Origin of the sequence: Bacillus sp. FJAT-27245 (genome assembly GCF_001273955.1) — a bacterium.
In the GTDB taxonomy this organism is placed as follows: domain Bacteria; phylum Bacillota; class Bacilli; order Bacillales; family Cytobacillaceae; genus Bacillus_D.
This window is the reverse complement of the sequence record NZ_LIGI01000001.1, coordinates 3,184,296-3,241,540: the sequence shown is the minus strand read 5'-3', so window position 1 is coordinate 3,241,540 and position 57,245 is coordinate 3,184,296. Positions and strand designations below refer to the sequence as shown.

Here is a 57,245-nt window from a genome sequence, read left to right as displayed (position 1 = left end):
TATACGGCGTTGATATCGTCGTCCACTCGCTCTCCAAATATTTGGGCGGGCACAGCGACCTTGTTGGCGGTGCGGTCATTTCCACCAAGAAAATGATCGACAATCTTTTCACAAACGAACTCCTGCTCATGGGTGGAAACTTTTCCCCCTATGAAGCGACTTTGCTGCTAAGGGGAATGAGGTCACTGCCGTTCAGGCTGCAAGCCCATCAGGCAAACGCGCTTAAAGTTGTCGAATTCCTTGAACAGCACCCAAAGGTCAAGCAAGTGCTTCATCCCGGGCTTCCTTCACATCCTGATTATGAACTCGGTAAAACCATCCTGTCCGGCTATACCGGAGTGATTGGGTTTGCCGTCCATGGCGGATACCGGGGTGCAAGGCGTGTACTCGACCGCCTTCAATCCATAAAAATCGGCGTTTCCTGGGGATCGTTCGAGAGCCTGGCGATGACACCAAGCACAGGAAACAATGAAAAACAACTCCTGGCAGAAAACATCGACCCCGGGACCATCCGGCTTGCGGTCGGGCTTGGCGACAGCGATACCATCATCGCCGATTTGGCACAGGCCCTCGCATGAAATAAAACGAGCGAGCATCAACTGAAATGACAACTCAGCTGCCCAACTCCATGGCAGCTTTATTTTTTTATGGGACGAATAACCATTATCCTGCCTCCGGAATACGTTAAAGTGATGTTGCAGAAAATGGAGGTATCCGAAATGAATGAAGAACGCAGGACGCTTGCCTGGCACGAAACGCTGGAGCTGCATGAATTAACGGCTTTTCAATCAATTGGGTTAATGAAACTGAAAATGGGCATGAAACGGATTACCGACCCGGAGCTGCGGGGAATTTACCAGCGGACCATCCGCGACCTCGAAGAAAATCTCACGGAACTGCTTCAGTTCTATCCTTCCGCGGCAGGGCAGGCCATGCGTGATGAGGAAGAGGATGAGTTGAGGGAGGATAATCCCTTCTATGCCGGCGACCTTTTGGCGATGTCCAAAACACTGGTCCGCAATTATGGAATCGCAGTAACCGAAACGGCTACACCGCAGCTGCGCCGGACATTCCTGAACCATATGACCAAAGCAGTCAGGGGCCATGAACGAATCTTTAACTATATGGAAACAAGGGGCCTGTATCCTTCATACGATCTTGGCAGGCTACTGCAAAATGACGTAACCCTTGCCCGAAGAGCAATCGGCATGCGCGAAGAATAACTCAATTAAAAGCTATGTTATTTTCAAATCCCCATTCAAGCGCCCAATTCAGGGCGCTTTCGCTTTTCATCGCGAAAAATCCGATTATTTGCTAAATTGGAAGTATGAGATACGCGAAAGGAAGAAAACGATGCACTATGTACTAAATCCGCTCGGGGACAGGGCGCTGACAGTATCCTTTGGCGGCCGGATCACTACGGATATCCACAAGCGGATCAGCGGGTTCATCGCCGCACTCGAGGCTGCCCGAATTGAAGGAATAGTAGAATGCGTGCCAACCTATACGTCCGTCGCCATATATTTTCACCCGGAAAAAATCACCTACAGCACCCTTTGCAAAAAAATTAATGCAATCGGCGCGGCGGCTCAACCGAAAGCACAACCGCTCATTTACAAGGTGCCGGTCCAGTACAACGGTCCCGACCTTCAATTCATCGCCGACACACACCAGCTTACCGTGGCAGAGGTCATCCGCCTCCATACGGACCCTGACTATATGATCCATATGATCGGCTTTATGCCCGGCTTCCCTTATTTGGGCGGGCTTCCGGAAAAATTGGCCACGCCAAGGCTCCCACAACCCCGGCCAAAAGTACCGGCCGGAGCAGTCGGGATAGGCGGCAGCCAGACAGGAATCTATCCCGATGAATCCCCCTCAGGCTGGCGCATTCTGGGATTCACCCCGCTCAAGCTGTTTGACATCAACCGGGCGGAGCCATTTTTATTTTCGCCAGGCCATTACATAAGATTTTTCCCAATCGGGCCTGAGGAATTTGCACGCATAAACGAACTGGCCACCAAGGGCCTTTATACCGTGGAAACAGAATTCAAACTAACCACTGAACAACATACGGAGGGGAAAGCGTGAAACCAATCGATTTAAACTGTGATATGGGCGAAAGCTTTGGCGCATACAAGCTCGGAAACGACCGAGAAATCCTCGGCTTCATCACATCGGCCAATATTGCCTGCGGCTACCATGCCGGCGACCATAATACGATGATGGAGACCGTTAACGAAGCAAGAAAACGCGGCGTCAACATCGGCGCCCACCCCGGGTTCCCCGACCTCCAGGGGTTCGGCCGACGGGAGATGCACCTTCACCCAGATGAAATCTATAATCTTGTTCTCTATCAATTAGGGGCTCTTTCGTCTTTTGGAAAAGTGGCCCATACACGGCTGGCCCACATCAAACCCCATGGGGCGCTATACAACATGGCTGCTGCTGACAAGGCTACCGCAGACGCCATCGCCGCAGCGGTCGCCGATTTTGACAGGAACCTGATTGTGTTCGGCCTCGCCGGCAGCCAGCTGATAACAGCCGCGAAAGAAAAAGGGCTCCGCGCCGCAAACGAGGTTTTCGCGGACAGGGCCTATCGCCCGGATGGCTCGCTCATGCCGAGAAGCGAGCACGGCTCGGTTATCCATGAAGCGGATGCGGCCATCCATCAGGCACTCCGCATGGCGAAAGAAGGAAAGGTGGCCGCGGCGGACGGAACAGAAATTGATGTAACCGCGGACACAATCTGTATCCATGGGGACAATCCGAAAGCACTTGAATTTGCGCGGAAACTGACAGCGGCTTTCGCTAAGGAAAACATCCCGCTCCGGAAAAACTGGGATGAAGAATGATGGCCATACCTGTTTTTGAGGTGCTCCGGGCCGGTTTGCAGGCGACAGTCCAGGATAGCGGGCGCCCTGGCTGGCAGCGGTTTGGCGTTTCCCCATCCGGAGCGATGGATTGGTTTTCAATGCACACGGCGAATATCCTTGTAGGAAACCCGCCTGGCGAAGCAGTCCTTGAAACGGTGTTCCCCGGGCCTGTCCTAGAACTGCTTTCGGACTGTACGGTTGCGATTTGCGGCGGGAATCTTTCCCCAAGACTCGATGGAAAACCCGCCCCCCTTTGGAAAAGCTTCCGGGCGAGGAAAGGGCAGCTACTTTCTTTTGGGAAACCGGTATCCGGCGCCCGTGCCTATATCGCTGTTTCAGGCGGAATTGACGTCCCGGCCGTGTTAGGGAGCCGTTCAACCTATTTGGCGGGAGGCTTCGGCGGATTGGAAGGACGGTCCTTGAGGAAAGGGGATGTGCTGTCATCAGCTGCTCCAATAAGCGGAACTCCCGGCCGGGGGCTTGCATCCCGGCTGGTTCCCGCCTACAGCACCGAAATTACAGTCCGCGCGATACCAGGCCCTCATACGGCGGCATTCGAAAAGGAGAGTCTGGAAACTTTTTTTACAAAAAGCTATTCGGTTAGCCCGAACTCGAACCGGATGGGGTTGTCCCTTAACGGCCCGAAGCTCCTCCATCGGGAAGGCGCCGATATTTTATCCGATGCCGTTCCGCTTGGGGGAATCCAAGTACCATCGGGCGGCCAGCCGATCATCCTGATGGCGGAACGGCAGCCAACAGGCGGCTATACGAGGATAGGCACAGTGATAACCGCCGATCTGCCGCTGCTCGCGCAAGCCATGCCGGGCAGCACCGTCCGTTTTCGGCAAGCCGGCGTGGAAGAAGCCCAAAAAGCTTATATGGAAACGAGAGCCATACTTGTTGGACTCGCTATCGCTGCAGGTGCCTGGCACCCGGGAATGAAGCTTTTTTAAAAAGGGCTAGACATGAAGCTTTTAAAAAACTAAATCCAGATTCTTTTAAAACTTAAGAGGGGGGAGTTAAATTGCAGACTGCTGTTTACCTTGTGCGCCATGGACATTCGGTTTATACCCCGGACGAACTGGGGAGGCCGCTCTCTGCCAGGGGCGTGCAGGACGCAGAACGGGTTACGGAACTATTAAAGCAGGAAAATATCAGTGTGGTCCTATCGAGCCCATACAAGCGTGCTATTGAAACGGTCGCCGGAATTGCCAAAGCAATCGGAACAGAGGTTGTAAAAATTGATGGGTTTCGGGAAAGGCTTCTTTCGGAACAGCCCGTTGCCGACTTTTCCGCCGCTATTAAAAAGGTTTGGGAGGACGACAACTTTACCTGGGAAGGCGGCGAATCGAACAAGGACGCCCAAAAACGGGGTGTCGATGCCCTCATGCAGGTACTTCACACATATAGAGGGGAAAACATCGCTGTCGGAACACATGGCAATAGTATGGCTCTGATCATGAATCATTTTAAGGAAGAGTACGGCTTCGAATTCTGGAAAAACCTCGATATGCCGGACATTTACAGACTCACCTTTGACGGGTTGGAGCTCACCGATGTGGAGAGAGTCTGGAATCGGAGTTAATAAGCTGGAGATAAACGAAGCATCGACTTGAAAACTTACAATCAATGAAGATACATAACAAATCAGGGCTGCCCTCCAAAGGCAGCTCTTTTTTCTTGAATAATACGGCTAAACCGATGCTTTGCACCTCACCCCGTCCGTCCCACATCCGTTTATGAACCGTTTCGAAGATTTATGAACCGTTTCACAGTTTTATGAACCGTCTCGCAGATTTATGAACCGTTTCACAGATTTATGAACCGTTTCACAGATTTATGAACCGCCTCGTAGATTTATGAACCGTCTCGCAGATTTATGAACCGTCTCGCAGATTTATGAACCGTTTCACTAGATTTATGAACCGTTTCACTAGATTTATGAACCGTTTCACTAGATTTATGAACCCGTCTCACCCGAAATGTAAAATCTTCCTCCTTTGTGTTTTAGTTTCAAAGTATTAAGGGTAGGGGAATGGGAGGGATATTTTTTAACAGGAAATTACAAGTTGGAAAGGGTGGGTGTTTTGCCTGAGAAGTTTAACGTCACAATCAATGGGGTAACTGCCGCGGCCGAGGGCAGCCAATCCGTCCTTCAGTATTTATCGGACCGTTCCATTGAGATTCCCCATGTATGCTACCATCCGAGCCTTGGATCGATTGAGACATGCGATACGTGCATTGTCGAGGTCAATGGGGAGCTTGTCCGCTCCTGTTCCACGGACCTGAAGGAGGGGGATGTTATTAATACAGTTTCCCCTGATGTGAAAAAAGCGCAGACGATGGCAATGGATAAAATCCTGTATAACCATGAGCTCTACTGTACGGTTTGTGATTACAACAATGGCACGTGCGAAATCCATAATACGGTTAAAGCCATGAAGATTAACCATCAAAGCATCCCGTTCGACCAAAAGCCGTATGAGGAAGATAATTCCCATCCTTTTTACCGCTATGATCCCGACCAGTGCATCCTGTGCGGCCGATGCGTGGAAGCGTGCCAGAACGTCCAGGTCACGGAAACGCTCAGGATTGACTGGGAGCGTGAACGGCCAAGGGTCATCTGGGATGATGATGTCCCGATCAATGAGTCCTCTTGTGTGTCGTGCGGGCATTGTTCCACCGTTTGCCCTTGCAATGCGATGATGGAAAAAGGCATGGTTGGCGAGGCGGGCTTCCTGACAGGCATTGCAAAGCAAACGCTCCGTCCGATGATTGAAATGACAAAAGGGGTCGAAACAGGCTATGGTTCCATCCTTGCCATTTCCGATATGGAATCGGCAATGCGGGATGAACGAATTAAAAAGACGAAAACAGTCTGTACGTACTGTGGTGTCGGCTGCAGCTTCGAGGTTTGGACGAAAGACCGTAAAATCCTTAAGGTTGAACCAAAAGTGGAAGCGCCGGCCAATGGAATTTCCACTTGTGTAAAAGGGAAGTTTGGCTGGGATTTTGTCAACAGCGAAGAGCGCCTGACGAAGCCGCTGATCCGTGAAGGCGATTTCTTCCGTGAGGCGAGCTGGGACGAAGCACTCACCCTTGTCGCAAAAAAGTTCGCTGAAATCAAAAACACATACGGCTCGGAGACAATGGGATTCATCACATCATCGAAATGTACGAATGAAGAATCTTTCCTGATGCAAAAATTGGCGAGACAGGTAATCGGCACGAACAACGTTGACAACTGTTCGCGCTATTGCCAGACGCCGGCGACGGTCGGCTTGTTCCGCACTGTCGGGTATGGCGGAGATGCAGGGTCAATCGAAGATATCGGATCAGCCGGCCTCGTTCTGATTGTCGGCTCGAATACATCGGAAGCACATCCGGTCCTTGCCACCCGTGTAAAAAGGGCCCACAAGCTAAAAGGACAGAAATTGATTGTCGCCGATTTGCGCAAGGATGAAATGGCTGAACGGGCGGACCTTTTTATCAGGCCAAAAGCTGGCTCCGACCTTGTTTGGCTGTCCGCGGTGACAAAATACATTATCGATATGGGCTGGATGGATGAAGAATTCCTTGCCAGCCGCGTGAACAATGTACCGGAATACATTGAAAGCCTAAAGCCATTCACGCTCGGATATGCGGAAGAAGCAACTGGCATCCCGAAGGAAAGCCTTATCCAGGTCGCGACAATGATCTCCGAAGCGAAAAGTGTCTGCGTACTTTGGGCAATGGGGGTTACCCAGCATATCGGCGGAAGCGATACGAGTACAGCGATTTCCAACTTGCTCCTCGTGACGGGTAACTACGGCAAACCCGGGGCGGGGGCCTATCCTCTCCGCGGCCATAACAACGTCCAGGGAGCGAGTGACATGGGGAGCGCGCCTAATTATCTTCCTGGGTACCAGCATATTGAGGATGAAAGTTCCCGTAAGAAGTTCGAACGTGTATGGGGCGTGCAGCTAAATCCTGAACCGGGCATCAATAACCATGACATGATCGAGGCCATTCATCATAAGGAACTTCGGTCGCTTTACATTAAAGGTGAAGAGATGGGCCTTGTCGATTCCAACATCAACCACGTGCATGCGGCTTTTGAAGAGCTCGACTTCTTTGTCGTCCAGGATATTTTCTTCTCAAGGACGGCGCAATTTGCTGATGTCGTCCTGCCCGCAAGCCCAAGTTTTGAAAAAGAAGGAACGTTTACAAATACCGAACGCCGAATCCAGCGCCTTTATAAGGTATTTGAGCCGCTGGGCGAGTCAAAGCCTGACTGGGAGATCATCCAGGAAATCGCGAACCGCCTCGGAGCAGGGTGGAATTACAGCCATCCATCCAAAATCATGGAGGAAATCGCGATGCTTACGCCGATCTATTCGGGCGTTACGTACAAAAGGCTGGAGGGCTTCAAGAGCCTGCAATGGCCTGTTGCGCCTGATGGCACTGATATGCCGCTCCTTTTTACGGAGAGATTCCCGTTCCCGGACGGCAAAGCCCGTCTCCATCCTGTCACATGGTCCGTGCCAACCGAATTTGGCGAAGAATACGACATCCAGGTCAACAACGGCCGCCTGCTTGAACATTTCCATGAGGGGAACCTCACCTATAAGTCGAAAGGAATATCCTCGAAAACTCCGGGCGTCTTTCTCGAATTGTCGCCTGAACTCGCCAAGGAGCGCGGCATCATGGATGGGACACTTGTCCGCCTGACATCCCCGTATGGAAACGTAAAAGTCCGCTGTGTTGTGACGGATAGGGTTCAGGGCAAGGAAGTATACTTGCCGATGAATGATTCCGGAGACGCGGCGATCAACCTGCTGACGAGCAGCTACGCGGATAAGGACACCGATACACCCGCCTACAAGGAGACAAAGGCAAAGCTTGAAATCCTCCAATACGAAGGAATCAATCCGCTGCCGTCCTTTAACCATAGGTATGGGAACCCGCAGCCGCAAATGGGCGTCCAGGTCCAGAAGAAGTGGGCACGCAAGGATTATGTATTCCCCGGAGACGCTGTGAGAAAGGGGCAGAAGCAGCATGGCTAAAGCAATTAAACAAATTAAAAGGATTGAAGTAACCGAAGAACAACAGCGGGAAAAAGACCTCCGCGAGGTAGAAGAGGCTCTTTTAAAAAACAAAGACGCCATCCTTGAAACGCTTGAAGTACTCGGCCACATGAAGGAGCGGGGGGTATTAAGCCTAGCCTCCGCCTTGTTTGGCCAGGGTGATAAAGTCCTCAATGTTCTTGTAAAAGCCGCCGATAAGCCGGAAGCGACGAATACACTGAAAAACCTGCTTTTAATGGTCGGCGTTCTAGGCACGCTGAATGTCCAGCAGCTTGAACCCCTTCTCCTGAAATTGAACTCAGGGATAGCCCGGGTTGCGAAATACCGGGATAATCAGGACGAAATCGGCTATTTCGACCTCTTCCGTTCGCTAAAGGATCCTGAAGTCAACAATGCAATCGGGCTTTTGTTTGAGTTCCTGAAGGGAATGGGGGAAGATACGTCCGGCCTCGAGCGGAACACCCAATTGCCTGAAGACCAGGCTTTGCATAAAGTACCGCATCATAGCGGCTGATATGTCTTAGTATTGTGTAAGGAAAGGTGTCGCCAAAGATGAAGCTGATCGAGGCAAGGAGGGAGATTATTCAATTGGTACGAGGGGCCATCCGGATTGGGTGATAGCCAAAGGTATAAGTCCCGTGAACAAAAAATGGCCCGCATTATTAAATCCCACCCAGCATTCTGGGTGGGATTTAATCGATTTCGCGGTATTGCACAATATGAAAGGAAGAACCCTCCTCAAGAAGGGAATCAGCCGCAATTCCTTCCGTGTCGGGGACGATGACAAAGATGTCCCCATCTTTCCGGCCGGGGCTGCGGCGAAGCGCTTTATACAACAAGTCTCCGGCGATTTCCATGCAGGAAGCCTCCATCGTGCCCAGCTTATTTAGTTTTCTTCCGCCGGATGCTTTGTAGATGGAATATTTCATGGTTTATCTCCTTCCTTTTGTCCATATTCCCCCTCGCCGAAAAGATAAACCGGTTGCTCTTTAAGGAGGCATTCCGATTGGGCCATACATCCAGCAGCTCGGCGCACATCATCCAACTAAGTAAAATCAATTTTTTTATAAAATGAAAGCAGGGACAGGAATTCCTGTCCCCTAAACCGCCTGGGCCCTTATCTGCAGCCGCAGCCTTTTTTATAGCCACCCATTGGCATTCCGGAATAAGCACCGGCAACACCGGTAGGCGCGATGTTTGGAGCAGCCATCATGTTGGGCGTGGCCGGCTGGTATGCGCCAGCTACAGCAGGTGCCGGACCCATCATCCCTGGAGCGGCCATTCCTGGTCCCATCATACCTGGCCCCATCATACCTGGTCCCATCATGCCTGGTCCCATCATGCCTGGTGCGGCAGGAGGCATATACGCCCCAGCGACTGTTGGACCGGGAGGCGGGCCTGGCACCGGTCCAAGATCAGTAACGGATGCCTCATTCACAAAGGATTGGGTGTGCGTAAAGTGGTGCGTATGCTCGATGTTTGTGTGATGGACATTGGTTGTATGCGATGGATGGACGTGCGGCTGGATGACATTCTCGAAAGAATTCGTTACGCAGCACTGCGTTGGATGGACAATGGCAGGCAAAACCTGTGTTGGTCGCGGACAATACATTGAAATTCCCCTCTCTTGTTGTAATGGTACATTAACAGAGTATGAAGGAAGATGTGCTCTTGTACTGAGGCAAGTACCTAATTTTTCCTGTTAATCCTCATCCTTAATATCGGGGTCTTCTGGAATGGGTTCGTTCCTCCATTCCTCGATAAGCTTTTTGGCAAGCTCGACATGGTCGAAATGGTTTTTGAATTGCTCCCTGTTAATCAAATATTGCTCGCCGTCGAACACAGCACGCATTCGCTTTTGGGCAATCATTTCCCTGATAAAGTGTTCGGGGAGGGACAAATACTCGGCAGTTTCCTTTATGGTCAAATACATGGCAATTCTCCTTAAAAATTCACATGATATACTTCGTTCATTTTTTTCTGAAAAGCTTCCCCCTGAATAAATGTGCCGGATATCCTGGGTAGGCCGGTCCGGAGCCGATAGCAACCCTTGATAAAATATTCCGGCATCCGAAACTTTATATTCTGCCTTTTACAGGTAATGAGTTAAAATAGGAAGGGTAAATAAGGATTCGGCTAAAACGGAAGAATGCTATAAAAACAGTATACATAAAAGAGAGGAGACCTGGCATGGAAATAGGGCAGAAAAGAATGGCTACCCGGGATGAAGCGGGCAAGCGAGGCAAAATTTGGACGAAGGATTTCATCCTGATTTGTATTGCCAATATGTTCATTTTTATCGGATTTCAAATGACTCTGCCCACAATTCCCCTGTTTGTCAAGCATCTCGGCGGGAATGACCAGATGATAGGCTTTGTGGTTGGGGCATTCACCCTATCCGCGCTCCTGATTCGCCCTTATGCAGGCAGGGCGCTGGAATCAAGGGGCCGAAAGTTCGTTTATTTGACCGGATTGGCCATTTTTGTCCTTTCGGTCGGTTCGTTCGGTTTTGCGGGCGGGATGGCGTTTCTGTTCCTGCTTCGGTTCATCCAGGGGGTTGGATGGGGATTTTCGACAACGGCCTCGGGAACGATCGCGACCGATTTGATTCCCCCCGAACGCAGGGGCGAAGGGATGGGCTACTATGGTTTGTCGGGTAATATCGCGCTCGCGGTCGGCCCATCACTTGGGTTGATCCTGGCCGGTGTTTTAAACTTCCAGCAGCTCTTTTTAATGTGTGCCGGACTAGGCCTCGCCGCCCTCCTTCTATCTTCGGTCATTCGTTACAAGAAGGCGGAAGCAGTCCAGAAAGCAACCGCCCTTAAGTGGGACTTTTATGAAAAAAGCGCTTTGCAGCCGTCCATCCTGCTCTTCTTTATGACGGTTACCTTCGGGGGGATCGCATCTTTCCTTCCCCTTTATACAGCTCAAAAGGAAATCTCGGGCATTCAATGGTACTTTCTGATTTATGCATTGGCCCTAATGCTGACGCGGGCATTTGCCGGGCAGATTTATGATAAAAAAGGGCACCGGGCAATTTTCGTACCGGGTGCATTGCTGATTTTTTTCGCGATGCTGCTTTTATATTGGCTTCCGAACAAGGAGAGCTTATTTTTGGCAGCGGCGCTGTATGGCCTCGGCTTTGGTACAATCCAGCCCGGACTGCAGGCATGGGCCATCGAGAAGTCACCGAGGAACCGGAGGGGAATGGCCACCGCAACCTTCTTTTCCTTTTTTGACTTTGGCGTTGGGGTCGGGGCGCTGCTGTTCGGACAAATCGGCCACATCTATGGGTACGGAAGCATTTATCTTGCCTCAGCGATTTCGGTGTTTGTTTCAATTCTTTATTACCTCGTCCTTTTAAAAAAGGAAGGCAGGGAAGGCATGGCTGCCTAACCACGGGGAAGCAATTTCAACAAGGCGGCGGCTGTGACGGAGAGGGATGAAAAATGGTGAAGGGATCGAATATGAAAGCTTTTGTAATCACTTTACTCCTTGCGCTTCTCGGCGGGGCCATTTTCAATTTTCTCGGTCTGCCGGTGCCATGGCTGCTAGGCCCAATGGCTGTGGCTCTCACAGCCTCCGTATCCGGAAAGGCGGCCTTGAAATGGCCGGTGAAGATTCGCGATGCCGCACTTATCATCGTCGGTTATTCAATCGGCCTTTCTTTTACAAAACCTGCCTTAATGCAAATTATTATCCACTTCCCATCGATCATGCTGATGACCTGCCTTTTGATCGGGTATTGCGCCATGATGGCAATGGCGGTCGCCCGGTTATCGGGGCTTGATTACCGCACGGCTTTGATTGGGAGCATACCGGGCGGGCTATCACAAATGATTGCCCTTTCGGAAGAAATCAAGGGAGCGGACAGCTCGGCCGTGACGCTCTTCCAGGTGTTCCGACTGCTCATGATTATTTTTATCGTTCCTTTCACCGTGCTCCATCCGTTTTCCGGAAGCGAGGACCATCCTGTTATCCAAACAGCAGCCAATGCAAGCCTGTTTCCGGAGATCCTGCTCTTTGCTCCGCTGGCGGTTGCTTTTGCGGTCTTCGGGAGAAAGCTAGGGCTGCCGACAGCGTACATGACCGGGCCAATCGTCATCACCGCGGTTTTAACCGTTGCCGGGATAAAGGGGCCGGTGCTTCCTGGGGCCCTCATGGACGTTTCACAACTAATGATCGGGACGTACATCGGCCTCCTGTTCAAGCCAGGAAGCCTTGCGAGAAATGGAAAGCTTCTTCCGTTCGCAGTCGGATCCGGCATCTTGCTCCTGGCGGGTTCGGCGGGATTGGCCTTTCTTTTGGAAAGATCATACGGGATTACGTTTACGACGAGCTATCTTAGCATGGCGCCTGGCGGAATGGACCAGATGGGCATCATCGCCCACGAAACCGGGGCCGACTTATCGATCGTCGCCGGCTACCAGCTGTTCCGGGTATTCTTCATCTTTTTCGCGATGCCTTATTTGCTTAGGGGGTTGTTCCGCCTGATGGGGAGAAGGGAAATGAACAGGCGCTAGCGCTAAGGGAGTAGAGCCCGAGGAAATACCTATACAAAACCCGAAGACTATTTGTATAATGGAATGGACATAAAAAATACCTTTTGAACAGGTGCTGGCAATTCCGATTGTCGGCTTAAAAGGGAAGTTTGGTGAAAAGCCAACGCGGTCCCGCCACTGTAAATGCGAGCAACCTATACTTTGCCACTGCCCAAAGGGGCGGGAAGGCGTAGGGAGCGATGACCATGAGCCAGGAGACCTGCCTGTTTACACGCACCACAAGCCTACGCGGATAGGAGGGTGTTAAGCCGGGCTTTTTTGCTTTTGCACCTGCTTAACGACGAACCTCCTCCTTTATTGGGGGATTTTTTTATGCTTAAAAAAGAGTGGGGAGAGAGAAAAATGGAAAGAAATCAGTATGTGAAGCTTATGCTTGCATGGATGCTCGTGTTCACCCTGTTTGCCGGGGGACTTGGACAAAAGACAGCAGCCGCGGCCGTTCCTGTAACGGTGAAGGTCCTTGGGGAACAGGGTACTGTCCTCTCTGAAAAGCAGGCAGAGGTTGGAGATGCGGAAACAGCGTTTGACGCCCTCGTCAAGACTGTCGGTACCGACGCAGTCAAGTACGAGCAATACAGTTTCGGGAAAATGATTACCGAAATAAGCGGATTAGCCGCGACCGATACAGTTTACTGGGGATTTTACATAAACGGCATTTCCGCGATGACGGGAGCGGATTCTTATAAGCCACAACCCGGCGATACCGTGGCGTTCCGTTATGAATCGGAACCCCCCTCGGGAAAAGTAAATCTTGTGATAACGGGAAAAGACAATCAGCCGAAGGAATTCAAGGATATTGCGTTCATTGACAAGCCGAATGCATTCCAGCTCCTTCAGACTGTTGCCGGACCGGAAAACGTTTCTTATGTACAATACGACTTTGGAAAAATGATTTCATCCATCAATGGCCATGAGGCTGCCAACACTAGCTTTTGGGGCTTCTACGTCAATGGCGAATCCCAGATGGTCGGAGCCGAAAGCCACCCATTGAAAAACGGCGAGACGGTCGAATTTAAATATGAAACCTTTACCCCTCCAGCCGAAGAGCCTGGACAGGTAGAGCCTGGCAAAGACGCGACCGTTTATCCGGCGGACAAATTTGCCGGCGATTTGAATGGGACGCTTGCGAATGTTTTGAAAAATAACCAGCTCGGGGAATGGGAAATTATTGCCCTGAAACAGGCAGGAAAGCCAATCCCGGCGGCTTACCTTAAGGGAGTCGCGCAAAAGGTGGCAGACAGGAAAGGCAAGTTCAGGAATATTACCGACTATGAACGGTATACGCTTGGAATCCTCGCCGCCGGAGGCAATCCGGAAAAATTTGCGGGATACAACCTCGTGGAAGGCATCTACAATGGCGATTTTTCAAGGCAGGGCCTTAACGGGGCAGCCTATGGGCTGATCACCCTGAATAGTGCGGACTTTGCGATTCCCGCGGATGCAAAATGGACTCCAGAAAAGCTGAAGTCGCATCTGGTCGCAAACCAGGGAAGCGATGGCGGATGGGGCCTTGACAAGGAGGCCGGAAGCGATCCGGATACAACATCCATGGTGCTTACGGCACTGAGCCCGTACAAGGATGAGCCAGCAATAAAAGCAGCAATTGATAAAGGAATTGACTATTTGAAAAAGCTGTTTGCCGCGGGCAAGGTTGACAGCAGCCCTTCAACCGCCCAGGCGGTGATTGCCATGTCTGCTTTAGGGCTTGATGCCAATAGCAACATCATCACAGCGGACGGCAAGACATTGCTCGGCTACCTGGCGTCGTTCAGGCAACAGGATGGGGGATTCGCCTGGAAAGTGGGGGACGAAGCAGATCCCCTTTCGACAGCACAAGGGGTTCAGGCTTTGGTTGCCTACCAGCTTTACAAGGATGGCAAGGGTTCCCTTTACAAGTTCGATCTAGATCCATCAGCTGGTGAAAATCCCGCTATTGAACCAACGACAACTGAATCCGGCAAAGAAGGCGCGGGAAAAGAAGATGGACATCGCCTGCCGGATACGGCTACAAACGCATATAGCATGATTGCAATCGGCTTGCTCCTTTTGGCGGCTGGTGGAATCGTGATAGCCGTGAACAGGAGAAAACAAGCCTAAAACCTGGCCCACCAGCGGGGGCGCTTTGATTCCCGCTGCCGGGCAGCATGGCGAGCCAAGATTAACTAGAGGACAGGAGGAATGGCAATGGGACGTAAAATCATCATAAGGCTGCTGCTCGCTTTTTCATTGCTAGCCGCCCTTGCGCTTGGAGGATGCGGTACAGCCCCTGAGCCGTCGGAAACGAAACAAAAGCAAGACAAACCGGAAACAGTTTTACAAACCGAAGATAAGGACAGCGGGAAAACTTCATCCGCCTCCCAGCAAGCGGATACTGCCACGACGCAAGGAAATGAAGTGAACACCCAAACTCCCAAAGAAAACACGTCCGCCTCGTCGGTGCCTGGCACCACTGGCGAAGCATCTTCGGCCACCGGAACCTCCACCGGCAAAGGAAACGGGGACGTGGCGGGGAGCGGAAAGGCCGGTTCAGCCAATAATGCTGGATCGAGCAGTACAGCTCCGTCCGGAAGTACGGCATCCAAGAACAGTTCAAGTTCTTCAAGCAGCGCGTCCACCCCAGGCAGCGCAGCTTCCTCGGGCAACACGTCCAGCACGGGAAGTACGTCATCTTCGGGAAGTACCGCTTCCACAGGCGGCACGGGCTCTTCCGGAACCAGCAGCAGCAGCCAGCCATCTGCCAAGCCGGTCCAAAAACCTGCCCCAGCCGCTACGGTAACGATTTCAATTAAAGGCCCGGACGACACCGGCATTATTCTTGGGGCAACAGCAGTTGAAATCAAGGAAGGAGACACAGTGCTTGATGTGCTCTTAAAGGCCGCGGGCAAAAAGGGGATTGACATCGATTACACAGGAAGCGGCCCAACCGCCTATGTTGCCGGGATAGATAATTTCTATGAACTTGATTACGGTTCAAGAAGCGGCTGGGTTTCCAAAAAGAATGGTAAGAACCTTGAAAAAGGCGCCGGTGTTACGAAAGTCTCAAAAGGTGACAGGATTGAGTGGGTCTACACTGAAGACTTCCTGAAAAAAGAATGAACAGGCTCCATCCGTTAACAGCGTTTGGTTACTATGCGGGGGCGCTGGCGATGCTTCTCATGTTCCAGCATCCCGTTTTTCTATTCGCCGGCTTTATACTGCTATTGCTTGTGAATTTTGTCCAAGATCGCTGCAGAAATCTAAGGCGATGGCTTTTTTTTATACTGACGAGCGGCTTGCTTCTGTTTGCTGTGAATCCCCTTTTTAATGAAAGGGGACGGCATATCCTTTTCGAATGGGGAAGCCACCGTATTACGCTCGAGGCGGTCATACTAGGCGGCATGGCTTCGCTTTCCGTCATGGGCATTATCGCCCTGTTTGTTTCCTACAATGAAATTATGGCTCTGAACAAACTGCTGTTTCTATTTTCAAAAACAATGCCGCAGTTCGCGGTTCTCCTCATGCTGACACTCCGTTTCATTCCGCTGATGCGCGTAAGGCTCGGGGAAATAGCAGCCGTCCAGGCAAGCAAAGGGATTACTGTGGCATCGGGCACGGTAAGGGAGCGTGCCAAAAACGGCATGCTTTACATACAGGCCCTGCTTGTCTTTTCACTTGAGGAGGCTATCCAGACCGCGGACTCCATGAAGGCGCGCGGCTACGGTACGGGGCGTAGGTCAGCCTACCATTACTTCCGCTTCAGGAGACAGGACTGGCTGTCGTTTTGTGTGCTCGTTTCCGCTTTTTGTTTTGCGGTTTACGGCCGGATAAAAGGATGGGGCATGCTGGCTGTTTATCCAATCATGGAGGGGGCGGGCCTGTCCGGCGCGGAAACGGGATTGCTGGCAGCCGTTATCTGCTTTGTAGGCTTCCCGGCGATTATTGAACTGAAAGGGGCTTTCCGATGGCATACATCGAACTGAACAACGTAACCTTTACCTATCCGGAAGCCCCAGGTCCGGCGCTTTCCTCAATTGATCTATCATTCCGCCAAGGTGAATTTATCGTCCTCTTTGGCCCGTCAGGCTCGGGGAAAAGCACACTTCTCCGCCTTTTTAAAAAAGAAATCCGTCCCCACGGAACACTTGTGGGGACGATAAGAGCAGGCGATTCTGGTTCAGCCGATACAGGTTTTGTGTTTCAAGACCCGGAAAATCAGATCGTTGCCGATGATCCGCTCCATGAGATGGTCTTTGGCCTTGAAAACCGCGGCCTCCCAACAAATGAGATACGGAGCCGGGTTGCCGAAATTGTCAGCTTCTTTGGGGCAGAAACGATTTTACATAAAAAAATGCATGAGCTATCAGGCGGGCGCATGCAGCAAATGAACCTTGCTTCCGTCCTGCTGATGCAGCCGGACATCCTTCTTCTTGATGAGCCCGCTTCCCAGCTCGATCCCGTCGCCACCCGTGAACTGTTCGATATGCTGAAACGTTTGAACGAAGAAATCGGAATGACGATCATCCTTGCCGAGCACCGCCTTGATGATGCCATTGCACTTGCTGACCGGGTAGTAATGCTCGACGGTGGGCAGATTTTCGAGGAAGGCCCGCCGCAGCTCGTCTTGCGCAGGCTCTGGGGAACAAACGCAGCGGCGTTTATCCCGTCCATACCTGCCTTATTTTTACGGGAAGAAAAGGAAACCCCGCTCCCCAGTCTTCCGCTTTCCATAAAGGAAGGCAGGGGCATGCTTGAGCTGCTTGGCCCGCGCACTGCCGGGACAAACCTTGACGCGGGAAGAGCCATCCAATCGGAGGAGATCGTCCTTTCCGCGAAAAACGTCGGCTACAGCTACGAAAAGAAGACTCGCCCTGTAATTGAAGATTTCAAGCTTGAACTTAAAAGAGGGGAGCTTTACGCGCTTCTGGGCGGAAACGGCTCGGGAAAGTCGACCTTGCTTAAATTGCTGTGTGGTGTACTAAAGCCTTCGGAAGGGACGTTATCCTTTGAAGGCAAACCATTCAAAAAGTGGAATGCACAAGAGCTTGCCGGAAAAATTGCCTATTTGCCGCAAAATCCAAAGCTGTTTTTCCTTCACGACAGCGTCGAGGGCGAAATAGGCGCCGCTTGCCAAAAGTGGGGCGCTGAACGAGCGGAAGCTGACCGGCTTGTAAAGGAATTCAGGCTTGGGAGCCTTCTTCACCGCCATCCATATGACCTGAGCGGCGGCGAGATCCAAAAGGCTGCCTTTCTTTGCCTGCTTCTCAGGAAACCGGACGTATTCCTTTTAGATGAACCGACAAAGGGACTCGACCCAATTTCGAAAAAGAACCTCGGGCTTATTTTGCAAAAAGTAAGGGAAAGTGGTTCGTCGATTGTAATGGCCACACACGATATCGAGTTCGCCGCCACATATGCAACGAGGTGCGGCATGCTGTTTGAGGGGAATATTACTTCTGAAGATTTACCTGAAAGCTTTTTTAAAGGCAACTTCTTCTACACAACAATGGCCCAGCGCCTGTTCAGGAATATGGGCAGGCAGGGGCAAAACCGCTAAAAGGGTAATCTGCCAGCTGCGGCTATTTTCCGCTGGTGGTTTTTAAAAGTGAAAAAAGGATTGCTAATGAAGGGGGCAAGCATGATGCATTGGAAAAAAGCTGTTTTGGCCATAATGCCGGCAATCATGCTGGCACTCCTTTTTTATGCCGCGGCAAAGGCGGAGGCATTTATGTGGGCGAGTGTAGGCTTTGCCGCTTTGGCGTTCATTTATTTGCTCGTCAGGTTTGAACGGAGGAAAATTGAAGCGAGGGAATTGGTGCTTCTAGCGGTACTGGCAGCCATCGCGGCGGTGGGGAGAATTCCGTTTGCAAGTATACCCGGGGTCCAGCCAACCACATTTGTGATTATCATGTCCGGCCTCGTGTTCGGTGCCGAAAGCGGCTTTTTAATTGGAGCGGTCGCCGCCCTTGCTTCGAACATGATTCTTGGACAGGGGCCGTGGACACCGTGGCAAATGGCCGCCTGGGGGCTTGTTGGGCTGACGGCAGGCTTGTTGCGGAAAACCCGCCTGATGAATAACAGATGGGGAAGAATAGCTTTCGGCTTGGCATGGGGGTTCTTGTTCGGTTGGATTATGAATATGTGGGGATTGCTTGCGTTTGCCCAATCCGGAGGGGAAGTGACCCCAGCCTCAATTGCAGCCTACTTCGGCGCCAGCGCGTTTTTTGATTTCTTGCATGCATGCTCGAATGCAGTTTTCCTTGTGCTGTTTGCCGATGTCTGGGTGAAAAGCCTTGGCAGGTTCAAGCGGAAATACGGCCTACTTGAGCGAAACGGAACATGAAGGAAGATGCGTGGTTTTTATTTTAAAAAATGTTCACAATAGTGCCGTGAAAAATAGTGTACAATGAAGGAAGAATGATTGTGAATATAATCACAATTAAAATGTGAAGGGTCGCGGTCATATGTCTTCCTCCTATTCCAAACCGGAAGAAATCATGGACATTGCAGTTCAAAATGGCGTCAAAAAAACAGGTTATTTCTTTAAAACATCAATGATTCTTGGGTTCCAGGCCGGGGCGTTCATCGCGTTCGGCTATTTGCTGTCAATCCGGATCACAGCGCCGCTTACCGGCGATATTGCCGGAATCGGCACCTTCCTTGGAGCTGCCGTTTTTCCTATTGGCCTGGTTCTTACGCTCATAGCCGGCGGGGAGCTCCTGACCGGTAATATGATGGCTGTTCCGCTTGCAGCGTTCGCGGGTAAAATTTCCGTCCGTGCCGTCCTGCAAAACTGGATGATAATCACACTAGCAAACTTTGTTGGCGCCCTTTTTGTCGCCTACGCCTTTGGGCATCTGGCCGGGCTCACGTCATCGGGAATTTTTCTCGAAAAAACGGTCACAATCGCGGGCCACAAGCTTGAGGCAACATTCCTTGAAGCGTTTGTTTCCGGGGTCGGCTGCAACTGGCTCGTTGCGGCGGCCGTCTGGCTCTCCTACGGCGCGAAGGACATAGCCGGAAAAATTGCCGGCATCTGGTTCCCGACAATGACGTTTGTTGCCATCGGATTCCAGCACGTTGTAGCCAACATGTTTGTCATCCCGGCAGCTATTTTCGAAGGATATTTTACATGGAGCCAGTACATAGCCAACTTTGTTCCTGTATTTTTGGGAAACGCCGTTGGTGGAACCGTATTTATCGCGATGGCTTACTGGTTTGCATTCCGCAAGCCGAAAACAAAGTCCAATATCCAGGTCATTTACTTAAAAACAAAAGGCTGAAATGTCTTATTTTCCAAAAGAAAAATCCCCTGAGAAAGGGGATTTTTTTCATAAAGATTCATGCTGCGCCTAATCCTGCGTCTGTAACGCGAGCTTAAGCCCAAGGCCAATATAGACAACCCCTACAGCTTTCCCAATCCACTTGGCTGCCGGTCCGGGTTTGGCGAAGAATTTGCTGCCAATGGAACTCGTCAGGAACACCAGGGAAGTCGTATACAGAATCCCCATTGCAACAAAGGTCAGGCCAAGTATCAATAGCTGGATTGTAACCGGTGGGCCGTCAGTGCGGACAAATTGCGGCAAAAACGCCAGGAAGAACAAAGATGTTTTCGGATTCAGCAGTTCAATAAGCAACGCCTGGCGGAATGATGGCGCCCCGGTTGGAAGCATGTTTTGCTTTGCAGGCTTCGGTTTCTTTTTTGACCTTTCAAAGAAAGCCATGATACCCAGGTAAATCAAATACGCCGAACCCATGTATTTGACGACCTCAAACGCAAGTGAGGAAGTCATCAGGATTGCCGACAACCCTGCTACGGCAGCGGCGGTATGAATCAGGTCCCCTACGGCAAGCCCCAATCCGGTAATAATCCCGGTCTTGATTCCTCCTTTAACAGTCTGGGATATTGTTATAAAGACTGCCGGGCCGGGAACCAGGAACAACATAAGGACAACCAAAATAAACGTTAGCATCATCATACCCCCTTACTAAACAGAATGATATATATTCAATCGACAAACGTACTAGTTATTTTAACATTTGGGAGCGGTTATAGAAACTGCTTATCTTATTCTAAAATAGGAAAATGTAAGCTGCCCCTTTTTTTATAAAACGTGTTTGTTGAGTAATAGCGCCATTGAGAGGGAAAAGCCAACTCCTATCTGAAACGCCGATTCTTTTTGGAAAATTGCTTCTTAGAAACTTATTACGAGCAATGGATTCTGGGTAACGCGCACCACCGGAAGTCCAACAATATCCAAACCTCTGCCATCTATATAGGTTGAACTTAAAAATTACACCCTTTGGTTTGAGAGACTGGTTGATTGGAGCTCAGGCATGTAGACTCCTCGAAAATGCTACGCATTTTCTTCGTGCGTGGGCAAATTCGAGGATGCCATTCAGTGTCCTGCGGGATTGAGCGGCAGGGGGAGACCCCGCAGGAGCAACGCGACGAGGAGGCTCCACTGACGCCCCGCGGAAAGCGAAATGCCCGGAGCGGAAATCAACCACTTCGTTCACATTTAGAACCCAATTATTATTTCAAACTATATAATTGAATTTTTCTTCCATTACCATGGGTAAAATTTGTCCTTTTAGGGTAATAGGAAATCACATAGTGAAGAGGAGGATGAAACGGGAATGAGCGATTTATTCAGCAGGGGACTATTGCTAGGCCTTGGAGCGGCAATTGCCGGAAAGGAAAAGCTTGAAGAAACGATTATGAAAATGGCCGAGCAGGGCACGATGAGCAAAAATGAAGCGGAATCACTGTTCAATGACCTAGTCAGGAAAGGCGCGCAAAAAAGCGAGAGCTGGAACCAGGATATCCGGAGCTCAATCACAAGCCAGCTGAAAGAGCTGGGCTTCGTAACAAAGGATGAATTCGATACGCTGCAGGCCCAGATTGTTCTTTTACAAAAAGAGCTTGCCGCACTCCGCAGCAAGGAAAGCCAGCAGTCCGGAAAAACCTCCGGTACAGCGGATACTGGAAGCGGCCTTAGTTCTGCCGGTTCAGGATTCGGCGATGCTCTGCCGGGCACAGGCATTCAAGGTGTTCCGGAAGATATTCAGTTGACAGGCGCCGAGGAACAAACCGGTTTCACCGGAAACCTGGCGGACACTGCCAGCCAAAAAACTCCTCCTGATACAGACCGAACAGATGACTGACAGTTGGTGATGGAATGTTGACAGATAAGCTGCGGCGTTTAAACAGATACAAAGAAATCCTTTCCCTGCTGGGGAAATACGGATTCGGATATTTAATCGAAGAGGTCGGCCTTAGCAAGCTCCTTTCATTAAAGGACCGGATTAAGGCCGATTTTAAAAAGGAAAACACCCAGGAAATGGGCGTTAGGATCAAGGGCTTACTGGAAGAGCTCGGCCCAACGTTCATTAAACTTGGCCAGCTCCTAAGCATCAGGAGCGACCTTTTGCCCGACGATGTAATCAGGGAGCTGGAGACGCTTCAGGACGATGTCCCGCCAGTCCCAATTGATGAAATTAAAGAGAAGCTTACAAACGAACTTGGCAAGCCGCCGGAAGAAATCTTCCATTCCTTTAATGAAGACTATGCAGCGGCCGCATCAATTGGCCAGGTCCATGAAGCCGTTTTGTGGACAGGCGAAAAAGTCATGGTTAAAGTACAGCGGCCCGGCATAAGGAAGACAATCCATACCGACCTTGAAATCCTGCGGGACATGGCAAGGCTCCTTGAGCAAAATTATGAGTGGGCCGAGCAGTACAAAGTATCGGAAATCACCGAAGAACTAAGCAATTCAATCAGGAAGGAACTCGATTATATAGAGGAAGCCCGCAATACAGAAACAATCGCGCTTCAATTTGAAGACAACGAAAAAATCAAAGTTCCGGAAATCTTCTGGGATTACACGACTTCGCATATTTTAACAATGGAAAGAATCGACGGGATCAAGATAACCGACGTGAATCTGAAGGTGGCGGACAAGAAAAAGCGGAGGGAGCTCGCCGATCTTCTTGTCCAGGCGTTCGTTACCCAGATTTTGCGGGAAGGGTTTTTCCACGGCGATCCGCATCCGGGAAACATGCTTTATATCGAGGGAACTGGCCAGCTCGCGTTTATCGACTTTGGGCAGGTTGGCAGGCTTTCGGGCAGGATGCGCTATGAGACGGCTTCAATGATGATCGGCCTGATGCGCGAGGACACCGATATGATCGTCAAAGCTCTTTACCGATTTTCCGATGTACCATCAGATGTGGATGAAAAGGAATTTTACGATGATGTCGATCGGATCAGCAAAACGGTAAGCCGAGTTCCAATCGGGGAAATGGACCTCGGGATGACAGTCAAGGATTTGCTTTCCACCGCACAGGAACACCGGATTATCGTACCGACCGAGTTGACGATGCTCGGAAAAGCACTGATCACTGTCGAGGGAATCATCTCAGGAATCGACCCGGAGCTGAACCTGATCCAGCTGGCCAGGCCATACGCCGAGGAACTGGTCATGGAGCGCTATAATCCATTTAATATAGGAAAAAGGCTCCTAAAAGACGCGGAGGATATTTCGGAAACAATTACGAAGCTTCCCGGCCGCGTCGACGAAGTTCTCGAACAGGCCGCAGATGGGGAGCTGAAGCTGAAAATCAGCCTCTCGCAAATCGATTCGATTTTTAACAAAATCGACAGGATTTCAAACCGGGTATCGTTCAGCCTGACCTTGCTCGCCTTCAGCATCGTCGTCCTCGGGCTTATCATTGGCGCGACTTTTGGGACGGATACATTCCTGACAAGCGTCCACGCCCTTGAAATCGGCTTCGCGGTCGCGTTCCTCATGTTCCTCTGGATCCTCTATTCAATCCTAAGGTCAGGCAGGTTTTGAAAAAGGCGAGGCTAAATAACGGTGTCGAATGTTATCTATACATTGATTGGAGCGGAGGGCACCGACTCCGGCGGGATGCAGCGGCAGGTGGAGACCCCTAGAAAAGCGGAAGCGCCTCGGTCAGCCCCGACAAGCGCTGAAGGACCGAAGCGACCTCGAGGGGCTAGGCGCTCCTCGAAAAAGCTATCGCTTTTCCTTCGTGCGATGCCTATGCTGCCGAAGCCTTCCTTGTGTAGCTGGACAAACAGGCGCTAGCGCCGAGGAGGCTCCACAAAAGAAGCTCCTGCGCCATAGAATATTCGAGGAAGAGAATCTTCAGCTCGTCGCAAAGCTGCACGGAGCCAATTCACAGATGTTTCTCGAGAGGTTGATACAGGTAGCTGCTTCGCCCCGCGGAAAGCGTGTGCCCGGAGTGGAAATCAACAGCAAAGTTTAACAAAGAAAAACAAGGAAGACCCCGTTTTCAAAGCGCAGGGTCTTTTTTTGGAGACACCAAAAAACCGGCCCCATCCGGGAACCGGTCAAAATGTTAAAAGGGAAAAAGCCGCATTTGCCGTAGGTAATATAAGAAAGTTTTAAACCACCACTCCTCAAAGTGGGTGTCTCCAGAAGCGTTCCTGCCTGTCCCCCTTGCCGTCTAGGCGGAGGCATGTCATTCCGGCTTCGTTCAAAAACTCCCTATAACAGCTTAAAGGTTAAAACTTTATTATGAGTACGAACAACGCAGCCTTGATAGTAGTATCATACAACGTTCGCGTGAAATATTCAATGTAAATCTAATCCAGGAACCATTAAACCGAAGCCTTTTTCATGCTCGTCCTCAATTGGAAAATGATTTGCGAAGCAATCGCCTTATAGCCAAGCGAATTCGGATGCACGCCATCCGGGGAAAGATTTTGCAAATTCTTTCCGTTAATGACCTTCGACGTCTCCACGACAATCGCTGTCGGGATGTCCTTCGCCGTCCTGTAAATGTTCAAATTCCACTTTGGCAAAAGCGTATCGGCCATTCCATAATACGCCGCATCGGGATTAATCGGATTGTACAATTCAAGGAACACAATCGTTGCCTTCGGATTCATCTCCGTAATCCTCGCCGCAATGTCGGCCAAATTTTTCGAAAAGGACTCCTGAATCGAATCGAACGCCTTGAAAGCAGACTGGAAATCCGTCTTCTTCGCCGCCCTCAGGACATCATTTCCGCCAATATTCACCGTAATAATATCCGCCCGCTTAATCTCGTCGTCATATTTCCTGGAATCAACAAGCTGCTTCAACTCGCCGCTCGTCATCCCGCTGACCCCTTCATTCCGGAAATCGACTTCCTTTTGCGTCAGCCTCCCAAGCTCCTCGGAAAACTGGTAGACAAGATTCTGGTCCTGCCCAGCGCCAACCCCGCGAATAATCGAATCCCCAAGGGCAAGATGGTACAACGAATTCTTCGGATACTCCGAATAATAATCAATATACGTAGGGGAGCTCCCCTGGCTGGAAACCTCCAGCGACTGTTTCTTCAATTGGCTAATCTGATAGTGGGGATAATAAAGCCAGCCGGCAATACTTCCCACAACGATGACGGCAACCAGGAGGATATACTTCGCTATCGATCATGCTCCCCTTCCATTATTCACTTAAATTTCCTTATCCCCATTATACCAAAATATGTCTGGGTGATAATTAGGGAATCACTGGTAATTCATCGGGCAAACCTCTCTTTTAAAAGCCTTTTTTTTGAAAAATTGGCCACCCGGGCCGCTGGTTTCGGGAGCCCTATTGCTTACGCCGTCACCTAATTTTCCCCAGTACTGGAGTACGAAAGAAACACCAGCTTCCCTGCCTGCTGGGAAAGATTTGCACGTTTTTGTGAAAAAAGTAGCAACTTTTGTCGAATAAAGGGCCACATAATGGCCAAGATAGATAATTTGTATCTAGAATTCGGACCGATTGTATGCCAAAATAACAGAGTAAGGAGGGGGAGTTTTGAACAGAAAGATAGTTTCGGTTATGGTCGCAGTGCTTGTTTTGGCGATAACAGCCGGTGGTTATGCGGTGTATGGAGCGAATAAAGACAAAAAAGCTGAAGATTCGGTAGAGGAGGCCAAAGCCTCTGCAGCCGACCTATATAAGGAAATGAAAAAATACATCAACGCCGGCGAAGAAACCGGTGAGTTTAAAAAAATTGATGGAGACAAAATTTTAACCGTAGAAGCAAAGGCAGCGATTGCGAAAGCCGATCTTGAACATGCATCGGAAGACGCGAAAAAGAAGCTTGGCAAAGTGTTGAAAGAAACAGTGGAACCGAAAATTCAGGAAATCCAGGAATACAATAAAGGCGCTGATATAGCCGCACCGCTCTATGTGCGGATTAAAGAGGCGGAAAAGCTTGCAGCAGAAAATCCGCTCGCGCCCGAGCTTCTATCGGAATTGCCGCAGCTGAAGGAAGACACGATAGAGGAGAACAGCAAGTTCAAAAGCCTTGAGGCACCTTATTCCTCCCTTTTCGCGGACAGATACGTACAGAGAGTTGAGAAGCTCGAGGGAATCATCAATATGTTCACTACAGCCGAACAGACTGTCCAGGCGGTAGTCGATATGTCTGTAGATGAAAAGACAGGCAGGGCAGCGTTTGACAAAAAAGTCGACGAAGCGAAAAAAATGATTGACGACCTCACGAATGAAACAGCTAGGGAAGAATTGACCGAGGAGCTCGAAAAAGCCGCGACTGCGTACTACACGGCAGCTGCGGAGCGGGAAGAACTGGCCAGGAAAAAGGCCGAGGAAGAAGCAAAAACGTTTACCTCCGGTGACGGGACCGTCTTTGAACTCGGGGAAGGGCCAGATTTCGAGCCGGAAGCTTCGGTGGCCAAACAGCATGGCGGAAGGCTTTACTACATTCCTCATTCCGATGTGGGAATCATCGTCAAGGACAAAGCAAAGATCCTGTCAATGAGCACGGGCTCAATCGGTACGACAACCGGGCAAGCGAAGCTCCTGGCCGATTTGCTCTCGGCGAAGGGGTACAAAATCTCGTACGAAACGATAAAGGCAGTTGTCGATACAGGCACGCCTTTCGAAGATAAAAACGAGTTTATCCGTGTTTACAAACAAGGAAACCAGCTATACGCGAATATGTGGTAACCATTTGCAGCATCCAGGATTCAATGCCTGGGTGCTTTTCTTTTCCAAAAACACGCGGATTGCCAATCTTTCAGAAAAATCCCCCTGCACAGGTGGATAAGTGCATACTAACACGGTAGCAACGCCTCAACAGTATGAACAAACTGTTTCCAAACCGTGAAGATTTCTGTAAAATTACGCATACAAGTTGATTCCGGGCCCAAGAAGATTTACTTTTGTACTAACGGATGTCCGCTTCTGGAGGTGAAGGAGTATGAGGATTCTTGTAATAGAAGACAATGAAAGCGTTTGTGAAATGATAGGAATGTTCTTTTTAAAAGAAAGCATTGAAGGCGAGTTCGTCCACAATGGACTGGATGGCTATAACCGCTACAAAGAAGGCGGATGGGATTTGCTGATTGTCGACTGGATGCTTCCCGGCATGGATGGCGTCACCCTTTGCCGGAAAATCAGGCAGGAAAAGAGCGAAATTCCGATTATTATGCTGACTGCGAAAGACAGCGAATCGGACCAGGTGCTGGGCCTTGAAATGGGCGCTGACGACTATGTGACAAAACCGTTCAGCCCGCTCGCCCTGATGGCGAGGATCAAGGCAGTTGCCCGGAGGTACCAGAAGGCGGGCGACGCGGGGGCGGAACCGGGGCACATTATTTCAACAAAGCATTTCCGAATAAATAAGGATACAAGGGAAGTGCTGCTTGACGGGACGGCGATTACAAACCTGACGCCGAAGGAATTCGATCTTCTTTCGCATCTTGCGTCCAACCCGAGGCAGGTCTTTACGAGGGAACAGTTGCTTGAACGGGTTTGGGGCTATCAGTTTTACGGGGACGAGCGGACGGTCGATGTCCATATTAAACGGCTTCGGAAAAAAGTTGGCACGGCCGCACAGCCATTTTTCCATACCGTGTGGGGAGTCGGCTACAAGTTTGATGAGACGGTGGAGGCCCATGAGGATTAAGTATTTTTACCAGCAGCTGTTCAGCCATATCGGGGTGCTGGTCGTTGCCTTCCTCGTCCTGAGCCTGCTGTTTACCCATTACGTCGAGAACCTTGTGTATCAGAGCAAGACCGACGAACTCGTGGAATACGGGCAAAATATTTTGTCAGACCTCGAATGGAGCAGCGCCAACCCAAGGGAGGCCGACTCGGTCATTAACCAATACGCGCGGGTGCTGTTTGGCCGCGATATCCAGTTCAGCGTTTTCCGTGTGGATGGGACGACGGTTACACTGTTGAACCCGATTGCCTGGAGGGGCCCGGCCATCGCATTGACGAGGTCGGACTGGAATAAGCTGCACGCCGGCGAGCCGGTTGTCATTAAATCGGATTTGGAGCGCTACAACCAGAACGTTTCAATTGTGACGATTCCCTATAATGTTCGCGGGGAATTCGTTGGCGGCGTCCTTTTGATTTCTCCGGTAAAGGGGCCGCGGGAAATGATCAGCGGCATCAATGAGTACTTGCTCTATACGGTCCTCATTGCGCTCGGGGTCTCTTTTTTGCTAAGCTGGATCCTTTCAAGAATCCATGTTATCCGGATCAAGCGCATCCAGAAGGCTGCTTCCGCGGTGGCGGCCGGGGATTACACTGTCCGTGTGCATTCATCCAATTTTGATGAAATCGGCGAACTGTCAACCGATTTCAACCAGATGGTCAATAAGATCAATGAGTCGATGGAGGAAATTGAAAGCCTTGAAAACAGGCGGCGGCAGTTTATGGCGGATGTTTCGCATGAAATGCGCACCCCGCTTACGACAATAAGCGGCATTATCGAGGGCCTTCGCAGCGGCATGATACCCGAAGCCGAGAAGGAAAAGGGCATCGACCTCGTCAGCAAGGAATCAAAGCGCCTCATCCGGCTCGTGAACGAAAACCTCGATTACGAGAAAATCCGTTCGAACCAGGTCGTCCTTTCAAGGGAGGATATCCAGCTGTCCGAGGTTTTTGAAATAATCAAGGAGCAGCTCGACTTGCAGGCTGAAGAACGCGGAAATGAAATTGCTGTCCATGTAAGTGATGAGACAATGATTTGGGCGGATTATGACAGGCTCCTGCAAATTCTAATCAACATTACGAAAAATAGCATCCAATTCACCGAGAATGGCCTGATCACCCTAACAGGCTATATGGAAGGCGGGGCGACCGTTATTGAAATTTCCGATACCGGCATCGGCATCGATCCGGAGGAAGTCGAAAAGATTTGGCGGCGCTTTTACAAAGCTGATCTTTCCCGGACGAGCAATCCGTACGGCGCATTTGGCCTCGGCCTATCTATTGTAAAACAGCTCGTCCAGCTCCATGACGGGGAAATCAGTGTTACCAGTGAAAAAGGGGCAGGAACGAAATTCATAATCAAAATCCCATATGTGAAAGAAGTTTAAAGCCGCGTGGAAGATTTACGCGGCTTTTTTGAATGAATGGATATAGCTGTCCAAAAATGGCAGGATTCGGACAGCAATCCGCGTTTCAAACGGCCGCGTGTCCGAATCAGGCTGCTCAGAGCTTCGATGCAACAAGTTTCAACCTGCACTCCTGTAGAAAACTCCTTCAAATAATAAAATTCCTGTATTTTCCCATATTTTTAAAAGCCTTGCCTCAGTTTGTTCATATTTTGTTCATCTTTTCCGGATAAGATAGTAACAGATAAAAGGAATATACTAGGAGGTTAGCACAATGAGTGATTTTTACCAGGACTATCCGCAAATCCAGCCGCAGCCGGGACCTGAGAAAAAGCCGTCCAAATCCGGAAAAATGAAAAGCTTTCTATCTACCATTAGCGCTGGTGTCATTGGTTCCGCCCTGACCCTAGCGGCAGTCAATTATACAGATATCGGTTCAAACTTGGGGCTTGATAACCAAGCTCCAACACAGGCGGAAAACTCCGGCAGCCCTACCGCCAATCTCGTTCCCGCTTCAACCGCTTCGCGTGCTGCAACAGGATCGGTCGCCGATATGGTTGAAAAAGCATCCAAAGCAATCGTTGGCATTGTCAATTTCCAGCCGCAAAACAATCCTTTCAATGATGCCCAGGGTATTGTCGAGCGCGGATCGGGTTCAGGCGTCATTTTTAAAAAGGATGGGAACACCGCTTATATCGTCACAAATAACCACGTAATTGAAGATGCAGAAAAACTGGAAGTCTCATTCTATGACGGAGAGAAGGCAACAGCCAAGGTTGTTGGCGCCGATGCCCTGACAGACCTCGCCGTTATAAAAGTCGATGCCAAGTATGTTGACCAAACCCTTGAGTTCGCAGACTCTTCCACCCTGCGTCCAGGGGATGAAGTGTTTGCCATCGGGAACCCTCTCGGGCAGGACCTCTCACGGACCGTCACACGGGGAATTGTCAGCGCGATTAACCGCAGCATTGATGTAAACACATCGGCTGGCGAATGGAAGCTTGACGTCATTCAGACAGACGCGGCCATCAACCCTGGCAACTCTGGCGGCGCGTTGATTAATACAGCCGGGCAATTAGTCGGCATTAATTCTTTGAAAATCTCTGAAAGCGGCGTGGAAGGGCTTGGATTCGCGATTCCGAGCAATAATGTTGTTCCCATTGTTAACGAAATGATTAAAAACGGCAAAGTCGAACGGCCGTATCTTGGCGTAAGCCTTGCCGACTTTGAGGAAATCCATCCTGCCTTCCTGCAGGACCTGCCTAAAGGGGTCGATTCCGGAACAATGGTCACCTTCGTCCAGCCAGGTTCCGGGGCCGACAAAGCGGGCCTTCAAAAACAGGATGTCATCGTTGCCATCAACGGCAAAAAGGTAGAGAATTCAGCGGATTTGAGGCGCTTCATGTACTCTGGCGCCAAACCCGGCGACAAAGTGAAGCTGAAAATTTATCGGAATGGCAAAGAGCGAACTGTCGAAGTGACAGTGACAGGAAACAGCATGACGAGCTAAACAAAAAAAGGAAACGGGCTTTTATTAGGCACGTTTCCTTTTCGTTATTCTTTAGGCTTCTACTGGCAGTGGCAGGCCAAGCCCTTCGGCGACACGGGTTCCATATTCCTTGTCTGCTTTCAGGAAATGGCCAATTTGGCGCAATTTAATGTCATCGCGCTCAACCGGCTTCATCGCCGCGACAATGTTTGCCACAAGCCGGGCTCTTTCTTCCTCGCTCATGAGCCGGTACAGGTCGCCCGCCTGTGTATAATGGTCATCGTGGTCGTAGGCGGTGCTTGATGCGGATCCCGAAACTTCAAATGGGGCAATCTTATTCTCCGGTGTCTCTTTTGGACCGCTAAAGCTGTTTGGCTCATAATAGACCGATCCGCCGCCATTGTTATCGAACCTCATTTGCCCGTCGCGCTGGTAGTGATTCACTTCGGAGCGCGGGCGGTTGATTGGCAGCAGGTTGTGGTTTGTGCCGACACGGTAGCGGTGGGCGTCCGAATAGGCGAATAGACGGCCCTGCAGCATTTTATCAGGCGAGGCTTCTATGCCCGGGACAAAGTTCCCCGGGGAGAACGTCGCCTGTTCTACTTCGGCAAAATAGTTTTCCGGATTTTTGTTCAGAACCATCCGGCCGACTTCCTGAAGAGGATAATCCTTTTGCGACCAAACCTTTGTAACGTCGAACGGATCCCAGCGGTATGTATCCGCATCCGCCAGCGGCATAATTTGCACATAGAGCCTCCAAGCCGGATAATCGCCCTTCTCAATCGCATTATGCAAATCTTCAATGTGATAATCGGGATTGGCACCGGCAATTTCAGCGGCGGTTTCAGCCGCGAGGTTTGCGATTCCCTGTTCTGTTTTAAAGTGGTATTTCACCCAATAGGCTTCCCCGGCGTCGTTCACCCATTTGAACGTATGGCTCCCAAAACCATGCATATGGCGGAAGGTGGCCGGTATGCCGCGGTCGGAGAACAGGATCGTTACTTGATGGAGAGACTCCGGCGAGAGCGACCAGAAATCCCAAACCGCATTCGGGTTCTTAAGATGCGTTTTCGGATCACGCTTCTGGGTGTGGATGAAGTCAGGGAACTTAATCGCGTCACGGATGAAAAACACGGGTGTGTTGTTTCCAACGAGGTCGTAGTTTCCTTCTTCGGTATAGAATTTTACAGCGAAGCCGCGCGGATCGCGGACCGTGTCTGCTGACCCAAGCTCACCGGCCACCGTTGAGAAACGGATGAACATTGGCGTGCGTTTGCCTACCCCCGATAGAAACTTGGCTTTTGTAAATTTGCTCACATCTTTTGTTACTTCGAAATAGCCATGTGCTCCCGCGCCTTTTGCATGGACGACCCGTTCAGGAACCCGCTCCCGGTTAAAATGCGCCAACTTTTCAAGTAAATGGACGTCCTGGATGAGGGTCGGGCCGCGCTGCCCGGCAGTGATGGAATTTTGGTTGTCGCTCACAGGCGCGCCCCAGCTCGTCGTAAGCTTTTTTTGATTTTCCATGATTTAGCCTCCTTTAACATTATTAACATAGTGTAAAAAGTATCAAGTGATAGTGATTATAAATTTATAATAATTATAATCTAGCAAAGGATGAAAAGTCAAACTTTTGCAAACTCTATAAAAAGGTATATGGCCAGGCAGTGAAGGATATGACTGGTTTTGCAGTAATGCGTTGCTCCTCAATAGAATATAAAAAAACAGCAGGCCTTATAGCCAGCTGTTTAGTCTTAAAACATCTACTTTTATCTTTAATCATTAATCACGACTGCCTGGCTCCCCAGTTGTTCCCAAGCCTCTTTAAACTTGCTCCTGTCAGCCTTCCTGTCCTTCGTGCCGTAAGGATCATTGAAGTAAATATAGTTCTCGTCAAAACCCGTCAACGCGACACTGTGCATTTTAAACGTAATCTTTACCTGGCCTTCGGGAGTATCCCATGTTTGAAAATTAGCTTCATCAAGGGGTGCGTAAAGCGTATTGATAATGACCCAGACAGGCGAGCCACCGGCAAGCTTTTCAATTACCGTATCGAACGGTTTTCCGGTTAGGTCTTCAGCCCGCGTACCGGCATACTCCCTGGCCAGTTCGAAAATCGGGCCATGGTACACTCCAAGGCCGGGTCCGACCTCCATATTGCCGACAAAACCTGCATAAGGATTCCCGTATTGCCCGTTTTCATATCGGAAAGGAACCCGTTTCACCTTTTTCGCCAAATCGCCTTTCGAAACATCGATTCCTTTATAATCCAGGATCATCGCAAGACTGGTCACCTCGCACCCATTGTACAGCCTTGGGGCGGTCATTTGGTTTAACAGCGGCACATCCAGGTTGATTTTTTCAACTGGCTTTGGCTGTTCGGGAATTTCCTTTTTGTTAAATTTTCGCCGCACTTTCGTAGCATCCACATTTGTCCGTATGGCAGTTTCTTTTTTAAAAAAAGATAATGCTTTCTCTGTTTTTGAAAAAATTGAAGCCTTCTCTTGGTCCGGAAGATAAAAATATCCCGCCAGCGATACGATGAAGATCGCCACGATTCCGTAACCAATCATTTTTTTCATAAGACAATCCTCCAACCGAACTCCCTAATCATTTTGCTCTATATCTCTGTTAATACTCATACTCTAAAGTTTAGCAAAATTTAAAGAATAATCCACTGTATGTACTTCAAAATGGGCTTAAAGGCCCAGAAAGCGAACATAAAAAAACGCACGGACATCTGCCCGTGCGCCTGCGTTATTCTGCTTTTGAAGCCTGGATTTCAAATGTGATTTTAATTTTATCGCCAACTAGCACGCCGCCAGTTTCAAGTGCGGCATTCCAGGTAAGGCCATAGTCAGAGCGGTTAATGCTTCCGGAACCGCTGAAACCGACTTTTTCGTTGCCCCATGGATCTTTTCCGGAACCCTCGTAAACAACTGCGAAAGTTTCAGGGCGTGTCACCCCACGGATTGTAAGGTCGCCTGTCACATCGTATTCGCCTTCATCCGTTTTCACGATGTTTGTGGATATAAAGGTGATTTTCGGAGAGTTTTCCACATCGAAGAAATCAGCGGAACGAAGGTGGTTGTCACGGTCTTCATTCCTCGTGTCAATGCTTGCCGCATCAATTGTGAAAGAAATATCCGCATTTGTCAGATCGTTTGGATCTGCTTCGATGGAAGCATCAAACGTTTGGAAGCTGCCTTTCACATTTGCAATCATCATATGCCTTACAGAAAAGTCAACGCCACTGTGAACCGGATCAATTGCCCATTTTGTTTTTGCCATTTTATTTTCCTCCTAAAAGTGTATTGGTTTAAAGTATTTTTAATTTGAGATAACTAATTTCAAAACTTATTATATAAAGGGACTACATGTTTTGTCAAATGAATTTTTTCACTTTTAAAAAATCACTAAAGGACTGGATGATTTGTCCTTGTTAGGATTGAAAGTGTGGAAGGAGGGTAAACTGAAATGGGCTTTGTCCGCTGCGTTTTGCCTAAACAAGCCGAACATGCGGGCAAGTGGGAATAATAAAGCAGGGAGGAACAATCATGAGTAAAGAGTTAACAAACATCGTAAATAAACAGGTAGCCAACTGGAGTGTCCTGTTCATCAAGCTTCACAATTACCACTGGTACGTAACCGGACCGGAATTTTTCACGCTCCATGCAAAATTCGAGGAGCTTTATAACGAAGCCGCAACGCATATTGATGAGCTTGCCGAGCGGCTGCTTGCTTTGGGAGATAAACCTGTTGCGACAATGAAGGATTGCCTTGAACTGGCATCCGTCAAGGAAGCGGATGGAGGGGAAAGCGCAAACGAAATGGTCGGCTCAATTGTGAACGATTTTACTACATTGATCGGCGAATTGAAGGAAGGAATGGAGCTTGCGTCAGAAACAGGGGACGAAACAACCGGCGACATGCTGCTGGCCATCCATGCAAGCCTTGAAAAACATGTGTGGATGCTGAACTCTTTCCTTGGGAAATAAGCAATTAATAAAAAACAGGACTGGCCAAAGAGTCAGTCCTGTTTTTGGGTAAAAAAAAAGGCACCTGCAAAAACAGGCGCCGGTTAGAGGAGAAGATGAGATTCGAACTCACGCGACGGTCGCCCGCCCTAGCGCATTTCGAGTGCGCCCCCTTGAACCACTTGGGTACTTCTCCATAAAGTTGTTGGAGCGGGTGAGGGGAATCGAACCCCCGCTGTCAGCTTGGGAAGCTGGAGTTCTGCCATTAAACTACACCCGCAGGCAGAAATTTTTCATGGCCGGGGAGACAGGATTTAAACCTGCGACCTATGCCACCAAATTTTTAAAGAGGAAAAAATGCGGATGAGAGGACTTGAACCTCCACGGGGTTGCCCCCACTAGAACCTGAATCTAGCGCGTCTGCCGATTCCGCCACACCCGCGTATTTAAGAAAAACAGCATAAATAATATACCATAATAATAGTGAGTTTTAAAGAGGAAATATCTCCTAATCAAGAAAAATTTCATTGTCGCTAAAAGCTTTTCCAAATCGGGGAAAGAGTAATAAAATGGAATAAAGCGCCGATTGAAAGGTGGGGTCAAGCGATGCCGAAATGTAGGATGGTTTTCCTCTTATTCATTTTTGTCTTTGGGTTTGGACTTGCGGTTAACGCAACAAGCTGGGTAATGCTCAAGCCGGAAGAAGTAGTTAGCAGGGCGGAAAGTGTTGTTGTTGGCAAATATGATTTTTCAAGCGAACCGGTTAAAGGGGAGCACCAAATTTTTCAAGGGTATGATTTTGATGTACAAGAGATTTATAAAGGCCCGAACATTGCTACACCATTAAAGGTTGGCCTGGATATGTATGATTTTGGATGGGTCAAGGAATTTCAGCAGCAGGGTGGAACATTCCTGCTTTTCCTCGAGAATGCGGGAGACGAGTTTATGGTTCCAGTTGGCGGGCCTAATGGAATGATCCAATTGAAAAATGGAAAAGTTCATATTGAGGATCAAGATAGACGACTGTTTTTTGAGAAGTATGTAAAAGAGCATGAAAAGGCCGCATCAAATGTGGAGAGTGGGTTTTCCACCAAATCTGCTTCGGAGCGGGATTTAAAAGATACCCCTGGCTTGAAGCGGTATTTGGTCCCAATTGCTTTATTTGTGCTTGCCGGCGCCATTATACTTTTTGGAATGAAAAAAATACGCGCCAAATAGGCAGCCAGCTGTTTTTTAGCACTAAAGATTTGGTTAAACTTTATTTTAAAAAATGCGAATGGAGGAGAAGGCATGTTTACAGTCAAGCCAGTGGGCAGGGTTTGCAACAATCGCAAAGAAGCAAAGGACGATTATTGGGGGGATGTCATTTCGGAAATTGAAATGAACGAAATTCTGGACGGCAAATGCCTGGAGGGGATCGAAGGATTTTCCCATCTGGAGATTTTATTCCTGTTCCATCTCCTCCCCGAGGATAAAATCGAATACTGTGCAAGAAGGCCGCGAAACAATCCGGATTGGCCTGTAACCGGGATTTTCGCGCAGCGCGGCAAGAATCGGCCGAACAGGATTGGCGCAACAATTGTCCGCCTCCTGAAAAGGGAAGGAAACAAGCTGGTGGTGGCCGGACTGGATGCCATTGACGGCACGCCGGTCATCGATATTAAGCCTGTCATGAAGGAATTTTTGCCGACAGAAGAAATCAGGCAGCCTCGCTGGGCATCCGAGCTAATGGAGGATTATTGGAAAAAATCATAAAAAGGCGGCCTGGTAAAGGTCGCCTTTCCTATTACAATACATATTCATAATAATCCTGAGCGTGGTAAGATTTGAATCCGCACGATTCATAGAGCCTCAGTGCATGGGCATTTTTCGCTTCTACTTCCAAAAACAGCGGCCGGCCTACCTTGTCTTCTTCAGCGATAATCCACGAAAGCGCCTTTCTTCCAATCCCTTTTCCCTGGTATTCCGGCAAAATTGCAAAGCCGTAAATCCACGCTTCACCATTCGGGTGGTCAACACGCATTTTACCGACAGGCTCCCCATTCGCTTCGACGATATAGAAATTCTCATTGCTGCTATCCTTCAATTCGAGATGATACGCAGCTGCTTCCTGTTCATGAAACCCGAAGCACTCTACTTCCAGGCGAATTTCGAGAGGATTGTCTCGCTCGGTTGAATGCCTTATTGTAACGCCTTCATTTGGAGGAGGTGCGGTTCCGTCCCATTTCATCTGGTATTCAGTCACATAGTAGCGGTTTGGAACAGTTTCGAGAAAGCACTTCGCCGACTCGGAGGCTGCCGGCGCATTCAGGAGAATCTGCCTTGTGCCACGGTTTTTCGCTTCATCAATCGCTTCTTTCAACAGCCTGGTAAAAATTCCTTTTCTGCGCCAGCCCGGATGAACCATTCCGCACAATTCAACTTTGTTGCCGAACCCGTATAGGCCGACGAATCCAACAAGCTGATTGTGTTCATAATGGAAAAAATCATCCGGCCTGCCTTCTTTTCTAGCTTCGAGCATATCCCAATTCAGTTTCAGCTCGAACCCGCCATCCCGCTCACAAACGGCCTGCAATTCTTTAATCTCTTTCATTTGTTTGTCTGTCAGCATCACAATCCCCCTTGCCTTTTGAAAAAACACTTATCATTATTCGCTGTCGCTGCTGATTAGTCCTGCCAACTTTCGGCATAGCCGACAAAAAGCTTTGAGATAAGCGGCAAGGTTTTGCTTACGTTGTAAACAAGATAGAAATAGCGTTCATCTTGAAAACCTTCAATTTCATACATATTGACCATGCTGTGGCCAGCATAGTCACGCGCCGCTATTTCCGACATGATTGCGAATCCAATCCCTTGCCTGACAAACTGGATGAGGCTCTGCCCGGAATCGGTATACGCAATGATCGTCAATTGTTCTTTCGGTATACCTGCCTTTTTTAAAAAACGTTCCAGCATCGAGTTCGTCCCTGAGTCGGAATGCCGCATCACAAATGGCTGGCTTTTTATCTCTTCAATCTTCACCGGGCCGGAAAACGTAACGTCAGCCGGAGTCACGAGGACAAGTTTCTCTTTTAATAAAGGGAGATACCGCAATTTTTCGTTCTCATATTTTTCCCCGAGCAAACCGACATCCACTGATCCACCGAGAACTTTGTCCGCTACGGCCCTTGAAGGATATTCCGAAATATTAAAGGTCGCTGCCGGGTATTCAGCGCGGAATTCCTTGATCATTTTCGGGACGAGAAATTGGCCAGGCACGGAGCTTGCCGCCATTCGGATGGTGCCGCGAAATTCAGCCATTCCACGATTCAAATCCAAGAGTGCTTCGTCTTTTAAAAGAAGGAGCTTTTGTGCCCATTTGTACAGGCGTTCCCCATGTGGCGTCAGGATGTTTTCCCGCCCGACCCTGTCGAACAGCTTTACATCCAGCATCTTTTCAAGCGACTGGATATGGGAAGAGACGGTTGATTGGCTTAGGAAAATTTCTTCCGCCGCTTTCGAAAAGCTTTTATGTTCAACTACTTTTGTAAAAACAAACAGTTGATGGAAATCCAAGTCCCGGCCTCCTTTATGTATAAAACCGATTTTTCTAAATCGATATTCTCGATACTAACAGAGTACCATGTTCTTTTTTCCGAAAAAAGGGGAAAAGAATATCCGCCGGTCGTCCTCCGGCGGATGTTGGCTATGGCTTGATAAAGGGCGCCTGTTTCAAATGCCCGGTAAGTTCCTTCAAGCGGTAGTAAAACACTTCATAGCGGACCCAGGAAAGCGGGAATTTCATCGCAGGTTTGCCTTCCTGTCCATAAACAAGAACGTGCCTTTTCGTATATTCGACCCGCTTGATTTCATGGAGCAGAATGCCCTCGCGTTTCTTCCCATCCTGGAGGATGAGCTCATGCCCGACGATTGAAATGCTTTTTGTTTTATTTCTTTTCAGCTCGGATATGGTCAGGGCAACGCCGGCAAGCGTGAACAAGAGCGATGGCCACAATGGGCCCTGGAATCCATTGAGCGCGTTCCGGATCCAGTGCATGATCAAAAGCCCGTAGAAAAACCACATGCCTTTGCTGACCCCCGGTTTGCTTTCGTAAAAGATACTGTTTTCGACTTCGGACTGCACCTCTTCACGCCTTTTGAAAAATGCTTCCTTGTGCCCTTCAATCGTCAAGGAATCCAAATCTTCAAAGTCTGTATATGTGCCATCCCAAAGATGGGCCGTATCATCGCCATCCTCAAGCGCGTAGGCGCCTGCCCAGCCGACAAACTCCCTGTCGAGTTCGGAAAATCCCATCAAATAAAACCGGATAGGCTGGCCATAGTAATTCTCCGTTTCCAGCTTGTCGATGATTCTTATCTTTTCCGGAAAATGTGCCACGCCATCTTCATCCTCGGGAAGGTTGACAATGGTCGTAAACAGCCTTGTTTTCGCCAAATGCGGCTGTTTTCCTTCCTTAATCGGGTACAGATGCTCCAGGTCCAATTCCTTAAGCTCCCAATACGCCATTTCCGCACTTTCGATATTTTTCGCACACTCGGCAATAATGGATTTATCGACCGGAAGATTTTTGGCGAGGCAAACAAGCATCGCTTCTGTTTTAATGAACGGGTCACGAAAGGTCAATGCTTCAAGAAGCTCCTTTTCGGACTCCGCGGAGAAATAATAATTCATCAGTTTGATGAAAAGCCTCATTCGGCTCCTTATGTAAAAATAATTGTCCTTCCAGGCTGTATACACGAACTTCACCGAGTAATCCTTGTCGAAATTTATGTAAAGCTCTTTTGCAGACCGGTAATCTTCAAGCAGGAGGGGAAGGACAGTGTGTTTTTTGAAGCCTTTATCCACATCCGCAGCATTGACGGAAAGCAGCAAATCGTACAGCATGAATTTATAATGCTCCGAATCGAGCTTATCAAGTGTTCTGTCAAGGATATCCCTTGCCAAGACAGGAAAAGTAGAAATTTCGCCAACCGGAATCATGAAGGCCTCTGTTCCATTTATGAGCCTAACGATCTTTTCTTCGAGAAAGTTGAACACTTCCTCGTCTTCGGTGCCGAGCAAGTATTCAATTGCCCTTTCTTTCGCGGCAAGGCTCAGCCCGTCAAAATGCTTGGTCAGGCAGACAACGACCTCCTCGATTGAAAAATTGCAGACAAAATCCGTCAAGTAATAGGAAGGGTTGTCCCACTTATCAACCGGCTCCGGGAATGTCCCCGCTGCTGTGATAATCATGTCACGCAGTACATCTACCTGTACTTCAAGATTCTCCATCTGCCTGTATTCATAAAGCTTGTCGAGCCCCTCATACCTCTTTTGCGGATTGTCACTCTTAACCATTCTCATAATCGACCGCAATTTTAATTCGTACAAATTCTCCCCCACCCGTTCAAAAATTCTCCTATATTTGCTATCTATTTCTATTATTCTATTTTAAATTAATAGTATCTTCAATCCCAATACGTGGAAAAATGAGGCGGGGGACGTATCTTCTGTTGCATTCAAAAAGCATTGGCGAAATGGAACAGGGAATAAATGAAAGGAAGTGCGATTATGTTTGACCAGGAACCATATCCGGTCAGGGTGGAATGGGGGAGAAGGGGAGCCAGGGAAGCGGCGGGGCGCGGTGATATCGTCATCATTGTCGATGTCCTCAGCTTCTCATCAACAGTTGCAACCGCATTGCATGCCGGGTGCGAAATTTACCCGTACCCTCCGCATCTCAATGGACAGGCATATGCGGCGGAAATTGGCGGGGAGTACATACTTGGCAGGTCTGAAGCGGCGAAGCTTGGAAAAGCGACACTGTCACCGGTTTCCTTTAATTCCTCACATGAAGGGAAAAAATTCGTGCTGACTTCGTTAAATGGGGCATTCTGCACCTGGATTGCAGATAAGGTGCCGGCTTTGCTAATTGGCTCACTCCTAAACGCTGATGCTGCAGCAAAAGCCGCCAATAAAATCAGGGAGCAAATCAAAGCCGATATTACCATCGTGCCTTGCGGAGAGCAGTGGAACGAGCCTGAAGAAAACGAAGACACCCTCCGGCCTTCAGTCGAGGATTATCTCGGCGCCGGGGCAATCCTGTCACTTCTTGACGGGGAGAAATCACCAGAAGCAGAAGTCTGCATTGGCGCATTTCAATCAGCAAAGGACAGATTAAGTGAGGTTATTTGGGACTGCGGGAGCGGAAGGGAGCTGCGCACAAAGGGTTTTGAAGCGGATGTCAGCCATTGCAGCCGGCTTAACGCTTTTTCAACTGTCCCGCTCCTCGCCGAAAATAAATTCATCCATGCCTATGAAAAATATCATTTTCTCAATGAATAACATTTTCGCCTATTCCGAACCCTATTGAAAAAGGGGGTCCGCAATATGGAAAATGAAACGGTCATCAAGGAACTGAACGCTTTTTTAAAAGGGCAGTATATGGGCATCCGCGCTTATGAGCACCTCATCGAAAGGCTCGAGGATCCAGAAATCAAAAAGGTTTTTCAGGGCTTTCAGCAGGACCATCGCCTTCATGCGGCTATTGTAGCCGAGCGCATCCAGGATCTCGGCGGGCTACCGGAAAACAATGAGGGACTGGCCGGAAAAATCCAGGGATTCATGAGTGAAATGATTATGCCAAAAGACACGGAGGGAATCCTCAAACTGGCTTTAAAAGGAGAAGATGTGTACGGAATCAAGCTGTCCGAGGAAATCGTCAAAGGGGACCTTGACCCTGAAAGCCGGAAAATGGTTGAAGGCATTCTCGATACGGACCGGAAGCATGCAGAAATCCTCAATAACCTCGTCCACTAAGAACAAAATGCGCAAGCGCCTTCGCGACAGGCAAAGAACGCCTGTCCCTGCGATGATCATTCTCAGTAGCTTTCCTTAGTGGTCAGCCCCGACAAGCTTAAGACGGAGCCCGCAGGACGGGCCTGCCCTCCGGAGGGAACCGGCTTAAGACCTCGAGGGGCTAGGCGCTCCTCGGAAAAGAAAAACACTTTTCCTTCGTGCGATGTTATGCTGCCGCAGCTTTCCTTGTGGAGCTGGATTACAATAATTTTTTTTGAGTTGTCAACAATGCTTAATTTCATAAATTCCTTAAGAACAAAGAAAGCCGCTTTTCCCTCATAAAAAGGGAATGGCGGCTTTTTTTCCCTAAATGCGAGTGGGCCCTTGAAGTCCAAATATATATTCGAATGCTTGTAATTCTCTAAGTTTTCAGTGCCAGCCATCTGGCATCCATCTCATTAAAACGTGATTTATATTTGCTTTTTTGCCGGAAAACAAGGAAAATCAGAACTAAATGAATTTGAATGGAAAGCAGGGATTTTATTGCCTGATTTTATAGAGCTAGGAATATCAGTAGAAATGGCGGGGATTTTGAAGGAGAACGGAATCGCCGTTCCGACGCCAATCCAGCAACAGGCGATCCCGGTAGTGCTCGATGGGAAAGACATCATCGCCCAGGCGCAGACCGGAACGGGGAAGACTTTAGCCTTCGTCCTGCCAATCATCGAAAGAATCGACATCGATGCTGACCGCATCCAGGCGCTCATTGTCACGCCGACAAGGGAGCTTGCGCTGCAAATAACCGCCGAATTGGAAAAACTCGTCGCATCCATGGATGTAAGTGTGCTGGCTGTATACGGTGGCCAGGATGTAGAAAAACAGCTTAAAAAGCTCGAGAAGCGGGTACATATTGTCGTTGGGACGCCGGGCAGGCTGCTCGACCATATCCGCAGGGAAACGGTCCGGCTTAGTGAAATTTCGTTTCTTGTTCTCGATGAAGCGGACCAGATGCTCCATATCGGTTTCTTGAACGAAGTGGAAGCCATCATCCGCGAAACGCCAGCGGACAGGCAGACGATGCTATTTTCGGCGACAATGCCCGAAGATGTCCGCAAGCTTGCGAAAAAACATATGCGGGAGCCCGAGTATATCCAGGTTGAAAAAACGCAAGGGCCTGCCGAAACGGTAAACCAGCTGGCTGTCCAAACGACCGACCGCGGCAAGCAGGGGGCGATAATGGAACTCGTCCGGACGCACCGGCCGTTCATGGCGGTCATTTTTTGCCGGACAAAACGGCGGGTGGGCAGGCTGCATGAAGTGCTGAAAGCGAATGGCTTTTCGTGCGAGGAACTACATGGCGACCTTTCCCAGTCAAAACGAGAACAAGTGATGAAAAAGTTCCGCGATGCTGAATACCAGCTGCTCATCGCGACGGATGTTGCTGCCAGGGGCCTTGATGTAGAAGGTGTGACGCATGTTTTCAATTACGACATCCCCGAGGACGCTGAAAGCTATGTCCACCGGATTGGCAGGACTGGACGCGCCGGGACGAAAGGGCTTGCGATAACCTTGTTCACTGACGCTGACCGGCCAAAGCTGAACGAAATCGAAAAGGATTTGAACATCCGGATTAAGAAAGAAAACATGGAAGGTACGAAAGATTCCACTCCTAAGCCCCGCAATGGAGGAAAAACTTCCGAAAAAGGCAGCGGAAGAACAGGTCGCAAGGCAAAGGAATCAAAACCTGATACTACAGCAGGGCGCGGCCAAAAATCTGGCCACGGCCGAAAATCTGTTTCCGCCAACGGTAAAAAGCAATCGGCCGGCCGTGGAAAACAACAAGCAGCCAATGGTAAAACCGATCAGGGCAGAAGGGCAGGGGCAAGCCAAGCGTCCACCCGCAAAACCCGAACCCAAACTCGTGGAAAAAGAAAATAGAGAGAAGGAAGCAAAGAATACCCTGTATTATTCTGAACCTACAGGGTGAATACAATAAAGAACATCATGGGAGTGCAAAATGGAGAACTGGATTATTTCTTTTATGAATGACTATGGATACATAGGAATCTTTCTTTTAATAGCCCTCGAAAATATTTTTCCGCCAATACCATCCGAGGTGATTCTCACATTCGCGGGCTTTATGACGACAACTTCTAGCTTGTCAGTCACAGGAGCGGTGGCGGTTTCAACCCTCGGCTCTGTCGCGGGTGCCGCAGCCCTTTACGGTGTCGGCAGGCTACTTGACGTCGAAAGGCTGGAACGAATTGTCGAGCGCTGGGGCAAAATTCTCCGCCTTTCGAGAAAAGACCTTCACAAGGCGGATGACTGGTTCGGCCGTCATGGAGTATGGACTGTATTCTTCTGCCGGCTCGTCCCGCTCGTAAGGAGCCTGATTTCGATCCCGGCTGGAATGGCGCGGATGAAATTCCCGCTGTTCCTCCTTTTGACCACAGCCGGCACGTTGATCTGGAATACCATCCTCGTCAATGCAGGCGCTTTGCTCGGTGCTTCCTGGGAAAATGTCGCCGCGTTCATGGACAGTTTCTCAAAAGTCGTTTATGTCCTGCTCGCAGGTGTTGCCCTGTACTTTGGCGCTCGGTTTATTAAAAAACGCGTGTAGGCAAGTTCGCAATACAATTCCTGAAGTAAAAGGGTTCCTGGCCGGTCAAACGGCAGGAACCCTTTTTAGTTTTTAAAATCGGCGTGTCGATGGTTGAAAATATCCTCATCTGAATTGCGGACGAGGATGAAATTTTCGATATTGTCCAATCCGTGAAGCGTGCAATTGTGGTGCGCGATAATCTCCTTTGCGCCAAGCACCTTGTTCGCCGTCGTCGAATGGCCATCCTCCACGAGCGTCACGTCGTAGCCGAGCGTTGTCGCACTCCGGCATGTTGTATCAACGCCATATTCCGTTTTGCAGCCCATAATCACAAGATGCCTAATATCGAGCGTTTGCAAATAATCATGAAGCGTCGTGAGATGAAACGCATCAGCCGCTTTTTTCGTAATTGTAATATCATCCCTTGTAGGAGAAATATGGGGATGGACCTGGGATTCAATCGAAATCGGCGATGCAATTTCCGTATCCATCATGAAAATAATAGGAACACTTTCGGAACGCGCTTTATCAACCACTTTCTTCATTGTATCGAGAAGCGCCTCTTTTTCGAATACAGGCCCAAACTTCGGGCCTTCAATCATGCCAACCTGCGCGTCAATTACAAGCAGGGCCGTATTCCCCATCAAACCGTCCCCCTCTTTTAAAAAAACAAATGAATAATTTGCAGGAATAAAACCCGACAATAGTTTGTTTCCTTTCGCGCAGGAGTGTAAACATTTTTCCCCTTCAGAATTCAAGTTTGTCCCCGATTTGGATGTTAAGATCCTGAATCGTACCAACGGGAAGTTCGAGGACGGAATATGCGTTTTTATTCGGCTTTGTCGCCCGCCACGGCTTTAAAGAGGGGATTAAGCGGATGACCTCTTTTTGTTCGTTAAGTAGAACGATGTCGATTGGAAACGACATAAAGAACATATGGATGGAATTGCACGGTACAATCCACAGCCCTTCCTCACGAATTGGTTTCTTCCTGAACATTAACCCTTTAAACCGTTTATAGAACGTGTCCGCAGTCTGAATGGTAAACGGCACCGTTACAGTATTTTTCATAAGATTCATCCTTTCCAACATGTGACAACACTAAGTTCATTATAGTAATACATTAGTTCTTTCAAAAGAACGAAAAACTTAGTAATTGTTAGAAAATTAAAGTAATTTGGTTGTTACTCTGGAAAAACCCTCAAAAACGAACGATTTTCAACCTTTTCAAACTTTTTAAGTCCGTTATATAATTCAATTAAGTTCTACATATAGAACCCTTATAAAAAACAAAACTTATAGGAGGCGGGAAAATGAATCTTGTAACGAGGTTGGTAAAAGAAGAAGAAGGTCAGGCGTTAACGGAGTATGGGTTGATTGTGGGTTTGATTGCGGTTGCGTGTATTGCAGCGGTTGCAGCTATTGGTCCTGAACTTAATAGGTTTTTCCAGAAAATCAAAACTGAACTTGTAAAGGTTACTACGACCTAAATTTATTGACCCTGCTTTTCAGGCATGAGAAGCGGGGCTTTTTTAAAGAAAGGGGGGTGTCTGCTTGGAAAACATCCTGCTCCTTGCAGTGCTAATTATTTGTACAGTTACCGATATCAAATCAAGGAAGATACTAAATGTCGTCACATTGCCAGCAATATTGATCTGCTTTATATATTATTTGATTACAAATGGCTTAGATGGCTTCCTCTTCAGCGGTAAGGGCTTCCTGGTTGGTCTTGGTGTATTATTTATACCGTTTGCCATGGGAGGTATCGGAGCTGGAGATGTCAAGCTTATGGCAGCAATAGGGGCAATGAAGGGAGCGTTTTTTGTTTTTTACGCCTTCTTATATGCTGCGATAGTTGGTGGGTTTATTGCCTTTTTTATTTTAATGCAAAGGAATGAATTAAAAGGCTTCTTCGTAAGAATTATTAATTCTGTCTTTTTTCTTACCTTTAATAAAAGCAAGGATTCTGTTCAGTTAAGTAAAAGCGATCTTGCTCCTTCTTTCCCGTATGGGGTAGCAATCGCACTGGGAACGATAGCAATGCTTATTATGGAGGGGAGTGTATGAAATCCGAAAGGGGGCAGTCAATGGTGGAAACGGCTTTGGTCTTGCCATTACTAATGATGCTGCTTTTTGGAATTGTTGACTTTGGCAGAGCGTTCCATGCTTATCTAACATTAGACCATGCCGGCCGTGAAGCCGCTCGCTTGGCGAGTATTGGAAGTGAAGACACTATAATTCGGAACAAAATCAACTCATCAGTCGCGGGCCTTGATACTTCTAAACTAACCATTACCATCTCACCCGTAAATAAAACTAACCGCCCTAGCGGTACGGATGCAACTATAAAATTATCCTACAATATTGATTTAATTACACCTCTCTTGGGTTCCGCTATTTCCCCGTTACCTTTAACGAATACAACAGTAATGAGGGTGGAATGAACATGAAAATGATGAAAATGAACATAAAGCATTTATTAAACAATCAAAGAGGAAACGCTCTGGTTTTAGTTAGTGTTTCAATGTTGATGCTCTGCGGTTTTGTTGCTGTCGCCCTAGACAGCGGAAGTTTGTTCTTGGAAAAGAGCAAGCTTCAAAAAGCCTTGGATGCCTCAGTATTGGCAGGCGTCCAGGAACTGATTGTCACTGGGGGAAAGCCTGTAGATAAAGCTAAAGAAATAGCGCTTGAAAATGGAATAGATACCGCTATCGTTAAGAATATAAAATTTGAAACTGGAACTGACTTTGTGAAAGCAAGTGTGACAACCAAGGCGAATCTTACCTTCGCTAAAATTTTTGGAATGGATAACGCAGATATTTTTGCTTCCTCAAAAGCAGTTGTAGGGGGAGCTTTAAAAAGTAGTAAGGGAGTAGTTCCAATCGGTATTGTAAGTAAAGAGTACAAACCTGGAGGAACGTACATTATGCATTTTCAGCCCGGGAATCCTGACAATGCAGCGCAAAATGGAAACTTTGGTTTCTTGGACATGACTGAAGAAAAAGGAAACAATTTAAGAAACGAAATAATTAATGGAGCTGATTTATCAGTCTCCGATGATATGCATTCCTGGACCCAAACTGGACTGCAATGGGGGAACGTCAAGGCAGGTTTTGACGCAAGAATAACTGAGGATGAGAACGCTGGCAGAACTTATTGCGAAAAAGCCGAAACGGCGGACGAATCTTGTAAGAGAGTCATGATAGTACCCATGGTTGAAGATTTTGACGGTAAAAATGGTACGTCAGAAGTGAAAATTGTTGGTTTCGCTATGTTTTGGATTTCCTCGGTTGAACAGCATGCGGTAAAGGGCCAATTTATTAAAGAAATAACAATTGGAGAATTTGGTACCGGTACAAATTTCGGCATTTATAAAGTATCCTTATTAGAATAAATTGGCGACAGAGGAGAACAATTATGCAATCTAAAAAACTATGGATGTGGTCGCTGATTTTCGGGCTATTTGCCACGACACTCTTATTTTTAATTCTCAATTCAAGGGAGCCTAGTTTGCAGGCAGGAACACTACCAACTCCCAATTCAGAAACCGCTAGCGCTGAAAGTAATATAGAAAAAACTAAGCCCACTCAAACGGCACCCTCAAATGAAAGTAACGAGAAAGGAAAAGGCTCAGAGGAGGAAGGGCCTAAAGGCAATGAGCTTTTGCCAATAAGTGACGGGAAGCGGGCTATGACGATACAGGTATCTGATGTGCAAGGGATTGCTGGTTTCATAGAGCCAAATTCCCATGTGGATGTGGTGGCGAAATTGACTGTCCCGAAGGATGCAAAGGAAGGCCAGCATGATGCCGGAACGCTTATTATTCAAAATGCGAGGGTTTTGGCTGTAGGGCATGCCGCTGACGATGCAGAAGCGATGAAACGATATCAAATGGTGACACTTGAAGTCAATCCTCGGGAAGGGTTAACTTTAGGATTTTCTACCAAATATGAGTTGTATTTAATGTTAAGAAAAGACGGGGATAATAAGCTTGATCCCGTTCATACCCATGTACACGAAGATGAGCTCCATGAAGGGGTGTTTTTGAAATGACTTGGAGCGTGGTAACAAATCAAATTGAAGTTTTTGAGAAACTCGAAAGCTGTGCAAGTGTAGTTGGAGAAAAGCTGATATGGTATAAGTCCTTTAAGGAACTTCAGGAAGAGTCATTTACAGGGATTGTTTTGATTCCCGTTACGAAGCAAGAACTTGTGGCTGATCTCCAGGATGTTTTCAGTCTTTTTCCGACTTTGACCTTATCAACCGTTCCTATCTTGATTGATTTTGAAAATGTCGTGGATATCAGGAGGGCGATTCGCGCAGGGGCATTTGATGTGCTGCCGTACCCCTTTCAAAATGAATTGTTAGTGGCGGCAGCAAGGGAAGCTGAAGAAATACTGAATCAAAAAAAAGATATATCCAAAAAGGAAGCCCCTATTAAGAATGCGAGGGTCATGACAGTCTGCAGTACAAAGGGCGGGGTAGGCAAGACAACCTTCACGGTCAATCTTGCCGCTGCGTTGGCAAAGCAATTTAATAAAATCATTGTTATCGACCTTGACCTCCAGTTCGGGGATGTTGCGATGTTCTTTGACTCCAAGCCGAAAAAAACGATTTATGAATGGGTAAAGGAAGATTACAATAATTCACCAGAAAAGGTGAAAGGGTACATCCATTCCGTGAATGATTTTATAGATATCATGGCGGCTCCCATCCGGCCGGAATTTTCAGAAGTAATCCTCGAGGAACACATCACAAGATTGATCAGCAGCCTCAAACAATATTACGACATTGTCCTGATTGATACTGCTCCTTATATAGAAGAAAAAATTCTTACAGCGTTGGAAAGGTCGGATGATATTTTCCTCGTGACCTACCTGGATTTGCCTACCTTGAAGAACTGCAAAATATTCATTGATACTCTCCAGTCTTTGGCTCTTGATAAAAAAGTAAAGATTATCCTGAACCGCGATTCCAAAAGAAAAGGCCTCTATAAAGAAACAGCTGAAAATGTACTGGGCATGCCAGTCCATACTCGGGTGCCGGATTTCGAAAAAATTGTCGTTGCTTCTGTTAACGAAGGTAATCCTTTTGTTTATTCCTACCCGAGGGCGAAAATCTCCAAAGTCCTCTACTCCTTTGCCCAGGAATTGGCTGGAAAACAGGAAAAGGCTATAAAGAAAGGATTCTTTTTCAAAAAGGCAGCCAGTGAAGGGAGGCTGATCTAATTGTCACTTCTGAAACGATTGGGGAAGGAAGAACTTCTTGTAGAGGGCAAGCAAAGAAATGACCCTTTTTTCTATTTGAGGAGGAACATACCTGAAGACGGCCTTGAAAGCAAGCTACATAACTTCCTGGTCGAAGAATTCAAAAAAATAACGGATGGAAATGAGATACAATACGAAGAAATCATTGAAAAAAAATCGGAAGAATTTTTGCATAACGAAGCCAGCCATCTGACTTTTGAAGACAAACAGGCTGTTTTTACAAGTGCCAAAAATGAGTTGATGGGCTTTGGGCCAATTACTCCTTTATTGTCCGACCCAACTGTTACGGAAGTAATGGTTAACGGTCCACTGGATATTTACATTGAGAGAAAAGGAAGAATCGTAAAAACAAGTGTCCAATTCAAGGACGATGATCATGTGCTTCGCATAATTGAAAAAATTGTCCATCCTTTGGGAAGACGGATTGATGAAAGCTCGCCAATGGTTGATGCCCGGCTACCTGATGGGTCAAGGGTTAACGCAATTATCCCTCCACTTGCCATCCACGGTCCTGTATTGACGATCCGAAAGTTCTCGGAAACTCCTTTCACGATTGACAACCTGATCCAATTTAAAACACTTAGCCAGGAAATGGCTGAATTTATTAAAGCCTGTGTGGTGTCCAGGTTGAATATCTTTATAAGCGGAGGGACTGGATCCGGTAAAACATCCACACTAAATGTCTTATCCTCGTTTATACCGGAAAATGAACGGATTGTCACAATTGAAGATGCTGCTGAACTGAAATTGTCACAGGAACATGTTGTCGCCCTCGAATCCAGGCCGCCAAATATCGAAGGGCAAGGTGCTGTTTCAATCCGTGATTTGGTCCGGAACTCGCTGCGGATGCGGCCGGACAGGATTATTGTTGGGGAAGTCAGGAGCGCCGAAGCACTGGATATGCTGCAGGCGATGAATACCGGCCATGAAGGAAGCCTTGGAACCGGCCATGCGAACACCCCTAGGGATCTGCTTGCAAGACTTGAAACGATGGTCCTGATGGCTGGATTTGACTTGCCTATCCGGGCCATTCGTGAACAGATTGCAAGCGCACTTGATATTATCATCCACCAAACAAGAATGAGGGATGGTACAAGAAAAATCACCCACATTACAGAAGTACTCGGTTTGGAAGGGGATACAATTGTCATGCAGGACCTATTCCTGTTCAAGGAAACGGCAACAGGAGAGGACGGAAAGATAAATGGTAGATTCAAATCTACGGGTATACGCCCAGTTTGTGCAGAAAGGTTGGAAATCGCCGGATTCACAATTCCTTCCTCATGGTATATGGAGGAGTGGATGGCGTGAGAGAAAACATAATTGTGCTTCTGGTTGGATCAATCGTACTATTCACTATTATTTTTCAGCTTTTCATCTCATCTGTCGGACAAAAGCTCCGAATGAAAAAGCGGCTCACAAGCTACTCCCTTATCAACAATGAAAACGATGAGGAGAAAGAGGGGGAGAAGAAAAAGGGGGCAATGAAAGTAAGTCATCCTTCACTGTTTAAAAGAGTAGGAGAAAAGTCTTCCTTATTTTTCCCGTCTATTTCAAAGTGGGAAATTAAATTGGCACAGGGCAGATCATCCTTTACCCCGGGGGAATTCTTTTTGTTTCGCATCCTTTGTGTCGTTGCCTTTTCATTGGCTGCCTATGCATTGAATTTTCATTTTCTGTTAATTGTTCCAATTGGGATTGTTTCCTTCTGGTTTCCGGTTTTTCACCTTAATAAAAAGATAGAAAAACGGTTAAACAGGGGCTCTTTCCAGCTAGCTGAAGCGCTTGGAACGATGGCAAATTCGATGAGGGCCGGATTCAGCTTTATTCAGGCAATGAAGTTGATTTCCGAAGAGTTTCCAGATCCGATTGGGACAGAGTTTGAGAAGACGCTGCAGGATATGAATTTCGGCGTTCCAGTTGAAGAGGCATTTAAAAAAATGCTCGAAAGGCTTCCGGATAAAGAGTTGGAAATGGCAGTCATGTCCATGCTGATCCAAAGGGCTAGCGGAGGCAATCTCGCTTTCCTCCTCGAAACGATCCGTGAAACCGTGGCGGGGAGAATCCAAATAAAAGAGGAACTCAGAACCTTAACAGCACAGGGGAAGCTTTCGACCTGGATCATTACCGGCCTTCCGATTGGATTGGCCTTTTACTTAAAGCTTGTGAACCCTGAATATTTTAACCTTCTTTTGGAGCATCCGCTAGGTATTGTGTTGCTTTCAATGGGCGGTATCGGAATTGTAATGGGATGGTTCTTTATTCGAAAGATTGTCCGGATTGAGGTGTAGCCGAAATGATTGAATGGTCTCTTTACGTGCTCGCATTTCTGTCTTTAACATTGACATACCGGGCATTTCTCCAATATTTTTACAGAAGCGAACTCATTATTAATGAGAGGGTTGAGGGTTATTTTCCGAAGGGTCAGCACCATGCCAAGTCATCTCGAACCTCGGAAAAAGCCATAAAACCATTCGCGGCGGAACGGGTCAATGCTGTTTCAGTGAAAATGAAGGAGTATTTATCCAAAAGGCTGACAAGGGAAGCAAAAAGTGAATTGGAGAGGAAGTTGCGTGAAGCCGGTCTGCCATATAGCTGGTCTGCTGTGGATTTCAGGCTGCTTCAAGTCCTTATAGGAACGATTCTGTTTGTAACGGGATACATGCTTTTTGGAAAAGGATCTGAAAAAACGCTAAATGCACTTTTCCTATCGTTATCGTTTGGAGCTCTAGGGTATTATTATCCTTCATTTTACTTGAGTGTTAAAAAGAAGCACAGGCTAAAAAAAATCCAGAAAAGCCTCGCTGACTTTTTCGATATGGTCAATTTGTCGGTCGAAGCTGGAATGGGGCTTGATGCTGCGATTATGAGGGTCTGCAAAAACATGAAAGGCCCCCTAGCCGAAGAATTCATGCTTGCATTGGAGGAAATGCGCCTGGGAAAATCAAGAAAGGAAGCCTTCATCAATTTAAGAAGCCGAATTTCACTTGACGCCTTTCAAAGCCTTATGACATCCCTTATTCAGGCTGACCAATTGGGAATTGGTATGTCAAAGGTACTAAAAGCGCTTACGGAAAGGATTAGGGAGCACCAGCGGCAACTTGCCAGGGAACAAGCAATGAAAGCTCCGATTAAAATGATGTTTCCGATGGTCATGTTCATTTTTCCGGCAATCTTTATAGTTCTCCTCGGCCCTCTGGTCATTTATTTACTACAATTCGGATTGGGTGGGTAGGGCTTCCCCGGTTCCTGCCAATCATAAGGAGAGTGTTCATGGAAGGAAATAAGATACGGAAACTCCGATCCAGTAAAGGAATATCTCTGAATAAACTTAGTGAAATCACCGGAATATCAAAGTCGTATTTAAGCCTTTTGGAGCGAGGCATTCAAAAAAACCCAAGTCTGGATATTATGCAAAAGCTTGCTCTTTCACTGGATGTTGACCCGGAAGTCCTATTCAGAAGTGATACATTTAACTTGGATCCTGAAGGAGCCATTCACGGCAAGAAGATCGTAAAACTGGAGGTCGAGTTCTCAGAAGAAGATGTACAAATGGGAAAGTACGACCGTGTCAAGGAATTGCTCGATATTATTAATAATAAAAACGCAAAGTAAACCCAGACTCGTTTGCGAAAACGAGTTTATTCTTCAACGGAACGTTCGTTATATTAAACCAAATGTTATATATAAGGATGTGTTCTTGTGTACTATTTTATTCTGCTTTTTCCTTTCATATTTTTTGTCTATGACGGAGAAACCCACTATTCGCTGGGGAAGTTGGTTTACTTATTTGTTTTTGTCCTAAGTTCCTGGATTCTTCTGCTGATAAAAAGACACTATTGGTCGAGCAACTTTAAAAAGCCGATTTCCATCATGGAGATCATGGTCTTTGGCTTTATAGGGTTAGCGGCGTATTCAGCGCTTCTGTCGGAACATAAAATTACCTCTTTATTCGGTTCTATGATGCGCTATGAGGGGCTTTTAACCATTATTGCTTATAGCAGCCTGTTACTATTCTCCTATCGCCTTATGGACTTTGAAAAGCAAAAAAAATTGGTGATTGCTACAGTATTGGGTGCTATACCTATTTCACTTTATGGAATTCTTCAGCACTTCAGATTGGAGCCACTGCCAAGGGGAAGATTTGACTTTGGGCCAAGCAGTGCTGGGCTTTTCGGGAATCCTAACATTTTCGGATCTTATTTGGTTTTGGTTTTCCTAATGGCGTGTGTGGTATTCATCTCCCAGAACCGAGGAAGATTTGTTAACTTATACTTCGCTGTTGCCTGTTTAATCTTCCTGTCTATGATATTCACAAGCACCAGAAGCGCATGGGTGGGAACGTCCGTTGGAGTTGTCGGACTTACTATCCTGGTAGTAAGGAACAGGAAAGATCTTTGGGGGAGATGGGGGAACTTACTGGCGAGCCTTGGGTTAATATTTATGATTACTGAAAGCGCTGGCGAAGGAGGGTATTTAAACCGTTTATTAACTACAGTTATAGAACCTTATAACATCGTTACCGAGCAGGCAACTGGTATGGAGGGTTCAGGTCGATTTATAATATGGAAAAAATCACTTCCTCTTATAAAAGAATATTTTTGGTTTGGATCAGGCCCAGATACTTTCGAATATGCTTATCCAAACAATGATGTGGAATCAAAGGAATTCTTTGGGGAAGTAATCGTCGACAAAGCACACAATGAATACCTGCAAATCGCAATTACGATGGGGGTACCGGCACTCCTTGTCTACCTCGGGCTTGTTGGGATAATTTTAGTTCGTGCCTTCAAGGCGGCGCGAGTTGTGGATGAACAGCCAAAAATAGTCCTTTACGGTTTGATTTGTGTTATCATCGGCTACCTTGTTCAGGCTTTCTTTAATATAAGCGTTGTAACCGTAGCGCCGATTTATTGGTCTCTCCTTGGAGTTACCTTTGGAATTTCAACCCATTATCTTGAAGCCGCAAAGGGGAAAGGAGAGAAAAAGAAAAAATTAACAACAGTGAAGAAACAACAAATAAAAGCAGTTTAAAAACCCTTGCGCCTGCAAGGGTTTTAATACGTGCCTTCCGCACTATTGTATAAGTTTTTCCGTTCATCAGGCTCTGCCGCATCCTTCGCGGCTAAATGGGCCCTGACCGAAAGTTCGTCCCGTTCTTTCCGTACTTTCCGCAGTTCCTTTTTTAAAGCCATAATCCGCCTCGCGCCAACCGCGCCCATAATGACGACTCCGGCGAGGACCGAGCCAAGCACGACAAGAATCAACGGCCAGCGTGCGATTCCAAAGAAGTAATCGACTTCCACCGGATCAACATTCATTACGGCGAAAACGGCGACAATCACGGCGAAGATAATGGCCAGCAATAAGCTCCACTGAGTTTTCAATACAGCAACCTCCCCTGGTTTCGTATCCGTTACCTTACAGATACCCAAAGGTAAAGTGCAAAAAACAATATGAAAAAAGAACCTTTGCCGAAAAAGCAAAGGTTCTTTAATATGGAGACTATCGGGATCGAACCGACGACCTCTTGCATGCCATGCAAGCGCTCTCCCAGCTGAGCTAAGCCCCCGTGTGTAAGGCTGTGTTTTGTTTAAAAACAGCTACAAGAAAGATTATAGCCAGCACCGGCGAAGTTTGCAAGAGGAAAATTACTTTTTTGTGATATAATTTTTTTGAAATTGTTTGGATGGGTGGGAAATCCCATGCCGGTCCTGTCTTTGTATCGCATTTTAAAGGAGGATTCCTTTTGAAAAACATTCTGTTTTATATCCTCATTCTTCTCATGCTTACAACAATCGGCTGTTTTGTATTCGGTTATCATAACGCCGGCTATTTGGTTGGATTCCTTTTTGCCGGGTTTGCCATGTCAGTGGGCTTGGTCTACTCCGTCAAGAACCGAGACTATACACATAAATACTGGCATGACGATTACGTCCAGCGTAGACAGAAGGATAGGGAATGAAATACGGGCGGTTTTGTTGCCGCCCGTCACTGTTTCCTAATTAATGCTTTCAATCTCAACCCTTTGGACTCCCTCATATTTTGAAATCAAATTATAAACGTCTGTAGTCTTTAATTTTGAATTAACAGCTATGTGCAAAATTATGTGATGGGTCCCGTCGCTAAGGTCCTTTATGCGTAGTTTCCTCAATATAAACTTTTGCTCATTAATATAATCAACGACAGAATCAACCTGTTCCCGGTCCGCGACATGGAGTTGCAGAAGAATTTCCTTTTCCCTCAATTGCTTCGGGCCAATCATCTTCATTATAAAAGGGATGAACTCGACACTGAATATAATGAGCGCGACGCCTGCAAATGATTCGAGATAAAACCCCGCACCTACAGCAATCCCTATACCGGCCGCTCCCCAGATCATTGCGGCGGTCGTTAGCCCGGATATACTGTCATTTCCTCTCCGTAAAATTACCCCCGCTCCAAGGAAACCGATTCCTGAAACAATTTGGGCAGCCAGGCGAAGAGGGTCCATTGTAATGTTTACCATACCTGGATGGGCTTTATAAGCCGACTCCATTGATACAATTGTCAAAAGGCAGCTAACGATGCAAATCACCAGGCTTGTCTTCAGGCCAACCGGCTTTCGTTTCAACTCTCGTTCAAGCCCAATGACCAACCCTAGGACCGCAGAAATCCCCAATTTTAAAAACATTTCTGTTTCTGAAGCTGACATATCCTCCCTCTCCATTCCAATTCATTCGCTTACCGGTAATAATATAATAGAATTATGCGCAGAATCGATGTAAAATACATTACATTGCACAATATCATACGCATCAAAGGAGCTCTTATGAAACCAATAATCAACCCATACGTTGCTTTAGTGGTCGGTGTTATCACCGTTTCCGCTTCAGCCATCTTCGTAAAGTTTAGCGCATCATCCGCTGGAGTAATAGCATTTTACCGCCTTTTCTTTTCGGTAATTTTTATGCTCCCGTTTTTTCTTGCAAAATTTACACCCGAACTAAAACACATAACGAAAAAGGACTGGCTCTTTACTATAGTAGCAGGCGTATTGCTTGCTTTTCACTTTATCCTCTGGTTTGAATCTTTAAACTACACGTCAGTCGCAAGTTCAACTGTGCTCGTTACGCTCCAGCCGCTTTTCGCATTTTTGGGCACTTATTTATTTTTCAAAGAAAAAGTAACAATGGGTGCAATCACGAGCGGAATCATCGCAATTGCGGGAAGTTTCATCATTAGCTGGGGAGACTTCCGGGTTAACGGCTCTGCCCTGTTTGGCGATTTTCTTGCCCTCGTTGCCTGCGCCTTCATTACGGGCTATCTGCTCTTCGGGCAAACAGTTAGGCAAAGAGTCTCGTTAATCACCTATACATTTCTGGTATACCTGGTAAGCTCCATTACGTTGTTTTTTTATGTATTAGGAACGGGGGAATCATTCATCCCAAAACAAGAAAGCGACTGGATCCATTTCATCCTCCTCGCGCTACTGCCTACTCTTCTTGGCCATAGCCTGTTTAACTGGGTTGTAAAATGGATAAGCACCTCAGTGATTTCGATGGCGATTTTGTTCGAACCGATTGGAGCGGCTGTCCTGGCATATTTCCTCCTGGGCGAATCCGTCATGTGGTCCCAAGTTATTGGGGGCGGAGTAGTAATCGCTGGTATTGGTTTATTTATTATCAGCGAACGAAGAATAAAAGTGAAAGAGCCCCAAATTCAACAGTAGGGGATAGGAGCCCGCATGTAAACAATGTGGGAACAAGGTCTCTCTAATTGATGGGGAACGTGTTATTGGAGAGCTCTTAGAAAAGAAGAATGGACGGGAGTTTAAAGGCAGGAGTCAGTGTTGCCTCGAACTTCCCGTCCATTTGTTTTTATTTAGGTAAAAAAGATTTAAAAATTATATTGCAAACATTTTTAGCCCGTGTTATATTAAGTATCGTCCTCTTCGGGACATTGGTTAATAAGCTTCCGGCGGTAAAAAAAACCGGTTGACACCACCGAAAAGGATATGATATAATAACTAAGTCGCTAACGCGGCACAGGAAAATTGTTCCTTGAAAACTAAACAAACAAGCGTCAACAAACAATAATATAGTGATCTTCGGATCACTAGCCAACGTAACATTTTGAGCATGACTCAACTCTTTTTGGAGAGTTTGATCCTGGCTCAGGACGAACGCTGGCGGCGTGCCTAATACATGCAAGTCGAGCGGAAGTTTCAAAAGCTTGCTTTTGGAACTTCAGCGGCGGACGGGTGAGTAACAC

The 57,245-nt window shown here is 47.8% G+C and carries 57 protein-coding genes, 4 tRNA genes, 1 other RNA gene and 1 riboswitch (1 of these 63 only partly in view); of the genes, 42 read left to right on the top strand and 20 right to left on the bottom strand.

The annotated features are described in order from the left end of the window. The 8 genes from ADU24_RS15930 to ADU24_RS15895 all read left to right on the top strand — a co-directional run. Positions 1-578 carry the final stretch of a trans-sulfuration enzyme family protein gene (locus ADU24_RS15930; RefSeq protein ID WP_053367540.1) on the top strand. It extends 586 nt beyond the left edge of the window, so the window shows 578 of its 1,164 coding nt (coding positions 587-1,164); the start codon falls outside the window, past its left edge; it ends in the stop codon at positions 576-578. 141 nt (positions 579-719) lie between these two features. Next, a complete protein-coding gene (locus ADU24_RS15925; protein ID WP_053367539.1) occupies positions 720-1,223 on the top strand; it encodes a spore coat protein in 504 nt (167 codons plus the stop codon). Between the two features lie 130 nt (positions 1,224-1,353). Beyond that, complete coding sequence (pxpB, locus tag ADU24_RS15920) at positions 1,354-2,091, top strand: 5-oxoprolinase subunit PxpB (protein ID WP_053367538.1); 738 nt, start codon at positions 1,354-1,356, stop codon at positions 2,089-2,091. Continuing rightward, a complete protein-coding gene (locus tag ADU24_RS15915) occupies positions 2,088-2,855 on the top strand; it encodes a 5-oxoprolinase subunit PxpA (protein WP_156324598.1) in 768 nt (255 codons plus the stop codon). Before pxpB ends, ADU24_RS15915 begins: the two co-directional genes overlap by 4 nt. Then, positions 2,855-3,829, top strand: coding sequence for a biotin-dependent carboxyltransferase family protein (locus ADU24_RS15910; RefSeq protein ID WP_053367537.1), 975 nt, complete (start codon positions 2,855-2,857; stop codon positions 3,827-3,829). The genes ADU24_RS15915 and ADU24_RS15910 overlap by 1 nt, the downstream gene beginning before the upstream one ends. Positions 3,830-3,900: 71 nt before the next feature. After that, positions 3,901-4,461, top strand: coding sequence for a histidine phosphatase family protein (locus ADU24_RS15905; RefSeq protein WP_053367536.1), 561 nt, complete (start codon positions 3,901-3,903; stop codon positions 4,459-4,461). Between the two features lie 502 nt (positions 4,462-4,963). Beyond that, positions 4,964-7,921: a formate dehydrogenase subunit alpha gene (fdhF, locus tag ADU24_RS15900; protein WP_053368966.1), complete on the top strand. Its 2,958-nt coding sequence runs from the start codon at positions 4,964-4,966 to the stop codon at positions 7,919-7,921. Beyond that, on the top strand, positions 7,914-8,456 hold the full coding sequence (locus ADU24_RS15895) for a DUF1641 domain-containing protein (RefSeq protein ID WP_053367535.1): 543 nt from the start codon (positions 7,914-7,916) through the stop codon (positions 8,454-8,456). The genes fdhF and ADU24_RS15895 overlap by 8 nt, the downstream gene beginning before the upstream one ends. Before the next feature lie 178 nt (positions 8,457-8,634). Here the strand turns inward: ADU24_RS15895 and ADU24_RS15890 are convergent, their stop codons facing one another. The 3 genes from ADU24_RS15890 to ADU24_RS15880 all read right to left on the bottom strand — a co-directional run bounded on the left by ADU24_RS15890 (position 8,635) and on the right by ADU24_RS15880 (position 9,875). After that, positions 8,635-8,871: a hypothetical protein gene (locus ADU24_RS15890; protein WP_053367534.1), complete on the bottom strand. Its 237-nt coding sequence runs from the start codon at positions 8,869-8,871 to the stop codon at positions 8,635-8,637. Between the two features lie 188 nt (positions 8,872-9,059). Next, entirely contained in the window at positions 9,060-9,554 is a 495-nt protein-coding gene (locus ADU24_RS15885; protein WP_053367533.1) for a CotD family spore coat protein, read from the bottom strand. Positions 9,555-9,644: 90 nt separating this feature from the next. Further along, positions 9,645-9,875, bottom strand: coding sequence for an excisionase family DNA-binding protein (locus tag ADU24_RS15880; protein WP_053367532.1), 231 nt, complete (start codon positions 9,873-9,875; stop codon positions 9,645-9,647). Positions 9,876-10,132: 257 nt separating this feature from the next. Between ADU24_RS15880 and ADU24_RS15875 the strand changes: the two genes are divergently transcribed. The 8 genes from ADU24_RS15875 to ADU24_RS15840 all read left to right on the top strand — a co-directional run bounded on the left by ADU24_RS15875 (position 10,133) and on the right by ADU24_RS15840 (position 19,763). Next, entirely contained in the window at positions 10,133-11,338 is a 1,206-nt protein-coding gene (locus ADU24_RS15875; protein ID WP_053367531.1) for an MFS transporter, read from the top strand. A gap of 71 nt (positions 11,339-11,409) precedes the next feature. Next, positions 11,410-12,465, top strand: a complete 1,056-nt coding sequence (locus ADU24_RS15870; protein WP_231689627.1) for an AbrB family transcriptional regulator — start codon at positions 11,410-11,412, stop codon at positions 12,463-12,465. A gap of 72 nt (positions 12,466-12,537) precedes the next feature. Next, positions 12,538-12,725: riboswitch (cobalamin riboswitch) on the top strand. Between the two features lie 121 nt (positions 12,726-12,846). After that, positions 12,847-14,601 carry a DUF4430 domain-containing protein gene (locus ADU24_RS15865; RefSeq protein ID WP_197277517.1) on the top strand — a complete coding sequence of 585 codons (1,755 nt, stop codon included), beginning with the start codon at positions 12,847-12,849 and terminating at the stop codon, positions 14,599-14,601. A gap of 87 nt (positions 14,602-14,688) precedes the next feature. Continuing rightward, complete coding sequence (locus tag ADU24_RS15860; RefSeq protein WP_053367528.1) at positions 14,689-15,600, top strand: DUF4430 domain-containing protein; 912 nt, start codon at positions 14,689-14,691, stop codon at positions 15,598-15,600. Then, complete coding sequence (locus tag ADU24_RS15855; protein ID WP_053367527.1) at positions 15,597-16,463, top strand: energy-coupling factor transporter transmembrane component T; 867 nt, start codon at positions 15,597-15,599, stop codon at positions 16,461-16,463. The genes ADU24_RS15860 and ADU24_RS15855 overlap by 4 nt, the downstream gene beginning before the upstream one ends. Beyond that, complete coding sequence (locus ADU24_RS15850) at positions 16,445-18,037, top strand: ABC transporter ATP-binding protein (protein WP_053367526.1); 1,593 nt, start codon at positions 16,445-16,447, stop codon at positions 18,035-18,037. Before ADU24_RS15855 ends, ADU24_RS15850 begins: the two co-directional genes overlap by 19 nt. 84 nt (positions 18,038-18,121) lie before the next feature. After that, positions 18,122-18,823 (top strand): ECF transporter S component, encoded by a 702-nt coding sequence (locus ADU24_RS15845; protein ID WP_053367525.1) that lies wholly within the window; start codon positions 18,122-18,124, stop codon positions 18,821-18,823. Between the two features lie 154 nt (positions 18,824-18,977). After that, positions 18,978-19,763 carry a formate/nitrite transporter family protein gene (locus tag ADU24_RS15840; protein WP_231689626.1) on the top strand — a complete coding sequence of 262 codons (786 nt, stop codon included), beginning with the start codon at positions 18,978-18,980 and terminating at the stop codon, positions 19,761-19,763. Between the two features lie 69 nt (positions 19,764-19,832). Here the strand turns inward: ADU24_RS15840 and ADU24_RS15835 are convergent, their stop codons facing one another. After that, entirely contained in the window at positions 19,833-20,453 is a 621-nt protein-coding gene (locus ADU24_RS15835) for a LysE family translocator (RefSeq protein WP_082306943.1), read from the bottom strand. Between the two features lie 667 nt (positions 20,454-21,120). On the opposite strand from ADU24_RS15835, the gene ADU24_RS15830 reads away from it, so the two are divergent. Together ADU24_RS15830 and ADU24_RS15825 are read left to right on the top strand one after the other, a co-directional pair. After that, positions 21,121-21,648: a phasin family protein gene (locus tag ADU24_RS15830; RefSeq protein ID WP_053367522.1), complete on the top strand. Its 528-nt coding sequence runs from the start codon at positions 21,121-21,123 to the stop codon at positions 21,646-21,648. A gap of 17 nt (positions 21,649-21,665) precedes the next feature. Beyond that, positions 21,666-23,339 carry an ABC1 kinase family protein gene (locus ADU24_RS15825; protein ID WP_053367521.1) on the top strand — a complete coding sequence of 558 codons (1,674 nt, stop codon included), beginning with the start codon at positions 21,666-21,668 and terminating at the stop codon, positions 23,337-23,339. Between the two features lie 537 nt (positions 23,340-23,876). On the opposite strand, the gene ssrS is transcribed toward ADU24_RS15825, so the two are convergent. After that, positions 23,877-24,072, bottom strand: a non-coding RNA gene (gene ssrS / locus ADU24_RS22680) — 6S RNA. A 58-nt stretch (positions 24,073-24,130) separates the two neighbouring features. After that, positions 24,131-24,907: a GDSL-type esterase/lipase family protein gene (locus ADU24_RS15815; RefSeq protein ID WP_053367519.1), complete on the bottom strand. Its 777-nt coding sequence runs from the start codon at positions 24,905-24,907 to the stop codon at positions 24,131-24,133. 412 nt (positions 24,908-25,319) lie between these two features. On the opposite strand from ADU24_RS15815, the gene ADU24_RS15810 reads away from it, so the two are divergent. From ADU24_RS15810 to ADU24_RS15795, 4 genes are all read left to right on the top strand, one after another. Then, positions 25,320-26,477, top strand: coding sequence for a hypothetical protein (locus tag ADU24_RS15810; RefSeq protein ID WP_053367518.1), 1,158 nt, complete (start codon positions 25,320-25,322; stop codon positions 26,475-26,477). A gap of 253 nt (positions 26,478-26,730) precedes the next feature. Next, positions 26,731-27,438 (top strand): response regulator transcription factor, encoded by a 708-nt coding sequence (locus ADU24_RS15805; RefSeq protein WP_053367517.1) that lies wholly within the window; start codon positions 26,731-26,733, stop codon positions 27,436-27,438. Then, positions 27,428-28,861 carry a sensor histidine kinase gene (locus tag ADU24_RS15800; RefSeq protein ID WP_053367516.1) on the top strand — a complete coding sequence of 478 codons (1,434 nt, stop codon included), beginning with the start codon at positions 27,428-27,430 and terminating at the stop codon, positions 28,859-28,861. Before ADU24_RS15805 ends, ADU24_RS15800 begins: the two co-directional genes overlap by 11 nt. Positions 28,862-29,153: 292 nt before the next feature. Continuing rightward, positions 29,154-30,389 (top strand): S1C family serine protease, encoded by a 1,236-nt coding sequence (locus ADU24_RS15795; protein WP_053367515.1) that lies wholly within the window; start codon positions 29,154-29,156, stop codon positions 30,387-30,389. A gap of 51 nt (positions 30,390-30,440) precedes the next feature. Here the strand turns inward: ADU24_RS15795 and katA are convergent, their stop codons facing one another. The 3 genes from katA to ADU24_RS15780 all read right to left on the bottom strand — a co-directional run bounded on the left by katA (position 30,441) and on the right by ADU24_RS15780 (position 33,659). Continuing rightward, positions 30,441-31,895 (bottom strand): catalase KatA, encoded by a 1,455-nt coding sequence (gene katA / locus ADU24_RS15790; protein WP_053367514.1) that lies wholly within the window; start codon positions 31,893-31,895, stop codon positions 30,441-30,443. Positions 31,896-32,143: 248 nt separating this feature from the next. Further along, positions 32,144-32,950, bottom strand: a complete 807-nt coding sequence (locus tag ADU24_RS15785; protein WP_053367513.1) for a C39 family peptidase — start codon at positions 32,948-32,950, stop codon at positions 32,144-32,146. A gap of 175 nt (positions 32,951-33,125) precedes the next feature. Then, positions 33,126-33,659 carry a YceI family protein gene (locus ADU24_RS15780; protein ID WP_053367512.1) on the bottom strand — a complete coding sequence of 178 codons (534 nt, stop codon included), beginning with the start codon at positions 33,657-33,659 and terminating at the stop codon, positions 33,126-33,128. Positions 33,660-33,925: 266 nt separating this feature from the next. On the opposite strand from ADU24_RS15780, the gene ADU24_RS15775 reads away from it, so the two are divergent. After that, positions 33,926-34,366: a Dps family protein gene (locus tag ADU24_RS15775; protein ID WP_053367511.1), complete on the top strand. Its 441-nt coding sequence runs from the start codon at positions 33,926-33,928 to the stop codon at positions 34,364-34,366. 87 nt (positions 34,367-34,453) lie between these two features. Here the strand turns inward: ADU24_RS15775 and ADU24_RS15770 are convergent. The 3 genes from ADU24_RS15770 to ADU24_RS15760 all read right to left on the bottom strand — a co-directional run bounded on the left by ADU24_RS15770 (position 34,454) and on the right by ADU24_RS15760 (position 34,787). Next, a tRNA-Ser gene (locus tag ADU24_RS15770) sits at positions 34,454-34,541 on the bottom strand. Between the two features lie 10 nt (positions 34,542-34,551). Further along, positions 34,552-34,625: transfer RNA gene (locus ADU24_RS15765), tRNA-Gly, on the bottom strand. A gap of 78 nt (positions 34,626-34,703) precedes the next feature. Then, a tRNA-Leu gene (locus ADU24_RS15760) sits at positions 34,704-34,787 on the bottom strand. Between the two features lie 164 nt (positions 34,788-34,951). Between ADU24_RS15760 and ADU24_RS15755 the strand changes: the two genes are divergently transcribed. Next, positions 34,952-35,563 carry a hypothetical protein gene (locus ADU24_RS15755; RefSeq protein WP_053367510.1) on the top strand — a complete coding sequence of 204 codons (612 nt, stop codon included), beginning with the start codon at positions 34,952-34,954 and terminating at the stop codon, positions 35,561-35,563. Between the two features lie 72 nt (positions 35,564-35,635). Then, positions 35,636-36,100: an SAM-dependent methyltransferase gene (locus tag ADU24_RS15750; RefSeq protein ID WP_053367509.1), complete on the top strand. Its 465-nt coding sequence runs from the start codon at positions 35,636-35,638 to the stop codon at positions 36,098-36,100. Positions 36,101-36,131: 31 nt separating this feature from the next. Here ADU24_RS15750 and ADU24_RS15745 read toward each other — a convergent pair whose 3' ends face one another. The 3 genes from ADU24_RS15745 to ADU24_RS15735 all read right to left on the bottom strand — a co-directional run bounded on the left by ADU24_RS15745 (position 36,132) and on the right by ADU24_RS15735 (position 39,716). Further along, a complete protein-coding gene (locus ADU24_RS15745; RefSeq protein WP_053367508.1) occupies positions 36,132-36,956 on the bottom strand; it encodes a GNAT family N-acetyltransferase in 825 nt (274 codons plus the stop codon). A gap of 56 nt (positions 36,957-37,012) precedes the next feature. After that, the gene (locus ADU24_RS15740; RefSeq protein WP_053367507.1) at positions 37,013-37,900 is read right to left on the bottom strand and encodes a selenium metabolism-associated LysR family transcriptional regulator; all 888 of its coding nucleotides are present in this window, start codon (positions 37,898-37,900) and stop codon (positions 37,013-37,015) included. Between the two features lie 130 nt (positions 37,901-38,030). Then, entirely contained in the window at positions 38,031-39,716 is a 1,686-nt protein-coding gene (locus ADU24_RS15735; protein ID WP_156324596.1) for a hypothetical protein, read from the bottom strand. A 180-nt stretch (positions 39,717-39,896) separates the two neighbouring features. Between ADU24_RS15735 and ADU24_RS15730 the strand changes: the two genes are divergently transcribed. The 4 genes from ADU24_RS15730 to ADU24_RS15710 all read left to right on the top strand — a co-directional run bounded on the left by ADU24_RS15730 (position 39,897) and on the right by ADU24_RS15710 (position 43,743). After that, positions 39,897-40,670, top strand: coding sequence for a 2-phosphosulfolactate phosphatase (locus ADU24_RS15730; RefSeq protein ID WP_053367505.1), 774 nt, complete (start codon positions 39,897-39,899; stop codon positions 40,668-40,670). A gap of 45 nt (positions 40,671-40,715) precedes the next feature. Further along, positions 40,716-41,144, top strand: coding sequence for a ferritin-like domain-containing protein (locus tag ADU24_RS15725; RefSeq protein ID WP_053367504.1), 429 nt, complete (start codon positions 40,716-40,718; stop codon positions 41,142-41,144). A gap of 522 nt (positions 41,145-41,666) precedes the next feature. Beyond that, positions 41,667-43,061, top strand: a complete 1,395-nt coding sequence (locus ADU24_RS15715; protein WP_082307059.1) for a DEAD/DEAH box helicase — start codon at positions 41,667-41,669, stop codon at positions 43,059-43,061. Positions 43,062-43,140: 79 nt separating this feature from the next. Next, positions 43,141-43,743 carry a DedA family protein gene (locus tag ADU24_RS15710; RefSeq protein WP_053367502.1) on the top strand — a complete coding sequence of 201 codons (603 nt, stop codon included), beginning with the start codon at positions 43,141-43,143 and terminating at the stop codon, positions 43,741-43,743. A 65-nt stretch (positions 43,744-43,808) separates the two neighbouring features. Here ADU24_RS15710 and ADU24_RS15705 read toward each other — a convergent pair whose 3' ends face one another. Both ADU24_RS15705 and ADU24_RS15700 read right to left on the bottom strand, forming a co-directional pair. Continuing rightward, on the bottom strand, positions 43,809-44,369 hold the full coding sequence (locus tag ADU24_RS15705; protein ID WP_231689625.1) for an isochorismatase family protein: 561 nt from the start codon (positions 44,367-44,369) through the stop codon (positions 43,809-43,811). A gap of 103 nt (positions 44,370-44,472) precedes the next feature. Beyond that, a complete protein-coding gene (locus ADU24_RS15700; RefSeq protein WP_197277516.1) occupies positions 44,473-44,796 on the bottom strand; it encodes a DUF192 domain-containing protein in 324 nt (107 codons plus the stop codon). A gap of 242 nt (positions 44,797-45,038) precedes the next feature. Between ADU24_RS15700 and ADU24_RS15695 the strand changes: the two genes are divergently transcribed. The 11 genes from ADU24_RS15695 (at position 45,039) to ADU24_RS15645 (ending at position 54,026) form a co-directional block, all read left to right on the top strand. Continuing rightward, complete coding sequence (locus ADU24_RS15695) at positions 45,039-45,215, top strand: Flp family type IVb pilin (protein ID WP_053367500.1); 177 nt, start codon at positions 45,039-45,041, stop codon at positions 45,213-45,215. Positions 45,216-45,279: 64 nt separating this feature from the next. Beyond that, positions 45,280-45,792 carry an A24 family peptidase gene (locus ADU24_RS15690; protein WP_053367499.1) on the top strand — a complete coding sequence of 171 codons (513 nt, stop codon included), beginning with the start codon at positions 45,280-45,282 and terminating at the stop codon, positions 45,790-45,792. After that, the gene (locus tag ADU24_RS15685) at positions 45,789-46,169 is read left to right on the top strand and encodes a TadE/TadG family type IV pilus assembly protein (protein WP_053367498.1); all 381 of its coding nucleotides are present in this window, start codon (positions 45,789-45,791) and stop codon (positions 46,167-46,169) included. The genes ADU24_RS15690 and ADU24_RS15685 overlap by 4 nt, the downstream gene beginning before the upstream one ends. Before the next feature lie 2 nt (positions 46,170-46,171). Next, positions 46,172-47,119 (top strand): Tad domain-containing protein, encoded by a 948-nt coding sequence (locus ADU24_RS15680; protein ID WP_053367497.1) that lies wholly within the window; start codon positions 46,172-46,174, stop codon positions 47,117-47,119. Between the two features lie 23 nt (positions 47,120-47,142). Continuing rightward, positions 47,143-47,778: a Flp pilus assembly protein CpaB gene (cpaB, locus tag ADU24_RS15675; protein WP_053367496.1), complete on the top strand. Its 636-nt coding sequence runs from the start codon at positions 47,143-47,145 to the stop codon at positions 47,776-47,778. Continuing rightward, complete coding sequence (locus ADU24_RS15670; protein WP_053367495.1) at positions 47,775-48,953, top strand: AAA family ATPase; 1,179 nt, start codon at positions 47,775-47,777, stop codon at positions 48,951-48,953. Before cpaB ends, ADU24_RS15670 begins: the two co-directional genes overlap by 4 nt. Further along, on the top strand, positions 48,954-50,303 hold the full coding sequence (locus ADU24_RS15665) for a CpaF family protein (RefSeq protein WP_053367494.1): 1,350 nt from the start codon (positions 48,954-48,956) through the stop codon (positions 50,301-50,303). It abuts the gene before it with no gap. After that, positions 50,300-51,283 carry a type II secretion system F family protein gene (locus ADU24_RS15660; protein ID WP_053367493.1) on the top strand — a complete coding sequence of 328 codons (984 nt, stop codon included), beginning with the start codon at positions 50,300-50,302 and terminating at the stop codon, positions 51,281-51,283. Before ADU24_RS15665 ends, ADU24_RS15660 begins: the two co-directional genes overlap by 4 nt. Before the next feature lie 5 nt (positions 51,284-51,288). After that, positions 51,289-52,227: a type II secretion system F family protein gene (locus tag ADU24_RS15655; RefSeq protein ID WP_053367492.1), complete on the top strand. Its 939-nt coding sequence runs from the start codon at positions 51,289-51,291 to the stop codon at positions 52,225-52,227. Positions 52,228-52,265: 38 nt separating this feature from the next. After that, complete coding sequence (locus ADU24_RS22675) at positions 52,266-52,607, top strand: helix-turn-helix domain-containing protein (RefSeq protein ID WP_082306938.1); 342 nt, start codon at positions 52,266-52,268, stop codon at positions 52,605-52,607. Between the two features lie 87 nt (positions 52,608-52,694). Then, a complete protein-coding gene (locus ADU24_RS15645; protein WP_053367491.1) occupies positions 52,695-54,026 on the top strand; it encodes an O-antigen ligase family protein in 1,332 nt (443 codons plus the stop codon). Between the two features lie 23 nt (positions 54,027-54,049). On the opposite strand, the gene ADU24_RS15640 is transcribed toward ADU24_RS15645, so the two are convergent. Further along, the gene (locus ADU24_RS15640) at positions 54,050-54,379 is read right to left on the bottom strand and encodes a LapA family protein (RefSeq protein WP_053367490.1); all 330 of its coding nucleotides are present in this window, start codon (positions 54,377-54,379) and stop codon (positions 54,050-54,052) included. Between the two features lie 112 nt (positions 54,380-54,491). Continuing rightward, positions 54,492-54,564, bottom strand: a tRNA-Ala gene (locus tag ADU24_RS15635). A gap of 177 nt (positions 54,565-54,741) precedes the next feature. On the opposite strand from ADU24_RS15635, the gene ADU24_RS15630 reads away from it, so the two are divergent. Next, complete coding sequence (locus ADU24_RS15630) at positions 54,742-54,957, top strand: hypothetical protein (RefSeq protein WP_231689624.1); 216 nt, start codon at positions 54,742-54,744, stop codon at positions 54,955-54,957. A gap of 36 nt (positions 54,958-54,993) precedes the next feature. Here the strand turns inward: ADU24_RS15630 and ADU24_RS15625 are convergent, their stop codons facing one another. Beyond that, complete coding sequence (locus ADU24_RS15625) at positions 54,994-55,686, bottom strand: MgtC/SapB family protein (RefSeq protein ID WP_053367489.1); 693 nt, start codon at positions 55,684-55,686, stop codon at positions 54,994-54,996. 117 nt (positions 55,687-55,803) lie between these two features. Between ADU24_RS15625 and ADU24_RS15620 the strand changes: the two genes are divergently transcribed. Continuing rightward, positions 55,804-56,703 carry a DMT family transporter gene (locus ADU24_RS15620; protein WP_053367488.1) on the top strand — a complete coding sequence of 300 codons (900 nt, stop codon included), beginning with the start codon at positions 55,804-55,806 and terminating at the stop codon, positions 56,701-56,703. The last annotated feature ends 542 nt before the right edge of the window (positions 56,704-57,245 follow it).

Excerpts from the sequence above, each read along its gene's own strand:
- ADU24_RS15925 (WP_053367539.1), top strand. The coding sequence starts at position 720 with ATGAATGAAGAACGCAGGACGCTTGCCTGGCACGAAACGCTGGAGCTG.
- pxpB (WP_053367538.1), top strand. The coding sequence starts at position 1,354 with ATGCACTATGTACTAAATCCGCTCGGGGACAGGGCGCTGACAGTATCC.
- ADU24_RS15910 (WP_053367537.1), top strand. The coding sequence starts at position 2,855 with ATGGCCATACCTGTTTTTGAGGTGCTCCGGGCCGGTTTGCAGGCGACA.
- ADU24_RS15895 (WP_053367535.1), top strand. The coding sequence starts at position 7,914 with ATGGCTAAAGCAATTAAACAAATTAAAAGGATTGAAGTAACCGAAGAA.
- ADU24_RS15890 (WP_053367534.1), bottom strand. The coding sequence starts at position 8,871 with ATGAAATATTCCATCTACAAAGCATCCGGCGGAAGAAAACTAAATAAG.
- ADU24_RS15885 (WP_053367533.1), bottom strand. The coding sequence starts at position 9,554 with ATGTATTGTCCGCGACCAACACAGGTTTTGCCTGCCATTGTCCATCCA.
- ADU24_RS15880 (WP_053367532.1), bottom strand. The coding sequence starts at position 9,875 with ATGTATTTGACCATAAAGGAAACTGCCGAGTATTTGTCCCTCCCCGAA.
- ADU24_RS15875 (WP_053367531.1), top strand. The coding sequence starts at position 10,133 with ATGGAAATAGGGCAGAAAAGAATGGCTACCCGGGATGAAGCGGGCAAG.
- ADU24_RS15870 (WP_231689627.1), top strand. The coding sequence starts at position 11,410 with ATGAAAGCTTTTGTAATCACTTTACTCCTTGCGCTTCTCGGCGGGGCC.
- ADU24_RS15865 (WP_197277517.1), top strand. The coding sequence starts at position 12,847 with ATGGAAAGAAATCAGTATGTGAAGCTTATGCTTGCATGGATGCTCGTG.
- ADU24_RS15860 (WP_053367528.1), top strand. The coding sequence starts at position 14,689 with ATGGGACGTAAAATCATCATAAGGCTGCTGCTCGCTTTTTCATTGCTA.
- ADU24_RS15855 (WP_053367527.1), top strand. The coding sequence starts at position 15,597 with ATGAACAGGCTCCATCCGTTAACAGCGTTTGGTTACTATGCGGGGGCG.
- ADU24_RS15850 (WP_053367526.1), top strand. The coding sequence starts at position 16,445 with ATGGCATACATCGAACTGAACAACGTAACCTTTACCTATCCGGAAGCC.
- ADU24_RS15845 (WP_053367525.1), top strand. The coding sequence starts at position 18,122 with ATGCATTGGAAAAAAGCTGTTTTGGCCATAATGCCGGCAATCATGCTG.
- ADU24_RS15840 (WP_231689626.1), top strand. The coding sequence starts at position 18,978 with ATGGACATTGCAGTTCAAAATGGCGTCAAAAAAACAGGTTATTTCTTT.
- ADU24_RS15835 (WP_082306943.1), bottom strand. The coding sequence starts at position 20,453 with ATGCTAACGTTTATTTTGGTTGTCCTTATGTTGTTCCTGGTTCCCGGC.
- ADU24_RS15830 (WP_053367522.1), top strand. The coding sequence starts at position 21,121 with ATGAGCGATTTATTCAGCAGGGGACTATTGCTAGGCCTTGGAGCGGCA.
- ADU24_RS15805 (WP_053367517.1), top strand. The coding sequence starts at position 26,731 with ATGAGGATTCTTGTAATAGAAGACAATGAAAGCGTTTGTGAAATGATA.
- ADU24_RS15800 (WP_053367516.1), top strand. The coding sequence starts at position 27,428 with ATGAGGATTAAGTATTTTTACCAGCAGCTGTTCAGCCATATCGGGGTG.
- ADU24_RS15795 (WP_053367515.1), top strand. The coding sequence starts at position 29,154 with ATGAGTGATTTTTACCAGGACTATCCGCAAATCCAGCCGCAGCCGGGA.
- katA (WP_053367514.1), bottom strand. The coding sequence starts at position 31,895 with ATGGAAAATCAAAAAAAGCTTACGACGAGCTGGGGCGCGCCTGTGAGC.
- ADU24_RS15785 (WP_053367513.1), bottom strand. The coding sequence starts at position 32,950 with ATGAAAAAAATGATTGGTTACGGAATCGTGGCGATCTTCATCGTATCG.
- ADU24_RS15780 (WP_053367512.1), bottom strand. The coding sequence starts at position 33,659 with ATGGCAAAAACAAAATGGGCAATTGATCCGGTTCACAGTGGCGTTGAC.
- ADU24_RS15775 (WP_053367511.1), top strand. The coding sequence starts at position 33,926 with ATGAGTAAAGAGTTAACAAACATCGTAAATAAACAGGTAGCCAACTGG.
- ADU24_RS15755 (WP_053367510.1), top strand. The coding sequence starts at position 34,952 with ATGCCGAAATGTAGGATGGTTTTCCTCTTATTCATTTTTGTCTTTGGG.
- ADU24_RS15750 (WP_053367509.1), top strand. The coding sequence starts at position 35,636 with ATGTTTACAGTCAAGCCAGTGGGCAGGGTTTGCAACAATCGCAAAGAA.
- ADU24_RS15745 (WP_053367508.1), bottom strand. The coding sequence starts at position 36,956 with ATGCTGACAGACAAACAAATGAAAGAGATTAAAGAATTGCAGGCCGTT.
- ADU24_RS15730 (WP_053367505.1), top strand. The coding sequence starts at position 39,897 with ATGTTTGACCAGGAACCATATCCGGTCAGGGTGGAATGGGGGAGAAGG.
- ADU24_RS15725 (WP_053367504.1), top strand. The coding sequence starts at position 40,716 with ATGGAAAATGAAACGGTCATCAAGGAACTGAACGCTTTTTTAAAAGGG.
- ADU24_RS15710 (WP_053367502.1), top strand. The coding sequence starts at position 43,141 with ATGGAGAACTGGATTATTTCTTTTATGAATGACTATGGATACATAGGA.
- ADU24_RS15705 (WP_231689625.1), bottom strand. The coding sequence starts at position 44,369 with ATGGGGAATACGGCCCTGCTTGTAATTGACGCGCAGGTTGGCATGATT.
- ADU24_RS15700 (WP_197277516.1), bottom strand. The coding sequence starts at position 44,796 with ATGAAAAATACTGTAACGGTGCCGTTTACCATTCAGACTGCGGACACG.
- ADU24_RS15695 (WP_053367500.1), top strand. The coding sequence starts at position 45,039 with ATGAATCTTGTAACGAGGTTGGTAAAAGAAGAAGAAGGTCAGGCGTTA.
- ADU24_RS15685 (WP_053367498.1), top strand. The coding sequence starts at position 45,789 with ATGAAATCCGAAAGGGGGCAGTCAATGGTGGAAACGGCTTTGGTCTTG.
- ADU24_RS15680 (WP_053367497.1), top strand. The coding sequence starts at position 46,172 with ATGAAAATGATGAAAATGAACATAAAGCATTTATTAAACAATCAAAGA.
- cpaB (WP_053367496.1), top strand. The coding sequence starts at position 47,143 with ATGCAATCTAAAAAACTATGGATGTGGTCGCTGATTTTCGGGCTATTT.
- ADU24_RS15670 (WP_053367495.1), top strand. The coding sequence starts at position 47,775 with ATGACTTGGAGCGTGGTAACAAATCAAATTGAAGTTTTTGAGAAACTC.
- ADU24_RS15655 (WP_053367492.1), top strand. The coding sequence starts at position 51,289 with ATGATTGAATGGTCTCTTTACGTGCTCGCATTTCTGTCTTTAACATTG.
- ADU24_RS22675 (WP_082306938.1), top strand. The coding sequence starts at position 52,266 with ATGGAAGGAAATAAGATACGGAAACTCCGATCCAGTAAAGGAATATCT.
- ADU24_RS15625 (WP_053367489.1), bottom strand. The coding sequence starts at position 55,686 with ATGTCAGCTTCAGAAACAGAAATGTTTTTAAAATTGGGGATTTCTGCG.
- ADU24_RS15620 (WP_053367488.1), top strand. The coding sequence starts at position 55,804 with ATGAAACCAATAATCAACCCATACGTTGCTTTAGTGGTCGGTGTTATC.